38 protein-coding genes, 1 pseudogene and 2 riboswitches (1 of these 41 only partly in view) are annotated in these 40,736 nt (G+C 48.3%); of the genes and pseudogenes, 34 read left to right on the forward strand and 5 right to left on the reverse strand.

The genetic code is table 11. The features are described 5' to 3' along the window. Positions 1-1,043 carry the 3' portion of a methyl-accepting chemotaxis protein gene (locus P22_RS15675; protein WP_054261170.1) on the forward strand. Its footprint begins 433 nt before the window's first position, so 1,043 of the gene's 1,476 nt are visible here — the last part of the coding sequence; its start codon lies off the left edge, out of view; the stop codon is at positions 1,041-1,043. A gap of 111 nt (positions 1,044-1,154) precedes the next feature. Further along, complete coding sequence (locus tag P22_RS15680) at positions 1,155-1,460, forward strand: PTS sugar transporter subunit IIB (protein ID WP_054261171.1); 306 nt, start codon at positions 1,155-1,157, stop codon at positions 1,458-1,460. Positions 1,461-1,642: 182 nt separating this feature from the next. Here the strand turns inward: P22_RS15680 and P22_RS15685 are convergent, their stop codons facing one another. Beyond that, the gene (locus tag P22_RS15685) at positions 1,643-2,269 is read right to left on the reverse strand and encodes an AraC family transcriptional regulator (protein WP_054261172.1); all 627 of its coding nucleotides are present in this window, start codon (positions 2,267-2,269) and stop codon (positions 1,643-1,645) included. Further along, positions 2,257-2,877, reverse strand: a complete 621-nt coding sequence (locus tag P22_RS15690) for a hypothetical protein (RefSeq protein ID WP_054261173.1) — start codon at positions 2,875-2,877, stop codon at positions 2,257-2,259. Before P22_RS15690 ends, P22_RS15685 begins: the two co-directional genes overlap by 13 nt. A gap of 449 nt (positions 2,878-3,326) precedes the next feature. Here P22_RS15690 and P22_RS15700 point away from each other — a divergent pair, with 449 nt between their 5' ends. Together P22_RS15700 and P22_RS15705 are read left to right on the forward strand one after the other, a co-directional pair. Continuing rightward, on the forward strand, positions 3,327-4,919 hold the full coding sequence (locus P22_RS15700; protein ID WP_054261175.1) for an S-layer homology domain-containing protein: 1,593 nt from the start codon (positions 3,327-3,329) through the stop codon (positions 4,917-4,919). A gap of 76 nt (positions 4,920-4,995) precedes the next feature. Continuing rightward, positions 4,996-6,363, forward strand: a complete 1,368-nt coding sequence (locus tag P22_RS15705) for an S-layer homology domain-containing protein (protein ID WP_054261176.1) — start codon at positions 4,996-4,998, stop codon at positions 6,361-6,363. Positions 6,364-6,716: 353 nt separating this feature from the next. Here the strand turns inward: P22_RS15705 and P22_RS15710 are convergent, their stop codons facing one another. After that, positions 6,717-8,117, reverse strand: coding sequence for a MocR-like pyridoxine biosynthesis transcription factor PdxR (locus P22_RS15710; protein WP_054261177.1), 1,401 nt, complete (start codon positions 8,115-8,117; stop codon positions 6,717-6,719). Positions 8,118-8,230: 113 nt separating this feature from the next. On the opposite strand from P22_RS15710, the gene pdxK reads away from it, so the two are divergent. After that, on the forward strand, positions 8,231-9,037 hold the full coding sequence (gene pdxK, locus P22_RS15715; RefSeq protein ID WP_054261178.1) for a pyridoxine/pyridoxal/pyridoxamine kinase: 807 nt from the start codon (positions 8,231-8,233) through the stop codon (positions 9,035-9,037). A gap of 153 nt (positions 9,038-9,190) precedes the next feature. Next, positions 9,191-9,712 (forward strand): ECF transporter S component, encoded by a 522-nt coding sequence (locus P22_RS15720; RefSeq protein ID WP_054261179.1) that lies wholly within the window; start codon positions 9,191-9,193, stop codon positions 9,710-9,712. Positions 9,713-9,933: 221 nt separating this feature from the next. On the opposite strand, the gene P22_RS15725 is transcribed toward P22_RS15720, so the two are convergent. Beyond that, complete coding sequence (locus tag P22_RS15725) at positions 9,934-11,301, reverse strand: N-acyl-D-amino-acid deacylase family protein (RefSeq protein ID WP_069972844.1); 1,368 nt, start codon at positions 11,299-11,301, stop codon at positions 9,934-9,936. A 352-nt stretch (positions 11,302-11,653) separates the two neighbouring features. On the opposite strand from P22_RS15725, the gene P22_RS15730 reads away from it, so the two are divergent. From P22_RS15730 to clpB, 28 genes are all read left to right on the forward strand, one after another. Further along, positions 11,654-12,076 (forward strand): DUF2292 domain-containing protein, encoded by a 423-nt coding sequence (locus tag P22_RS15730; RefSeq protein ID WP_082378521.1) that lies wholly within the window; start codon positions 11,654-11,656, stop codon positions 12,074-12,076. A 208-nt stretch (positions 12,077-12,284) separates the two neighbouring features. Then, positions 12,285-13,160: a nitrogenase iron protein gene (nifH, locus tag P22_RS15735; protein WP_054261180.1), complete on the forward strand. Its 876-nt coding sequence runs from the start codon at positions 12,285-12,287 to the stop codon at positions 13,158-13,160. 142 nt (positions 13,161-13,302) lie between these two features. Beyond that, positions 13,303-14,613, forward strand: a complete 1,311-nt coding sequence (nifB, locus tag P22_RS15740) for a nitrogenase cofactor biosynthesis protein NifB (protein WP_054261181.1) — start codon at positions 13,303-13,305, stop codon at positions 14,611-14,613. After that, positions 14,573-15,340: an ABC transporter permease gene (locus tag P22_RS15745; RefSeq protein WP_054261182.1), complete on the forward strand. Its 768-nt coding sequence runs from the start codon at positions 14,573-14,575 to the stop codon at positions 15,338-15,340. The genes nifB and P22_RS15745 overlap by 41 nt, the downstream gene beginning before the upstream one ends. A gap of 57 nt (positions 15,341-15,397) precedes the next feature. After that, positions 15,398-16,237: an ABC transporter permease gene (locus tag P22_RS15750; protein ID WP_156319010.1), complete on the forward strand. Its 840-nt coding sequence runs from the start codon at positions 15,398-15,400 to the stop codon at positions 16,235-16,237. A 42-nt stretch (positions 16,238-16,279) separates the two neighbouring features. Further along, a complete protein-coding gene (locus tag P22_RS15755) occupies positions 16,280-17,332 on the forward strand; it encodes an ABC transporter substrate-binding protein (protein WP_054261184.1) in 1,053 nt (350 codons plus the stop codon). Positions 17,333-17,430: 98 nt separating this feature from the next. Beyond that, positions 17,431-18,897 carry a nitrogenase component 1 gene (locus tag P22_RS15760; protein ID WP_054261185.1) on the forward strand — a complete coding sequence of 489 codons (1,467 nt, stop codon included), beginning with the start codon at positions 17,431-17,433 and terminating at the stop codon, positions 18,895-18,897. Continuing rightward, a complete protein-coding gene (locus P22_RS15765; RefSeq protein WP_054261186.1) occupies positions 18,897-20,213 on the forward strand; it encodes a nitrogenase component 1 in 1,317 nt (438 codons plus the stop codon). Before P22_RS15760 ends, P22_RS15765 begins: the two co-directional genes overlap by 1 nt. Before the next feature lie 456 nt (positions 20,214-20,669). After that, the gene (locus tag P22_RS15770) at positions 20,670-22,007 is read left to right on the forward strand and encodes a nitrogenase component 1 (RefSeq protein WP_054261187.1); all 1,338 of its coding nucleotides are present in this window, start codon (positions 20,670-20,672) and stop codon (positions 22,005-22,007) included. A gap of 19 nt (positions 22,008-22,026) precedes the next feature. After that, entirely contained in the window at positions 22,027-23,535 is a 1,509-nt protein-coding gene (locus P22_RS15775; RefSeq protein ID WP_054261188.1) for a nitrogenase component 1, read from the forward strand. Positions 23,536-23,557: 22 nt separating this feature from the next. After that, the gene (gene cysK / locus P22_RS15780) at positions 23,558-24,487 is read left to right on the forward strand and encodes a cysteine synthase A (RefSeq protein ID WP_054261189.1); all 930 of its coding nucleotides are present in this window, start codon (positions 23,558-23,560) and stop codon (positions 24,485-24,487) included. Between the two features lie 160 nt (positions 24,488-24,647). Next, positions 24,648-25,535 carry an ABC transporter ATP-binding protein gene (locus tag P22_RS15785; RefSeq protein WP_054261190.1) on the forward strand — a complete coding sequence of 296 codons (888 nt, stop codon included), beginning with the start codon at positions 24,648-24,650 and terminating at the stop codon, positions 25,533-25,535. Positions 25,536-25,547: 12 nt separating this feature from the next. Continuing rightward, a complete protein-coding gene (locus tag P22_RS15790; RefSeq protein WP_069972845.1) occupies positions 25,548-26,669 on the forward strand; it encodes an ABC transporter permease in 1,122 nt (373 codons plus the stop codon). Between the two features lie 62 nt (positions 26,670-26,731). Next, entirely contained in the window at positions 26,732-27,496 is a 765-nt protein-coding gene (locus P22_RS15795; RefSeq protein ID WP_054261191.1) for an ABC transporter permease, read from the forward strand. Positions 27,497-27,525: 29 nt separating this feature from the next. Then, entirely contained in the window at positions 27,526-27,936 is a 411-nt protein-coding gene (locus P22_RS15800) for a NifB/NifX family molybdenum-iron cluster-binding protein (RefSeq protein ID WP_082378522.1), read from the forward strand. Between the two features lie 24 nt (positions 27,937-27,960). Further along, the gene (locus tag P22_RS15805; protein ID WP_054261193.1) at positions 27,961-28,164 is read left to right on the forward strand and encodes a hypothetical protein; all 204 of its coding nucleotides are present in this window, start codon (positions 27,961-27,963) and stop codon (positions 28,162-28,164) included. A gap of 56 nt (positions 28,165-28,220) precedes the next feature. Further along, positions 28,221-28,487, forward strand: a complete 267-nt coding sequence (locus tag P22_RS15810; protein ID WP_054261194.1) for a hypothetical protein — start codon at positions 28,221-28,223, stop codon at positions 28,485-28,487. 17 nt (positions 28,488-28,504) lie between these two features. Next, on the forward strand, positions 28,505-28,909 hold the full coding sequence (locus P22_RS15815; RefSeq protein ID WP_054261195.1) for a DUF4418 family protein: 405 nt from the start codon (positions 28,505-28,507) through the stop codon (positions 28,907-28,909). A 3-nt stretch (positions 28,910-28,912) separates the two neighbouring features. Beyond that, positions 28,913-30,112: an ABC transporter permease gene (locus P22_RS15820; protein ID WP_054261196.1), complete on the forward strand. Its 1,200-nt coding sequence runs from the start codon at positions 28,913-28,915 to the stop codon at positions 30,110-30,112. A 15-nt stretch (positions 30,113-30,127) separates the two neighbouring features. After that, positions 30,128-30,787, forward strand: a complete 660-nt coding sequence (locus tag P22_RS15825) for an ABC transporter ATP-binding protein (RefSeq protein WP_054261197.1) — start codon at positions 30,128-30,130, stop codon at positions 30,785-30,787. A 2-nt stretch (positions 30,788-30,789) separates the two neighbouring features. Then, positions 30,790-30,942, forward strand: coding sequence for a hypothetical protein (locus tag P22_RS20700; protein ID WP_156319007.1), 153 nt, complete (start codon positions 30,790-30,792; stop codon positions 30,940-30,942). A 211-nt stretch (positions 30,943-31,153) separates the two neighbouring features. Then, positions 31,154-32,185 (forward strand): zinc-binding dehydrogenase, encoded by a 1,032-nt coding sequence (locus P22_RS15830; RefSeq protein ID WP_054261198.1) that lies wholly within the window; start codon positions 31,154-31,156, stop codon positions 32,183-32,185. A gap of 74 nt (positions 32,186-32,259) precedes the next feature. Further along, positions 32,260-32,361, forward strand: a riboswitch (SAM riboswitch). Between the two features lie 77 nt (positions 32,362-32,438). Then, the gene (locus P22_RS15835; protein ID WP_054261199.1) at positions 32,439-33,572 is read left to right on the forward strand and encodes a trans-sulfuration enzyme family protein; all 1,134 of its coding nucleotides are present in this window, start codon (positions 32,439-32,441) and stop codon (positions 33,570-33,572) included. Between the two features lie 287 nt (positions 33,573-33,859). Next, the gene (gene cysK, locus P22_RS15840; protein WP_054261200.1) at positions 33,860-34,792 is read left to right on the forward strand and encodes a cysteine synthase A; all 933 of its coding nucleotides are present in this window, start codon (positions 33,860-33,862) and stop codon (positions 34,790-34,792) included. A gap of 352 nt (positions 34,793-35,144) precedes the next feature. Then, positions 35,145-35,247, forward strand: a riboswitch (SAM riboswitch). An 87-nt stretch (positions 35,248-35,334) separates the two neighbouring features. Continuing rightward, positions 35,335-35,508 (forward strand): YezD family protein, encoded by a 174-nt coding sequence (locus P22_RS20140; RefSeq protein WP_082378523.1) that lies wholly within the window; start codon positions 35,335-35,337, stop codon positions 35,506-35,508. A 56-nt stretch (positions 35,509-35,564) separates the two neighbouring features. Continuing rightward, positions 35,565-35,768 carry a YezD family protein gene (locus P22_RS15845; RefSeq protein ID WP_054261201.1) on the forward strand — a complete coding sequence of 68 codons (204 nt, stop codon included), beginning with the start codon at positions 35,565-35,567 and terminating at the stop codon, positions 35,766-35,768. A 327-nt stretch (positions 35,769-36,095) separates the two neighbouring features. Continuing rightward, on the forward strand, positions 36,096-37,385 hold the full coding sequence (locus tag P22_RS15850) for a homocysteine synthase (RefSeq protein ID WP_054261202.1): 1,290 nt from the start codon (positions 36,096-36,098) through the stop codon (positions 37,383-37,385). 233 nt (positions 37,386-37,618) lie between these two features. After that, positions 37,619-40,198, forward strand: coding sequence for an ATP-dependent chaperone ClpB (gene clpB, locus P22_RS15855; protein WP_054261203.1), 2,580 nt, complete (start codon positions 37,619-37,621; stop codon positions 40,196-40,198). Positions 40,199-40,369: 171 nt separating this feature from the next. On the opposite strand, the pseudogene P22_RS20285 reads toward clpB, so the two are convergent. After that, positions 40,370-40,736: pseudogene (locus P22_RS20285) on the reverse strand (transposase); the annotation flags it as partial.

The following is a 40,736-nucleotide window of genomic DNA, read 5'->3' on the forward strand; positions in this document are numbered from 1 at the left end:
GATTGGTTTTGGCCAGTATTATATTGTTTTTTGTAACTAAATGGGGCGGTGAATTGCTGAAGACTGTCAGTGGAGAACAAGACAGAACGGTGGCTCTCTTTAATGAACTGCAAAATACCCTGCGGGTTATAAAGACAAATGCCGGCAATTTAAACAACCATATCGGCGAATCGCACAGTAATTTGCAACATATCAGGGATTCCAGCAGTATGAGTACCGTTACGGTGGAAGAAGTGGCCAAGGGTGTGGCCGAACAGGCTGCAAGCCTTAACCAGATCAGCTGCCTGATTAATGATGTAAATAAAAAAATGCTGCAGACGACTGCCATCGCCGAGCAAATGGCCGAAGCTTCCGGTAAAACACACAGCAGTGTTTTGGCGGGATCAAGCGGTATTCAGGAAATGAGCCGCCAAATGGGAGTTATTCATGCCGCTGTTGATGGCGTTTTGGCAACGGTAGATGAATTGCAGCAAAGTATGGATGAGATTAACCATTTTTTAGACGGAATTACGCAGATTGCCAGTCAGACAAATTTGCTGTCCTTGAATGCAGCCATCGAAGCCGCCCGGGCCGGGGAACACGGCAAAGGCTTTGCCGTTGTGGCCGGGGAGGTGAGAAATCTGGCGGAACAAAGCACTAAAACGGTGGAAACGATTACCAGCATTATCGCCAATATAAAGGGCCGGACGAATGCGGTTTTGGGAGAAGTAAGAAAAGGGAAAATGGCTACGCTGTCGGGAGACGCAATCACTGAAAAAGTAATCCAGAACTTTGCGGATATTCAGAGAACGTTTCAGGATTTTGATGCCTGTATCAGCCGGGAAATCGCTATGATTCAGCAGATTAGTCAGGCATTTAGCCACATCCGTCAGCAGGCGGAAAGCGTTGCCGGTATTTCAGAAGGGCACTCGGCGGCCACCGAGCAACTGCTGGCAACCGTTGCCGAGCAGGATCAGAAGATTGAGGATATTTTTCAGGTGATGCAGCGTATACAACAATTAAGCGCCAGTTTGGATTCCCTGGCCCAAAAGATCGGAGAATAGGTCATATTTTGGTGTTAATTGGAATTTGATTTGAAAGTAATGGTTAGTTTAAGTATAATAAAGGAAGGTATAATGGTAATATTTTATTTTTTCTAGCAACAGGGGAAAGCTATGAACATTTTATTAATTTGTGCAACCGGTTTGTCCACTGGTAAACTGGTATCAAAAATGCAAGTAGAAAATGAGTCAGGTGGATATCACCATAAAATTGCTTCCTGTTCCTTCGATAATTTGAAAAATTATGTGGAGGATTTTGACGTATTATTGTTAGGGCCGCAAATTCGCTATAAATCTCATAAGGTAGCTAAACTTGCCGAGGAGAAGAATAAGAAGTTTGCAATCATTGATTCCCTTAGCTTTATTATGGGCGACGGAAAAGCAGTGCTTGACCAGGTGCATCGCTTACTGCAAGAGTAATTTTCTCTGCTTTTTGTACGGTTGCTATTCGTCTCTGAGGGCTAATTATGGTGATGCAGATTAGAATAACGATTTTACTACAACTGAGGAGAGTTCCTCATAAAATTAAGGTGTTAAAGAGCCAAAAGACAGGCTTCTTTAACACCTTTTTTGTTGGGAGAAGTGAATCGAGGAGTAATGGTTCATTTATGAAGCTGGCGGTATTCTTTTGGTGTAATGCCCACGTGTTGTTTAAAAATTTTGGTGAAGTAGCTTTGATCACTAAACCCAAGGAGAACACAAATGTTCAAAATGGTTTGGGAGTCATCATGCAGCAGTTTTTTTGCCTCGGCAATTCTTTCAAATTGTATATATTCACTGATTGGGATGCCTACCTGTTTTTTAAATAATTGCGAGAGGTAACTTGCATTCATGTTCAGAGATTCGGCAATTTCAGGAATGGTTAACTTTTCGTACAGATGCTTGTTGATATAACTAATGGTTTTGATAATAGATTTGGAATAGTTGTTAGTTTGTAAGGCATGAACTCTGTCTGTATAATCACACATCATCCGGTAATGTAAGGCGTAAATTTCCTTAATTTCCTGTAGCTCTTCCACTTGTTGGATATAAATGTCGCTAAGGCTGAACGCCAGTTCCCAATCTAGGCCTCCCTCAATGGCGGCATGTGAAACCACCGAAACATAACTTATAAAAAGATTTTTTTCGTTGCGCAGTGGATTTTTAGCGTGAATTCCCCGTTCTCCATCGACGGGCTTATTCAGTTGTTCCAGTAATTTTTCCTTATTTCCTTCTTTTATAGCCTGCAATAAGGCTTGTTCATATTGCTCGGTATGGTGGAATTGCGCTTTTTCCGCTTTTCCAAGAGATAGGGTTCCAGCTTATTCTCAACTGAAAATGCCTCTTTTACAAAATGGCCAACTTCAACAAGGTCAGGCAATTCAATTTTTTCCTGATACAACAAAAAGTATAATAGACGGCCGGCGTCTGCCCATAGTTTGTTTTCTATACACGGTACATGAGAGTAATATTTAGTTACTTCCGATTTTAGCTTAGGTGAAATTTTAAAATTACTAAAGAAAGAATCAATGGTAGCTTGATTTATTACGGTAAAAGTAGCAGGACCGGCAATAATTCTACCTATGTGCATATCGGATTGAATGATATCAATAGCGAAGTAATTTTCAAAAAATTCCGTAGAGCTAAAAACAGGATACGTAAGAAGAGGGTCCGGAAAAAGTTCCTGAAATAACTTCTGGAGATCAGGCACTAAAGGATTTTGCTGATAGCGAAAAGCTTGTTTTGTCACAAGCTTTTTTTCGTGATCAACAAAAACAATAGACACTTTGAAAATAGCAAAGAAAAGCTCACAAATATAGGCAATGTGCTGATGATCCGGAAAGTTTTTGTTATTCATGTTCGTGAACAGATTTCCTTTCATGTTTAGATATCTACAATATTATAACATCGATGAAAGAATTATCAAAATAATAGAAATTTCACCAAATTCTAAAAATACTACTATAGGCAACCTGTCCCGTGTAATTAAAATAAAAAATAAGAAAAGCCGGGCTTTTCTTATAATACTCAAATTCTTATTCGTAATCAATAAGAATTTGATTTACATAGACTCCTGGAGTGATTAAAAATGCAGTTATGAGGGGGGATTTGAATAAGACAGTTTTTATTGATGTGAGGTGAGCGGACAGGGGTATATGATGTTTTATTATGTATTGTCTTTGTCAAAAGCAGCATGAAATTTGAGTTTTGTTACATGACGGGGGAACAGGCGGATACCCGGCATAGCTTTCGATTCTTAGCGGCAGTGGTTGCAAAACTCAGGGACTAGAATGGGGGAGGTGCCAAATGAAAAAGACTATGGCATTTATTTTGACGCTTGTATTCTTATTAACAGGTATTACGGGCATTTCGTTTGCCAGTGATAACTTAAACCGATTTGATGATGTGCCGGCCGGTCATTGGGCCTATGAAGCGGTGGGGCAATTGGCCAAGGATGGATTGTTGGAAGGATATCGCAGTGATACCTTTGAGGGTGGCCGTACGTTAACCCGTTACGAAATGGCCAAATTTGTAGCCCGGGCCATGTCGCAGTCTGAGCGGGCCAATGCTGAAGATAAAGCACTTATTAATAAACTTAAGGTGGAATACCTTAATGACCTGGAGAGCCTTGGGGTGCGGGTAGCCGGGTTATATCCCAAAGCATATAAACTGATCCCGGTAACGTTTGCAACACTGACGTATTCTCATGATAAAATTTCAAACCCTAACGGAACAAACACGGAACTCAGTGATTTAAGACCAACCGGGCCTAATGAAGGTGCTAATAAGAGCAGTTTGGTCGGTAATAAGATTAATATTTTCAGTATGCTGGTATACCCGGTTAACGACCGCTGGAACCTTATGGTTGGTACGGAATTTGAACGAAATACGATGTTTCCCGGATTGGATGTCAGCTGGATGGGGTATAAAAATACCAACTGTGGCGATTGGACCCAGGCAGAAATGCTGCAGGCCATGGGAAGAATAGGCGATGTCAACGTTACATTAGGCAAGTTTGGCATGATTCATAATTACGGCATAAATCTGGCTACACAAATTAACGGTTTGGAGCTGTCCTATACTACTCCCCTGCCGGAGGAGAAAAAACAGGAAAGTAAAGATACTTCCACTAAACCAGGCGGTATGAGCAATATAGCCACCGGGGTTGCCCCAGGGCAGGTCAAAGCTACTATCCGTGTCGGCAAATTGGATCACAATGCGGCAACTAACTGGAATATATGGGGAATGGACCCTGAAAAGGTGGCGTTGTTTACAGGCGCAAATTATTATGGCAATAGCTATTATAATACATATGGTGTGTACATACCGTCACTTTCAATAGCCCAGAATCTTACCCCCGGAGAACAGGGACTTTATGATCCCCGTTATTTTGCTTTACAGTTTGAGGGGACAACCAGTAAAGCGACGCATTACAAAGTGGGCTATCAGCGGGTAAGTCCTACAGCTAATGTGTTTCATTATGATGACCCGGTATATGGAGAAATGACTCAAAAGGTTAACGCCCGCACATATTGGGATGTCGGCTTTGATACGCAATTTGGTAAGGATTACTATTTCCTAGCCGATTACAGTAAGGCCGATTTCAGTAAAAACAATGTAGCCTATGTGCTGGGGGTCAGCTATAAGGTCGTTGATCCGTCAAAACCTGGCAGCTATATGTGGGGATTCAGCTATAACAGAATGGAGCCGAATTCCACTATACATGGTCTCAGCGATTTGGAAGAACGGATTATTGGGTCAAGAGGCTGGCAGTTTATGTATGCCAAAGTACCGAAAAAGAACACATTGTTAAATGTCCGGTATGCATTGTGGAGAGGCATTAACGATCCTGATTTTAAGGATAAGTCTACTATTATAGAAACGAAATTCTTCCTGTAAATGTCTGTTCTAAATATTGAATCCGGGCGTTTGCAATCAATGGGCTTGTATTTATTAGTGGATAGGAGGAGAATTTATGAAAAAGAGTTTGATTGTTATCTTAGCTCTTATTTTGGTAATGGGCTTTTTCGGAAATGTTTTTGCTGCGGACAATCCTTTTGATGACGTTCCTAAAAATCACTGGGCTTATGAAGCCGTAAATAAACTGGCTAAAGATGGTCTGGTTATTGGCGACAAAGGGGCTTTTAACGGTGATCAAACCATCACACGCTATGAAATGGCGGTCATTGTCGCCAAGGCGCTGGCCAAAGCGGACAATGCCGATGAGAAGAATAAAGTGCTTATCAGGAAATTGTCGGAGGAGTTTGCCGGGGAGCTAAAGACGTTAGGGGCTCAAGTGTCTGCATTGGAAGAGCAAATAAACAAGCTGACTTTTAATGGGGCGGCTACCTTTAAATATCAACGGAATTCCAGCCGTGATCCCATGGTGGTTCCTGCGAACGGCAAGCAGAATATTGACATGAATGTTAATTTTCTCCTGTTGAGCCAGTATCATATCGGCGAATGGTCTGTTGTCAACGAGTCGCGTTATAATCGGGATCTGAGGTATCCAATGAACAGACCCGATTATACGGAATCTAACGATCAGGCAGGGATTAGCGGACTGGCGGAAAAGATTTTTGCCACTGGGCCGATCGGCAAGGCAACAGTTACTTTCGGCGTTTATAATTATACAGGTGCTTATGGGTTGCTGTATGATAATCAGGCTCCCAATAATAGAGCAGACGGGGTATCGGGTTTGCAAATTGCTTTTGGTGATACGGTAAAGACGACCCTTAATTACGGCAAGATTTCTCATAACCTTGGTATTCAAAACCGTAACCAGTGGGGAATGCTGATGGTGAATTATTTTGATGATAGCCGGATAGATGAGGAAAAATTGGCTTTATACCCTAAAGCTGGTGATGATCCGCGCTATTTTGGGATGGATGTTGCCACTCCTATTAATAGGAATACAAATGCAAAAGCTGCCTACCATCATGTATATACTGCCAGTGGTCCCAGTGCAAATTATCTGGAAGCCGGCTTTGATACCAAATTCGGGCAGGATGTTGCTTTTAAGGTTGTCGCCGGTAAATCCAGCTTTACACGGCAAAACAAAGCGTATTTAGTCGGTCTTAATTACAAGGGCACGGGAGATAACACGAAAGTAGGCGATTATGGTGCATGGGTAAATTATATAAAATCGGAAACCAATGCAACCATTGACGGCGGTTACGATATTCAGGATAAGGTAAACGGTGCTAAAGGCTGGGAAGTGGGATTTAGTTATGTTCCCTATAAACAGATGTTGATTACTACTAAATATCTGAATGTTAAAGGTACAGCCAATACCAGCTTTAGTGACAATGTGTTCCGTACTCAGCTTGAATTCTTCTTTTAGTGGCTTGGACAGACGATTTCTCATTAATATGTATTAAAGATAAAATTTTGAGTAAGCCATCGATAGTAAGGTTATGGACGTTTGACTTTTCAAAGTATCGATGGCTTCATCTCTTGCTGCAGTATAAGGACTGGTATCTCACCTTATGGAATAAAACATGGAATTATATATACGAGGATATGTAAGCCTATTGAAAAGAAAAGTTAAAGAATATCTTCTGAAGAATGGAACCCAGAAGGAGATTGTCGGGAAAATGGTGGTACGAATATTCACCTAATACGGCGATGAAAGATATGATGCAGATTGTTATTGATAGTATGCAAAAGGGAATGCAGCGCGCTTTTCTGTGAAAATCAAAACCAGGCTTCCTTAAGCAGCTGAATAGCTGCTTTTATTTCATTTTCAGGTATTTTGGAAAAATATAAAATGACCTGCGGTAATTTATGAGGGACGGTTTCCAAATAGTAGTCCTGAAGAGGGACAACACGGCAGCCTTTTTGCCAGGCGCGCTGAACCAGTTCCTGGGCGGACAACGGCGATTTTATGCTTAGGATGGTATGCAGGCCGGCATCGGTTTCATTCACTTCGGCCTGTGCACCTAGAATTTTGCGAACGGCTTCCAGAAACAGCAGCCTCTTTTCCTGGTACAGTTTACGCAGGCGGCGGATCTGGCGCGCAAAATGGCCGTCGGCCATAAACTGGGCCAGGGCAAGCTGCTCCAGGGTTGAAGCCGATTGATTATACAGGGAGGAATTTTTCTGGTAGAGAGACAGCAGCCGTTCGGGCAATACCATGTAGCTAATACGAATGGACGGTGGAATGACTTTGGAGAGCGAGCCTAAATAGACGACGCAATCCGCGCTGTCCAGTCCTTTTAAGGCCGGTATCGGCCGTCCGAAATAGCGGAATTCACTGTCGTAGTCGTCTTCAATAATGGTTCCCTGATTGGCTTTGGCCCAGGCCAGCAGCCGGTTTCTTTGGCCGATCGGCATGATATAACCGGTGGGAAATTGATGCGAAGGACTTAAGTAAACCAGGCGGGCCTGACTATGTAACAGTTCGTTCATATCCAGGCCGTCTTTGGTCATAGTGACAGGGATGATAGAGAACGCATTGTCGGCAAAGATACGCCGGCCTTGTTTAAAACCCGGTTCTTCGAAAGCGATACTTTGATAGCTGGTTTTTAATAAACTGCACAGCATATGCAGCAAATGCTGAGTTCCGGCACCTACAATAATCTGTTCCTGGTGGGCATAGACTCCCCTTGATTCCTGCAAATAACGGGCTAGTTCCCGCCGTAATTCAGCTTCCCCCTTGGCATCTCCATAACTGGTCAAACGGTTTTTTTTGAGAAACACTTTGTTGATATAGCGCTTCCAGAGGCTAAAATCGAAGCCGTTGCTGTCCATATCGCCGCTGGCGAAGTCATAGCGCAGCGGCTTTTTTGCCTGCTCTTCGCTTTTTAGCGGTTTCAGGGTGGAAAGAGGACCTGCCGGCTTGAAACCGGCAAGCTCCAAAGGGTTGACCGTATAGCGCGACCGGTTGCCGTTTTCAATATATCCTTCGCTTAGCAGCTGTTGATAAGCTTTTTCGACAGTGATTTTGCTAACGGACAGGTTTTTAGCCAGCCCGCGGATAGAAGGTATTTTTTCACCGGGATTTAAGCGGCCCTGTTCGATTTGGGTGCGAAAGAAGTGATAAAGCTGGATATATAAAGGCTCCTGGCTGTCCGTATTCAGCATAACCGAATCCATAAGCAATCTCCTTTCTAAACTGTACCTATAGAAAAAAATAAAACTGTATATTTTAAAGGGAACAAATCTATTTTATACTATAACTGTTATTTTTTAAAGCAGGAGGAATGGATATGGCAATTTATAAAGCACTGGCGGTAGCCGGTTCCGATACAAGCGGCGGTGCCGGTTTGCAGGCCGATTTGAAAACACTGCAGGAACTCGGCGTTTACGGCATGACGGCAATCACCGTGATTGTGGCACAAAATCCTAAAAATAATTGGGCGCATGATGTGTTTCCGCTGCCGCTTGAGGTGCTGGAGGCGCAGCTGGAAACCGTACTGGCCGGTATTGGTGTGGATGCGCTGAAGACGGGTATGCTGGCCAGCAGCGAGGTGATTTCGCTGGTGGCCAAAAAAATTGACCAGTATAAGGTCAAAAATGTTGTCATTGATCCGGTACTGGTGTGCAAGGGAACGGATGAAGTTTTGCATCCGGAGGCGGCGGTCAGCATCCGGGAAGAACTGGCGCCTCGTGCTACGATTATGACTCCGAATATTTTCGAGGCCGGGCAGTTAAGCGGAATTAAAGCCATTCAGTCTCTGGAGCATATGAAAGCTGCCGCTGAAAATATTCACAAGCTGGGACCAAGGTATGTTTTAATTAAAGGCGGTGCAAAATCCGGGCTGGATACGGCGGTGGATGTCCTGTACGACGGTCACCGTTTTGAGACGCTGGAATCGCCGTTAATTAAGACCGCCTATACTCATGGGGCCGGCTGTACGTATGCATCGGCCATTACCGCCGGACTGGCCAAAGGGCTTGCCGTTCCGGAAGCGGTCCGGCAGGCAAAAGCTTTTATCACGGCCGCCATTAAGCATTCGTTCCCGCTTAATCAGTACGTAGGACCGACCTATCATGCGGCTCATCGCTTAAAATAGTACAGGAGCCTCAAAACTGGCTCCTGTTTAGGGCTGGAACTGTCTTGTTACGTAGACACAAGAAGATCATTCGAAAGGCTGGCAGCAAAGCCTGAAAATGAAACCGAAGGAAAAAATCAATAGGTTAGCAGGCAGAAAGGTGGGAGAGCCGGTATGGAACAACAATCCTTCAGTCAAACCAAACGACTGGCCTATGCAGCATTGGGCATTGCCCTCGTTTTTATTTGTACGTCATTTGTAAATCTTCGGCTTCCCATTGCCGCCAATGGCGGTCTAATCCATTTGGGGAATGTGCCTCTTTTTATTATCGCCATTCTTTACGGGCGCTGGCTAGGCGCTTTGGCAGGGGGAATCGGCATGGCTCTTTTTGATGTGGTGGGCGGCTGGTTTTTATGGGCTCCCTTTACCTTGGTCATTGTCGGTCTCATGGGATATACGGTTGGCGCTATCTGCGAAAAGAACCGGACCTGGAAGGCTTATATCCCGGCTTTGGCGGCGGCTTGCCTTATTAAGGTGGCTGGTTATTATGGCGCCGAGGGGATTATTTACGGCAATTGGCTGGCACCGATGGCATCGATTCCCGGTAATCTCGTTCAGATTGGCGTGGCGTCAGTCATCGTGCTGCCTGTCGTAGTCAAGTTGAGAAAGTATGGTAATAAAGTTCGATACATGTAAAGATTTCTTACCGGGCTTGTTCAGGTGTTTCAAATGGAGCGCCTTGGATAAGCTCCATTTTATTAGTACCGTGCGTCACCTAAAAGCATGAATTAGGTTGCAGTATTTTTCGCCCTGCAAGGCGGAGGAGCCCCGCCTACCGGACATAGGTAAGGCGACGATAACGAAGCAAGGCGAGAAAATCCTTGCAATCTATCTAGTGTTTTATATGATGCACGGTACTAGATTTGATAATCATATACCGGCTTGGTGCAGCGTACCGCTTTTCCGGCTTGGGCGTTGACAATAGTTCCCCTATCAAGGGCCAGTTTGCCATTGATAAAGACATAATCAATGCCTTCGGGCGGTATATCCGGCAGGCCGAAAACGGCTTTATCCGCAATGGTTTGTATATCGAATACGACCAGGTCGGCGTCCATCTGTTCTCTTAAGCGGCCTTTGGTGTGAAAACCAAGCGTTTCCGCCGGCAGCAAGGTCGCCTTGCGCACGGCTTCCATCAGTGTCAGTTCGTAGCGTTCGGTTACCATTTTTCTCAAATAACGGGGGAAACTTCCGGCTATTTGCGGGTGCCCCTCGCCGGGGGCATAGGCGCCAGTATCGGTGGACGGCATGGCAAACGGGTGGGTAAGCGCCAGATAAATCTCTTCTTCAATGCCGGTGAGTACCACCACGGCGGTGTGCGGTGCCTGAGTACGCAGTTCATGATAGATTTCTTTATTTAAGCGTTGACCGTTATATTTGTCGGTAATAACGAGAATGTCGTTCAAATCCCAGCCGTTATCATCCATATAGTCTTCGTTGAACAATACGGCGCCGATATGGGTGGCCCACTGGGTGTACATGCCGCTGTCAAAGCGTATATCCAGTCCGTCGGCACGGGCGCGGTTGATTACTGCCAAAGCTTCTTCCATCAGGCCGGTGCCGTATTGATACACCAGATGGGAAATCTGGACCCGGGCACCGGCATGACGGGCGATGCCGATGGCTTCTACCAGGGAGTACATGTCACTGCCGGTTACCATACGCGTATCAACGGACACAATCCGTCCGTAGCGGGCGGCCAGCCTGCTCAGCCGGTTTACTTCTTCATCGGAGCTTCCCGGCGCGTAGGCCAGACCCAGCGACAGCCCGCAGGCACCTTCTTCGAAGGCGGCCTCGACCAGATATTCCATTTTAGCCAACTGCTCCGCAGAGGCAGGTTTTAGGGGATTGGTTGCCCCCACCTTGTCGCGCAGGCTGGCGGAATGTCCGATCAGTTCAGCCTGGTTAATAATAAAGCCCTGGCTCTCCTGCCTGGCAAAAAAAGTATTGATATCCAGCGGACTGAAACCACAATTGCCACCCACTGTTGTAGTAATCCCCTGGCGCAGTGACAGTTCGCCGCAGTAGGCGTCAAATTCGACATGTCCATGAATGTCGATGAAGCCGGGGCAGACAACTTTGCCGGAAACGTCGTATTCCTGCTTGCCGTAAATCTCCGTTTTCGTTACAGCAGCAATTTTCCCATTGGTAATCCCTATATGGCCGTTAAAGCGGACTCCCTTTTCCGGATCAATGAGGATACCGTTTTTTAGTATGATATCGAACATGTTATATCACCATCCGCATCCTTCCACGAAACTTTTGCTGTAATTTACAATGTTTGCATCGTAGCATATTTTATATGAGTGTTCAAGACAAAAGCATTTATTTATATTATAGCATGTGGATAATCTGCTTGACGTGTTAAAATTATCTTGGTATAATTTAGTTCAATAAAATAGTAAGCCAATCAGAAAAACTGAAGGCTAAAAGCTTTCTCTCTTGTGGAGAGTAATCTTTTAGCCTTTTTTATTTTGCATTCATTGCAATCGTCTATGGCGCGGCTGATCAGGAATTTAACTGAAGGCGGAGGGGATACTGCCCTTAGTTTGGACATTATGATAATCGAGGAGGAGTTATATGTCGGATCATCCTATTGTCAAAAAAGCTTCAAATTTATCAGCTGAAGTGCGTGGCGGACGTACTGCATCCCGTAATAGTTCAGGCCGGCAACTGCATCACCAGGTATTGGAGATCATAAATCATTTCTTGTTTTCAGCTGAAAATGGGTATTTGATTTTAACAATACAGGATGGCTGTGTTGTCAAAATTGAAAAAACGGAAAAATATATCATTACCACCAAGAACCGGGGAACAGGCTACATAAAATATGGAAAACCGGTCTCGGAACATCCTCTGCAGCCACAGATTATTTCTGAACTGCAAAAAATCCAGTATGGACAGTTGGTTATCCGTTTTGCCAATGGTAAAATTGAGCAGATTGAAAAGACGGAAAAAAGACGCGTGAATGAAGTGGAGGGTATTAACGGTGATGGAATATAGGCAATGTAGATAAGGAATTAGATTTTCTATTAATAAATATTTTTTTGAAAAAATCACTTGCATTTTTGAAAAGATTAAGTATAATAAACAAAAGAGCAATTATTCATGTTCATCATATGCTGATTAGTTATCAAGCTAAAGGCCAGAGACATTTTTTATGAAAATGTCCTCTGGCCTTTTTTGATTTTAAAACACAGGAGGAGAAAAAATGAGCAAAAAAATTAAACAAATTGCTATCTACGGCAAAGGCGGAATCGGCAAATCAACGACAACATCAAATATTAGTGCGGCTTTGTCAAAATTGGGGTTAAAAGTCATGCAGTTCGGCTGCGACCCGAAAGCTGATTCGACCAATACACTGCGTGGCGGCACGTATATCCCCACCGTATTGGATACACTGCGGGAAAAGACACAGGTCAAGGCGGAGGATGTAATTTTTGAAGGCTTCAACGGAATTTATTGCGTGGAAGCCGGCGGGCCGGCACCGGGCGTAGGCTGTGCAGGACGGGGCATTATAACTGCCGTACAGCTTCTTAAGCAATTGAAAGTATATGAAGAACTGGAGCTGGATGTGATTATTTACGACGTGTTGGGCGACGTAGTGTGCGGAGGCTTTGCCGTTCCGATCCGGGAAGGTATCGCCGAGCATGTGTTTACCGTTTCCTCAGCCGATTTCATGGCCATTTATGCGGCCAACAATCTGTTTAAGGGAATTAAAAAATATTCTAATTCCGGCGGCGCTTTGCTGGGAGGTTTAATTGCCAATTCCATCAATGCCCCTTATGCGAAGGATATTGTTGATGACTTTGTTGACAGAACCAAAACGCGGGTTGTGGAATATGTGCCGCGTTCGGTAACGGTAACACAGGCCGAACTGCAGGGCAAGACTGCGGTGGAAGCATCGCCGAATTCCGACCAGGCTAAAACATACAGTAAACTGGCACAAAAGATTATTGAAACGACCGAGTCAAAAGTCCCCTCTCCTTTGGACACGGCTGAATTACGGGAATGGGCAGCGAAATGGGCCGATCATTTACTGGCGCTGGAAACAGGCGAGGTACGCGGTAAGGCGGCAGGTATTTAAATTTTAAAAATGAATAACAGGTTAACCCAGCGTAAACAGGCTGATCAGATCGACTGAAGGCTGCAGAATTTTATTTCTGCAGTTTTTTATTCCTTAAAATTATTGGAAGACATTTCACTTACGGACAGAAAGAGGTGATAATATGACTTGCGTTTGCCCCGGCATTATGAAGCCAGAGGTTTTGGAACAAACCCGCAGGCATCCCTGCTATTCAGCCGAAGCGCATAATAAATACGCCCGTATTCACTTGCCGGTAGCTCCCCGCTGCAACATTCAGTGCAATTACTGCAATCGCAAATATGATTGTGTGAATGAAAGCCGTCCGGGGGTTACCAGCGAGGTCTTAACACCGGAACTTGCCACAGAAAAATTTTCCTGGGTGAAAGAAGAAATTCCGGAGCTCAGCGTAGTGGGCATTGCCGGTCCGGGCGATGCCCTGGCCGACTGGCAGGCTACCCAAGAGACCATTAAGCGTATAAAGGCCGTTTCTCCGGATACCGTTTTTTGTTTATCGACGAACGGACTGCTGCTGCCGGAATATGCCGGAGAGATTATCGAACTCGGCATCCATCATGTTACGGTTACCATGAATGCACTGGATGCGGCCATAGGAGCAAAAATTTATCAGTATATTGCGTATCAGGGGGTAAGGTATGAGGGGTTGGCGGCAGCCGCACTGCTCTTAAAGAACCAGCTGGCAGGTATACAATACTTAACGGAACGGGGTATATTGGTAAAAATCAACATGGTGATGATAAAAGGGATTAATGACCGGCATATTCCTGAGGTTGTGAAAAGAGCGAAAGAACTGGGGGCGTTTGTTGCCAATATTATGCCGCTGATTCCGGCGCCGGGCAGTAATTTTGAACATTTCCCCCCAACCAGCATGAAGGAAGTAAATGACTTAAGAAATATCTGCCAGCTTGATCTGCCGCAAATGAGGCACTGTCAGCAATGCCGGGCCGATGCCATCGGCAGGCTGAACGAAGACCGGTCGCAGGAATTTAGGCTGTCGCAGCGTCCGGCCGGTGTCCCCAAAGTATATAATCCCGCAAAAAAGCAGTACCGGATTGCGGTGACTTCCAAGTACAATAAGCTGGTTGATCAACACTTCGGGCATGCGGAACGCTTTCTCATCTACCAGGGAGACGGCCGGAATTTCCAGCTGCTTGAGGAGCGGGCGGCAGAGAAATACTGCCTGGGTATGGCCGACTGTGAGGATGAGGAAAGAAGAAGAGATCATATAATTGATTCGCTGCAGGATTGCGATGCCGTTTTAACGATGCGGATCGGCCAGCATGCCAAAGATAAACTGTGCTGCCGGGGAGTTACCGCCGTCGAATATTGTGATAGTGTGGCAAACGGTCTGCAATATGCAGTTGAAGCGTTAACAAGGCAGGAGGCAATTGAGCATGAAAGAGTTATGGCACCAAGCCGGCGAACGGCTAATTAACATTTCGGGAATTGTGGCGTTCTTCCTGTTGTGGGAGATTCTTCCTGACATAGGCGTAATTGACGCGCAGTTTATTCCCCCTTTTTCCGAGGTAGTAAAAGCGATTATCAAACTTTTGGGAAACGGCGAACTTTTTATTCATGTGGCCGCCAGCTTGCAGCGTACTTTCCTGGGACTCATTTTTGCCATTGCCCTGGCGATTCCGGCCGGTTTTCTGTTAGGCGGAGTTTTCCCGAACTTATCCCGCCATGTAAGGCCGCTGCTGCGTTTGCTGGGACAGATTAACGCATTTTCCCTGTTCCCGATATTTATCCTTTTTTTCGGAATTGGCGAAATAGCCAAAGTCAGTATTATTTTCTGGTCCACCATCTGGCCGGTGTTGTTTACAACTATTGCCGGCGTGCAGCAAATCGATCCTTTATATATTAAAAGTGCGCGTTCCGTGGGAGCCGGCCGGCTGACGATTTTCACCAAAGTGCTCCTGCCGGGTTCGGCGCCGGTTATTTTCACCGGTATCCGTACCGGCGCTTCCCATGCTTTTCTCATGCTGATTGCGGCGGAAATGATTGGGGCCAGTGCCGGACTGGGCTGGGTGGTTCACAACTCGTCTATGAATTTTGTGATTCCCCGCTTGTTTGCGGCCACGATTGTCATTGCCTTGCTTGGCATGGCCATTAACTATTTTATTTACTGGCTGGAGGAAAATCTTTTGGAATGGAAACGGTAACTGTTTTCCGGATACCATGGTATGCAAGACCCTATTTTTCACGTATAGAAAGGAGTGATGGTGGTGGAAGTGACACTGAAAAAAGCAACGGAGGACAGAAAGGGGCTGCTCACCATGAAGGCACTGCCCAAGTGGCTGGGACAAAGTCTCTATGCCAATAGTTCCATTATTGTTTTCCTGGTTTTATGGGAAATTGCGCCCCGGATCGGCTGGGTGGAGCAGACCTTTATTTCACCGCCTTCTGTTGTACTGGAAACGTTACGGGAATTGCTGGCTGACGGAACCTTGCTCAAACATATTGGCGTCAGTTTAGGGCGGGCGCTGGGTGGTTTTGGCATCGCCGCAGTTGCCGGTATACCGTTAGGGTTTTTCCTGGGGGGGGGGGTTAAGCTGTTTGAACGTGTTGCCACACCGTTGCTGCGGCTGTTGAATGCCGTAAACCCATTTTCCCTGTTCCCGGTATTTATTCTTTTGTTTGGCATTGGCGAGGTTTCCAAAGTGGCTATGATTATTTGGGTCTGCGTCTGGCCGGTGCTTTTGCACACCATTACCGGTGTAAAAGAGATTGATCCTTTACTGCTTAAGTCGGCACAGTCTATGGGAGTTAAAGGAAAAGAACTGTTTTACAAGGTCATCCTGCCGGCAGCGGCTCCCGCCATATTCCATGGTTTAAAGATGAGTTCCGGCGTGGCTTTTTTCATGCTGATCGCAGCGGAAATGATCGGAGCCAGCAGCGGTTTGGGCTGGCTGGTGTGGAATGCCCAGACCAATTACCAGATTCCCGTTTTGTTTGCGGCGACAGTGGTTATTTCCGTATTGGGCTTGAGTTTACATTATTTATTCGGCAAGTTGGAAAATAAAGTAATCAATTGGAAAGAACACACACCCGAGTATTAGTATCTAAATAAAGTAAAAAACTGGATAGAAAGGATGGAAAATATGGCGGATAAAAAAACAGTAAAAAATATTATTCTTGGGCTTGTCGGAATAGCTGTTATCGGGGGAATCGCCTATGGAGCTAATTTTGCCGAGAAGCCGGTCAGCGGCGGCAGCGAGGTGAAAAGCGCCCAGACAACGGGACAGGATGATGGTTTAATCCCGATTAGAACCTGGTCCAAGACCGACTGCTCGTCTACTCCGTGGGTAGTGGCCGATCTTAAAGGATTCTTTGCCGAAGAGGGATTGAAAATTGTCTATACCGGCGATACGCAGCCGGCTCAGCAAATTCCTTCTATTCTTAACGGTAATAATGATGTGGGCTCCGAGCATCCCAATAAGCTGGCCGTAGCCATTGCCGGCGGAGCTAAAATCAAGGGCGTGGTTCGTGCCGGGATCGACCCGACACCCGATCTTGATCCTAAGCTGCGGCATATGAACTGGTATGTCAATCCGGAAAAGTTTGGTGATGTCCATTCTTTCAAAGACCTGGCTAATAAGGAAGGGCAGCTTACATTTTCGACAATTACCAAGAACATTTGCGCAGATTTTCTGGCGAATCAGATAGCTGACCGTCAGGGACTGTCGCGGGATAAAATTGAATGGGTTTCCATGCCCGATGTGCAGGCGGTACAGGCACTAAAACAAGGCTTGATTGCCGTAGCCGGCGTACACCCTCCCTACTATAAATCCATGGAGGATGCCGGCATGGTTAAAATTGCCGACAGTCTTGATGCCGGTCTGGGGGTAGCCGGTGGCGTGGGCTACTATTACTTTACTACGGATTTTATTGACAAAAATCCGGAAATTATCAAGAAATTTGCCCGGGCCATTGCCAAAGCCCAAAAATGGTCGAATGACTATCCGGAAGAAGCCCGTAAAATGACGGAGGACTGGATTCACGTACCGATAAATGCCACTCATTACTACGCAACCGATACGAAAATCATTGAGTCGGAAATTGTTCCCTGGATTGAGGATTTGGAAAAGAGTAAAGTCATTTCCCAGGGTAAAGTGAAACCTTCCGATCTAGTCATTCATTCTTTTGACAGCTGATCCTTTACGGCGTGTCATGACGGTTAAGGACAGGTTCCATACGCCGTCATGACATTTATCTTCTAAATGTGAAAAAGATTAAGGAGGTTATAGTGGCTATGGCGATTAATTTAGAACTGCCCGAAGTGGCGATCAGGGAGAACCGGTTAGGTTCCATTACCGGGTACCAGGGTTCAATCCGGGATTTGGGGTCCCGTGCAGCAGGCTGCTCATTGCAGAATAAAGGGAGATGCTTTAGTCAGGCCAGTGCCTGCAGTTCCGGCTGTGCGCAAAACTACCTTTCCGGCATTGTGGACGCTGCGGTGGTTAACCATGCACCGGTCGGCTGCGTCGGTGACAGCGCAGGTGCCAATGAGCAGGATAAATGGGGCAGAAAGGTCAGAGGACTGCCTTACCGGAATATCAATATTCTGAACACCAACATGGTGGAGGAAGATACGGTTTTCGGCGCAGTAGCCAAGCTGAAGGGGGCAGTAAGAGAGGCCTACCGGCGGTTTAGCCCGAAGGCTGTTTTTGTCACTACGTCCTGCGTATCCGGTATTATCGGGGAAGATATTGTCAGTGCTTTGGATGAGCTGCGCGAGGAAATACCGGTGCCGTTGGTGCCAGTGTTCTGCGAGGGTTTTAAATCGCAAATCTGGGCTTCCGGGTTTGATGCGGCTTTTCATGCGCTTTTGACGGGGATTGTCAACCCGCCGGAAAAGAAAACCAATAAGGTGAACTTGATTAATTTTAGAGGCAGCGCCCGGAATCAAATTACCGCCATGCTGGCCCGGTTTGGGCTGGAACCGGTATTTATGGTACCCTATAGTTCCATTGATGAGCTGGCCAGAGCGTCGGAAGCGGCGGCAACCATCAGCATCTGCGGAACGCTGGGCGGCTACTTCGGCAATGCTCTGGAACAGAGATACGGTGTGCCCTATGTGAAAGCCCTGCAGCCGCATGGCGTATCCGGCACGGATAACTGGCTCAGGGGGTTGGGAGCGGCCGTTGGCAAGGAGGCCGAAGTCGAAGCATACATTCAAGAGGAAAAAGCCCGGATTGCCAGTGATTTGTCTGAACTGAAGGGAAAACTTGCCGGTACCAAAGCCGTTGTCGGCATGGGACCCAGTTTTGCCCATGACTATATCCGCACGCTGCAGGAACTGGGCGTTGAAATCATCTGGGGGGCTTCCTGGCATTACGACCCGCAGTATGACAGCGGTCATGCCCCGGAGACGGTAAGTCATTTACTGGAGGCGGGAAAAGACATCCCCTTCAGTGTGGCCGATCAGCAGGTATTTGAAATGATGAACCTGCTTAATAAACTGAAACCGGATCTTTATATCGGCCGTCATCCGGGCATGACGGTGTGGGCTATCAAGCTGGGCATACCTTCCATCATGATTGGTGACGAATACACCGCCTATGGCTATCAGGGGCTGGTTGACTTTGGTTTCCGGGTTCTGGATGCGTTAACAAATCGTAATTTTGTAAAAAAACTGTCGGCCAGGGTTAAGCTGCCGTATACCGACTGGTGGCTGGAACAGGACAGCTTTACATTTTTACAGGACGAGGTGGTATAATGTCGCAATTCGTGGAACAAGCGCGCCATGTATGCGCTTTGGGCAGTTATCAGTCCGTGCTGGCCATTGAGAAGGCGGCACCGATCCTGCATGCAGGGCCGGGCTGCGGGCAAAAACTGTGGCGGACTTTAGGTGCGGCCAATGGCTGTCAGGGTTCGGGTTATGTAGGCGGACACTCGGTTCCGTGCACCAATATCGGGGAAAAGGAAGTTATTTTCGGCGGCGATGACCGGCTGCGCGATATTGTGGGAAATGCCCTGAAAGTCATTGATGCCGAGCTGTTTGTTATTTTAACCGGCTGTACGTCCGATATTGTCGGTGACGATGTCAGTGAAGTGGCCCGCCGGTTTCAGGAACAGGGAAAACCGGTGGTGGCTGTGGAAACCGGCGGTTTTAAAGGAAGCAATCTGTTTGGCCATGAGCTTGTGCTGGATGCGATTATTGAGCAGTATTTGCAGCCGACGGCAGAAAAAGAAGAGGGGCTTGTGAACATCTGGTCCGTTGTGCCTTATCAGGACCCTTTTTGGGTAGGCAATCTTAAAGAGATCGGAAATTTGATTTCTTTGCTGGGTTTGACACCAAATAGTGTTTTTGGACCGGGCCATGGTCCGGAAGCTTTAAAGCGGGTGCCGAAAGCGCAGTTTAATCTACTGGTATCCCCGTGGGTGGGCCTTAAAAATGTCAAGCATTTAGAAGAAAAATTCGGGACACCGTACCTGCATTACCCGGCACTGCCGATTGGTCCGACCGAAACGGCCAATTTTTTAAGAACGGTGGGAAATTACGCCGGGATCGAAGACCGGCGGGTGGAGAGACTAATCGGCAAATTGGAAAAAGACTATTATTATTTTATCGACCGGGCTGCCGATTCACTGCTGGAAACCCAATTGATGCCCAGGCGGTTCGTCACCATAGCCGACAGCTTCTATGCCCTGGGCGTGGCCCGTTTTTTAATCAATGATTTCGGCTTATTGCCGGAAACACAATATATAACCGATGGCGTTGCCGAAGAATATCAGGAGGAGATAACGGCGGAATTCAGAAAATTTGAAGACGGTATTGAAGCGAAAGTGGTTTTTTCCAATGATGGCGGTGAAATCCACGAAGATATACGGAAAATTAAGTTCCGCAGCCGCCCGCTGATATTGGGCAGCGCCTGGGACCGGGTTCTGTCGCGGGAGATTAACGGTTATCAGCTGTCACTTGCCACGCCGGTCAGCAACCGGCTGGTGCTGAACCGCTCGTATGTAGGCTATGAAGGCGCGTTAAGGCTTGTTGAAGATGTCTATTCTTTAGTTCTGGAAGACTTCCAGTAAGCTGATAATAAAGCTGATCCTTGCTCCCCTATACATAGGAGGCCGGGTATTTTACGGCAATATTTTTAGCTTGACAAATACCGGCAAATCGTTATAATTAAAGAAAAATACACTTTTATATGAATGGATTTGCTGATCAGAATAACTGAAGGCTAAGGTGAGTACCGGTCTATGGTATACCTTAGCTTTTTTGTACTGTTAGGCAGTTTTTTTGGTAACGGCAAATTCATCGTCATTTGACTGGTCAGTATATCCATACTGAAGGCAAAGAGGAATCCTTTACGAAGGAATCATCTTTGCCTTTTATTTTTTTACGGATGTTTTAATGAAAAACCGTGCGGAAAGGAGAGGTCGAAAATGAGCGGTTTGAAAGTTCCCAACGAAATGGCGCCTAAAGAGCGCATGGAAGCGGTGTTGTCTTATACTACGTTTACTTGATAGGGGGGGAAGCAACAGATGAGTAAATTTATTGACAGGCCGCGCTATTTGTGTACTATGGGGGGCGCGGTGGCCACGCTGAACGCACTGCCGCGGACGATATCCATTCTGCATGCGGCTGCGGGCTGTGGCGGCAACTTTACCAACGCGTTAAGCGGAGCGGCAGGTTATCTGGGCAGTAGTTACTGTGCCGGACAGGCATTGCCCAGTTCCAATATTTATGAAAAGGATATTGTGTTCGGCGGTGAGGAACGGCTGGAGGAACAGATTGCCAGCACGCTGGAAATTGTTGACGGTGACTTATATTTTGTGGTAACAGGCTGTATGGTGGATATTATCGGCGATGATGCCGTTTCCGTGGCCAATAAGTTCAAGCAGGCGGGCAAGCCGGTGCTGGCGGCGGAGACCGGTGGGTTTAAAGGAAATTCCTATCAGGGATATGACATCGTTCTCAGCAAATTATTCCGTGATTATGTAACACCGAATCCGGTGAAAGATAAAAAAACAGTGAACCTGTTTGGTATTGTTCCGGTTCAGGATGTGTTTTGGAAAGGAAATCTGAATGTCCTGAAAGCCTTAATCCAAAAACTGGGGTTTCAGGTCAATACTTTTTTTGGCGAGGGGGAAACACTGGAAAACCTTAAGAATTCGGCAGTAGCCGCTTTGAATATTGTCGTGTCCGATGTGTCCGGCGTGGAACCGGCCCAGGTTTTTGAGGAAGTACACGGTGTACCGTATGTCATCGCGCCGCTGCCCATTGGACCAACCGGTACGGAAGAATTTTTACGTACCGTCGGTGCAGCCCTGGGCGTTGCCGATCGTGTGCTGACCCAAACCATTGCGGAAGAAAAAACGCGCTATTATGACTATCTGGTGCGTTTATCCGATGTATACAATGATCTCGATTTTCAGCGGTACAGCGTTGTTGTGGCGGATGCCAATTATGCGTCGGCCTTAACCCGGTTTTTGGCCGATGATCTGGGCTGGCTGCCGGAATTAGTGGTGATAACCGACGTTCTGGAAGAAAATGAGAAACAGGCGGTACGAAAGCGGTTCGAAGGGTTGTCCGGGGTTAAGCCGCAAGTGGTGTTTGATACCGATACGGCAAGTGTCGGCCGGCATTTCCGCAAAGCGTGGCCCCGTAATCAGAACAGCCGTTATTTTGATTCTTTCAGTCCGGCTTTTGTTTTTGGCAGCAGCCTGGAGAAGGACTTTGCCGATACCCTGGGTGCCGCTCATTTAAGCGTAGCCTATCCCATATCCAACCGGGTGGTGCTCGACAGGGCTTATGCCGGCTACAGCGGAGCGTTGCGGCTGACGGAGGATGTGCTGGGGCTGTTGGTAAGCAATCGATAAGGAAGGGAGCATAAAAAGCATGGATTATATAAGAGAGAAAGCGCCACCTGTGCGCGAGGACCGCTTGCGGGCTTGCAACGCTTATGGCGGCCCAAGCAGCAAGCTGGTGGATCAATCCCAAAAGGGATGCCTGCACGGCATAAAACGGAAATTTGCACAAACACAGGGCTGTCAGTTGAATTTAAGTTTGGCGATTTTAAATACCATCCGCGATGCCGTAGTCATCGTTCATGGGCCGGTAGGCTGCGGTGGCGGCAGTCTGGCGCAGGCAGGGATCAATAAAGGCTTTCAGCAGCTGCGCGACAGCAGCGCCCGCGGTCTGATATGGGTCAACACCAACCTGCGGGAATCGGAAGTGATCAATGGCGGTGAAGCCAATTTGCGGGAAGCCATTCTGCACGCCGAACAAGAATTCCGGCCCAGCGCAATTATTATTGTAAACAGCTGTGTTCCGGCCATTATCGGCGATGATGTGGACAGCGTGGTCGAACAGGTGCAAAAAGAAATAAGCGCCAAACTTGTGCCGGTGCACTGCGAAGGGTTTAAGACAAAAATTATGGCCAGCGCTTATGATGCCGTGTACCATGGAATACTGCGCAATTTAATGGAACCGGACCCGGTTGACGAGCGGTACCAACGTGATGAACAGGAGGTTTTACTGGAAAAATACCGTATCGGCCGCACCGTAAACGTGTTAAATGTTTCCTCCATGAGCCGTATTGACGAATATGAATTGGTCCGCTTACTGAAAGCTCTGGATCTGAACCTGAATATCCTGCCTTGTTATGCGCATCCGGAAGATTTTAAAAAAGCAACCGAAGCGGCCTTAAATGTCAGTATTTGCGCAACCCATGATGATTACTTTGTGGAGCATTTAAAAGAAAAATTTAATATTCCTTTCATTTTGCGGACCATTCCGATCGGAGTAAAGTACACCAATCGCTGGATACAGGACATTGCCGCATTTTTCGGCATCGAAGAAGAGGCCCGGCGGTTCATTGATCAGGAGGTCAGACAGCTGGAAGAAGCCCTGACGCCTTATCGGGACCTGTTCAAGGGAAAACGCGTTCTGGTAGGCGGGGGGGAAATCCGCGTGGTGGCCAATGCCGAGCTTTTGCAATATTTGGGACTGGAAGTGATCGGACTGCGGGCTTACCATTATGATCAATTCGGTGATGAGATGCTGGGCGAGCAGGAGGCCATTCAGGAAATCCCCTTTAATGTCGCCACCGGCCAGCCCTTTGAGATGGCAAACCTGGTAAACAAATTGAAACCGGATGTGTACGTAGGGCATGTAGGAACCAATGCCTGGGCGGCAAGGCAGGGCATTCCCGTTATTCCCCTTTTTCATCAGAGCCAGCTCTTTTTAGGCTATTCCGGCGTGTTTGAATTTGCCAGACGTCTGGCCAGAATACTAAGGAACCCGGCGTTTAACCGCAAGCTGGGGCAAAATGTCCGCCTGCCGTATAAGGAAGACTGGTATCAGAAGGACGCATTTTCTTATATTGACGAGGGCAATGTCAATTAATAAAGGGTTAAGGAGTGGTAGTATGGCAAAAATAGCCAATAGTGTAACGGATTTGATCGGCGGTACCCCGCTGCTGAAACTGAACCGGGTTGTAGGACCGGAAAGCGCGGACGTTGTTGTGAAGCTGGAGTTGTTTAATCCCGGGGGGAGCGTCAAGGACCGGATCGGTTTTAGCATGCTGAAAGCAGCGGAAGAGAAGGGGCTTATCGGCAAGGATACCGTCATTATCGAACCTACCAGCGGCAACACCGGCATTGCTCTGGCTTTCATTGCCGCCGCCAGAGGCTACCGTCTGATACTGACCATGCCGGATACGATGAGCACGGAACGGCGCAGTTTGCTAAAAGCTTATGGCGCGGAGCTTGTGCTGACGCCGGGAGCCGAGGGTATGAAAGGTGCTGTGCGCAAAGCGGAAGAACTGGCCGCCCAGTTTCCGAACGCTTTCGTTCCGCAGCAATTTAACAATGCCGCCAATCCGGCCATTCACCGGGCGACAACGGCAGAGGAAATATGGGAGGACACGGACGGCAAGGTTGACGTAATTGTCGTCGGTGTTGGAACCGGCGGGACGATTACCGGTATTGGCGAGGTTTTGAAAAAACGCAATCCCAACCTAAAGGTGGTTGCCGTAGAACCGTTTGATTCACCGGTGCTTTCCGGCGGCAAACCGGGGCCGCACAAAATCCAGGGTATTGGGGCAGGCTTTGTGCCGGGCGTATTAAACCTTGACATCATTGATGAAATTTATAAAGTCAAAAATGAAGAGGCGGTGGAGACGGCAAGGGCCCTGGCCCGGGAAGAAGGCGTTCTGGTCGGCATTTCCTCCGGCGCGGCGGCCTTTGCAGCCCTGCAGATCGCCAAGCGCCGCGAGCATGCCGGACAGCTGGTGGTAGCCATATTGCCCGATACGGGAGAGCGTTATATCAGTACCGTGTTGTTTCAGGATATCTAACGGGTTCGGTCGGTAGTTAATATAAATTGAATGCTTCCCTTAAGCTTGTCTGACTATAAACAATAGAGGCCAAGTTCCGGACCGGAACCTGGCCTTTTGTGTTAAAGCCGGGTTATCCTATTTAAATATGGACGCGGTGGCGTCAACGGGAGGAATGAAAATGTCCGATGATAAGGCGGAAAATCAAGCCGGTATTGACGGCGGCGACAATAAGATTGTGGCCCGCAACATCCGGCGGGTATATAACATAAAACAAAAAGGCGATAACGGGACTGTTGAGTTTGAGGCGATCAAACAGCTGAACCTGAATGTAAGACAAGGTGAGTTCCTGGTTATTGTCGGACCCAGCGGCTGCGGCAAATCCACTTTTCTGGACATGGTTGCGGGACTGGCCAAGCCGAGCTCAGGCGAAATCTTTATTGACGGCCGCTTAATCACCGGCCCGGACCTGGACCGGGGAATTGTACTACAGGGCTATGCCTTATTTCCCTGGCGGACAGTCCGTAAAAATGTTGAATTCGGGCTGGAAGTAAAAAAGGTGCCCGCCAGGGAACGGCAGGAAATCAGTCAGAAATATATTGAACTGGTAGGATTAAAAAACTTCGAAGACCGGTATCCGCACGAGCTGTCCGGCGGCATGAAGCAGCGTGTTGCCATTGCCCGGGCTTTGGCTTATGATCCGGAAGTCCTGTTAATGGATGAACCTTTCGCGGCAGTTGACGCCCAGACCAGGGAAACGCTGCAGGAAGAACTGCTCAGAATCTGGGAGAAAACGAAAAAAACCATTATTTTCGTTACCCATGGTATTGATGAAGCGGTATTCTTAGGCGACCGGGTGGCTGTTATGACTGCCAATCCCGGCACAATTAAAGAGGTTGTGGAAATTAATCTCCCCCGCCCCCGCGACGGTATCCGTTCTTCGGCGGAATTTGGCTGGATTCGCCACAAGATCTGGCAGCTATTGCAAAATGATAACGGCGCAGGAGAGGCAGGCTCAGGCGCAGAGCAAAATATCGCCGAAGCGATATCCTCATCGGCAGCGTTATAACCGGTGAAAGCTATGCAATTGATCGCAGCCAGGATCAAATACGGTTTCATCCGCTGGTCGGGTGTGCTTGCTTTCCTGCTTCTCTGGGAAGCCGCACCCCGGCTCGGATGGGTTGATGCCCAGTTCCTGCCGGTATTGTCAACCATTTTACTGGCGGTGGAACAATTGGCACTGGACGGCAGTTTATATACTCATCTGGTTGTCAGTCTCTGGCGTGCCCTGACCGGACTGGTTCTGGCCGCCGTGGTTGCCGTACCCCTGGCTTTTTTATTAGAAGGCTGGTTCAGCGGTACGGCGCGGCGGCTGGATCCGCTGTTCCGTTTATTAAGCCACGTCAACCCGTTTTCGCTGGCACCGGTGTTTATTCTGTTTTTTGGGATTGGAGAAACGCAAAAGCTGGCCATTATTTCTCTGGTGACAGTGTGGCCGATTTTGTTTCACACCATTACGGGTATACGCTCGGTAGACCCCCTGCTGGTGAAAACGGCCCGTTCCCTGCAGGTGTCCCGTTTCCGGTTGGCGCGGGATGTGCTGTTTCCGGCGGCGCTTCCCACGATTATCACCGGACTGCGCATTGGCACGCAAATGGCGGTTTTTATGCTGGTGGCGGCAGAGATGCTGGGAGCCGGTGCCGGAATGGGATGGCTGGTGCATAACTCCGCCATGAATTACCAAATTCCCCGTATGTATGCCGGTGGTATATTTATTATTCTGTTAGGCATTTTGATCAATCAGTTTATTTTGCATTGGGAACGGGAAAGCCTTTTCCAGCAGACGCCGCCGGACGCAGCAGGCCAAAGGCCTGAGCCGCGGCAGGTAATTAACCGGGGGGGTTCACATCTTCCTATCGCTGTGGGAATCATGATCGGCATTTTGTTTTTCGGTGCGCAGGAAGTCGGGCGGATTAACAGGGAAGCCGCCGCTTCAGGTTTTCCGGCGGAACACCATAATCATCATGGCGCCGCCGCAGACGCTCAGGAAAAAGAAACGATGCCGGGAAGCCACAACCATCACATTCCGGCACAGCAGGATTCCTCCGGGCATAAGTCCCATCCGGAGCATTCCGGACAGGCAGCCGCTGTCCCGAGCTTCAAGGCGGCGGATGCCCTTAAACCTCAGGAACCCGGTAATTGAACTATCGTTTTGTGCCGGGCGAACAGGTGATGAAAAGGAAATATAAAGTCAGGAGGTGCTGTATGATAGTCCGCATCCCCAAAGTCGTGACTGATAAAGCGGCTGTTATTCTGTTTGTTTTGGCATGGGAGTTAAGCGCCCGCCTGGAACTGGTCAATAACTTGTTTATCCCTCCGCTGTCCAAGGTGCTGGCTACGGTCTGGCATTTACTGATTTCCGATATGTTCTTGCAGCATATTCTGATTAGCCTGGCCCGGTCGATGGGCGGTTTTGCCGTGGCAGTGATTGTGGCTATCCCCCTGGGCCTGATTATGGGGGGATGGTTTCACAAACTGGAGCTGGCGTTGGAGCCGCTGTTTGCCATAGCCGCACAGGCAAATCCGTTTATCCTGTTTCATGTCATCATATTATTTTTAGGCATTGGCGAAGCGACCAAGGTTACGATTATTGCCTGGATTTGTATCTGGCCTATTTTGTTTAATACCATGAACGGTGTCCGCCATGTGGATACGACTTTACTTAAAGCGGCTATGTCTTTTGGTTTAAAACGCTGGAAAATTTTTTGGAAAATCATTCTTCCGGCCGCTGCCCCTTCTATTTTTACCGGACTCAGGCTTAGTGCAGGGTATTCCTTTTTTCTGCTGATTGCCGCGGAAATGATGGGTTCCAGTTCAGGGTTGGGATGGTTTGTATTATATAGTCAGGAAAATTTTAATATACAGTGGATTTTTGCCGGTGCCGTGGTTATCGCGCTGCTGGGGCTGGCGATTGATGCCCTGCTGGCGTTTATCGAAAAAAGGCTGATTGTCTGGCGGCAGGCCGGGTAGTCCTTAACCCCGGGCCCGGCATGGTTTAAATGAATTTTACGGAGGTGATCGACGTGCCTTTTCGTGTTGCAGTGGCCAGTGATGATGGGCGGCTCATAAACCGGCATTTTGCCAAAACAGAGCAATTCTGGATATTTAAACTGGTGGACGGCCGGTTTTACCTTGATGAAGTCCGGGATGTCCAGCCTGTCGCCTATGATAACCACCAGGAGAAATTGTTGAGAATTGTGGAGGGAATAGAGGATTGCGGCATGGCAGTGGCCTCCGAAATCGGACCGGGTGCTGCTGTTATCATGGGGCAGAAGGGGATGGAACCATTTGTTACCGGGGATACGGTGGAAGAAGCTTTAGCCCGGATTGCCTGGAGGCAGCAGAAAAACTATATCGCAATGCACGCAGAAAAGCGCGCCAGGCAGAATTGCATTCGTATTTTTAAATAAAAATTGTTTAAAGGAGGAGTCCCTATGGGATTGTTGTATGATTTGGCGGTTCAGGCAGCTAAGCGCAGCCGTACTATGCAGAGTCAGGATGTGGAAATACTTCAGCAAAATAAAGGCAACAGCAAAGAACACGGTCTCTTTGCCGTTGAAAACGGGAGTTGCCGGCCGGCAGCCAATCAGGCAATCCCGGAACAGGTTTTACACCGGTTAGGAACTGCCGACAGATAGGACAATGGCTTATGGCGGATCAATAGAAAAAACAACAGAAAAAGGAGCGACAGGCGGTGACGAAATTGTATCTTCCGCCGCTTTATATGGCGGTACCTAACGCCTTCCTGTTTGTCCAGGGGCTGGAAACGTTATCGCTTCGTCTGGAACGGCAAGCCGTAAGGAGGGGAATTCAAGTGAAGCTAAAGCGTTATTTTGTGGTTGCTTTAACTATTTTGGCTGCCGGCGTAATCGTCTTATGGACCGGCTTCAACCAGACGGACAGCGGCAGTAAGCAGCCGGTGATTAAGCAGGATCACTCCATGCATTCCACTGAAAAATAGAAGCCCGGGAGGAGAGTATGTTGAAAATAAAATGGATATATGCCCTAGCCTTGCTGGCCGGTATCGCCTTACTGGTGCTGCCATGGGTTTTTCCGGTATGCAGCATTGCCGGGCGGAATATGCCGATGCGTTGTTTTTTTGCTTATCAGGCGGAATTTTTGCTTGCCCTGTTTACGGTTATCATTGCGGTGAGTCTGTTTTTTACCAAAGAAAAAGAGACAAAACAACTGACCGGTTTTTTTCTGGTGGTTGCCGCAGTCCTGATTTTTATCATTCCGGCGCAATGGGTGATTGGCATTTGCGGCCATGGGGATTCTCCCTGTCATGTGACTACGGCCTGGGCCAGGGGGCTGAGCCTGGTTCTGGGGCTGGCGGGGCTGGCCATAACCTGGAAATTCAGGGAAAATACCGGCAAGGAGTAAGCTATGGGACAAATTTTGTTTAAATCGCTATGGTTCCGCCGGGTTCAAAATAGCGCATTGCTTCTGGCCATTGCTGTCGGCGTCAGTCTGATTTTCGCGGTAACGCTGATTCAGTATGGTGTGACCGAAGGATTGGAACAGGCCAGGGCACGCCTGGGTGCCGATATATTGGTTGTTCCCTCCGGCGTTGCGGTGGACCCGGGGGAGATTTTATACGGCGGCGCACCGGCCAATACCTATATGTCCCGGGAAATAGAAGCAAAGATTGCAAGCATACCGGGAATCCGGCGGACAACGGCTCAGTTTTTTTCGCAATCGCTGACCGATGAATGCTGTGATACCGGCGGTCCTTTCCGGCTAACCGGGTTTGATCCGGAAACCGACTGGCTGATTCAGCCCTGGCTGAAGAACATCGGAAAAATGCAGCTGGCAGACAATGAAATTATTATCGGCACCGGTGTAAACTCGTTTCCGGGGGGTGTCGTCAATATCTTAGGACGGCCGTTTCAGGTAGCGGCAACACTGGAAGCCAGCGGAACGGCATTGGATAAATCCATTCTGCTGAATATGAAAACGGCCCGCGAAATTGCCGGCGAATCACCAAGCCTGGCGGGTCTCTGGCAGGCCAACGGGGTCCCGGAAGGGCTTGTATCGGCGGTGCTTGTCGAAACGGAACCGGATGCGGATATTGCCGGTATAACGGCAAAAATAGAAGGTTTGGACAAAGTGGACGCCTTTTCGGCCACCGAGACCAAACGCCGCATTTATGAGCAGTTTCAAGTCATTACCGGACTGCTCCTGGCGGCAGGCATTATGGCCGTTATTACCTCGGCGGTACAGCTTGTTTCCCGGTTATATGCACTGACGCTGGAACGGCGGAATGAATGGGGGTTGTATCTCGCATTGGGTGCTGCCCCCGGCCGGATCGCCGGCTGGGTCATGGCTGAAGCCGCCTTATTATGTACGCTTGGCACTGTGGCAGGGTTAGCGGGCGGTTATGTGCTGTACCGGTGGTCGGTGAATTTTATGGCGGCTCATCAGGCCTTTCCGTTTATCTATCCTGAACCGGCGGTGACTCTTACGATCGCTTTCATCCTGCTTGCCTGCTGGCTGCTGCTCAGTGCCTTGGCGGCCTGGTTTCCGGCATACCGCAGCGGCCGTATTGAACCCGGTCTGATTATGACCCGCGGTGAATTTGACTAAAGGAGGAAGGTAGGCTTGACAACGGTTTTAGATATCCGGGACATCAAAAAGTTTTATGGGTCTGAAGTCATTTTGTATGATGTCTCCTTGCAGGTTAAGCAAGGCGAGATGATTGCCGTTACCGGTGCGTCGGGAACGGGAAAAACCACATTGCTGTCGATTATCGGACTTTTGCAGGAAACCTCGGCGGGACATATACAGATCCTGGGGGAGTCGGTCGACGGGCTGGATGCGGCAAAACGGGCCGGAGTCCGCAGCCGCTATATCGGCTTTGTTTTCCAGCGGGCACGTTTGGTGGGATCGCTTACGGCGCTGGAGAATGTGCTGGTGCCGTCCTGGCTGTTTGGAAGCGGCACTTCCTATGAGGTGAGGGCCAGGCAGGTATTGACGGAACTGGGGCTGGGCAAACGGCTGCATTATTTGCCCGAGCAGCTTAGTGTAGGGCAAATGCGGCGGGTGGCCCTGGCCAGAGCCCTGCTGCTCAATCCACCGCTTATTCTTGCCGATGAACCGACTAACGATCTGGACCCTGCTACGGCTGCTATTGTATTTGGTCATTTGCAGGCCGCACAGCAAGAAGGAGCGGCGGTAATCCTGGTGACGCATGATGAGGAGTTTGCAGCGAAGGCTCAGCAAGTGGTTACGCTGAAAAATGGGAAATTATCGGCGGGATAGAGGTGAATAACAAGCAGCTCTGCTGTTTTTCCGTGAAGGAAAACAACAGCGCTGCTTTTGCTTCGTTTGGCACAGGGGATATGCTTGTTATCGCGACAGGTCTCTTTGCAGCTTTTGGTAAGATACTATTCGCAGTGCTTGCCCGGCAGGCGTGAATAGATACTTCAATCAGAGTTGTTTCTCTTGACAAAATTTCCTCAAGCTTTATAATTAAAAAAAGAATCTATTGATTATTTGCTGATCAGAGAAACTGAAGGCTAAGATAATCCTGCTAAGGGGATTGTCTTAGCTTTTTTTAACTCTTAACCCAAAACGGTAACAGGAGCTTTTACCGGAATGAATACATAGCATATAGGAGGCTGCAGCATGCGGGCATTGGTGAAACAAGAACTTGGCTATGGGAATTTAGCCGTTGTGGAAAGAAAAGAGCCGGAAGCGGGACCGGATCAGGTAAAAATCAAAGTGAAGTATGCCGCCATCTGTGGTACGGATTTACATACCTATGAGGGGAAATATAAGGTAGCGGTACCGGTTGCGCTGGGACATGAATTTTCCGGCGAAATTGTTGCAGTCGGTGCGGGTGTTACGGAATTTCAGCCCGGTGACCGGGTTACGGCGGAGACGACAGCGTCTGCCTGCGGCGAATGCCATTACTGTCAAACCCAACAATACAACTTATGCAGCCGGCGCAGGGGGATAGGCACCCAGGTGGATGGCGCTTTTGCCGAATACCTGGTAATCCGTAAGGAAAGCGTGCATAAACTGCCCGAACATGTCGATTATTTGGCGGCATCGATGACCGAGGCGGTGGCCTGCGCTCATCATATAGCCAACAAAGCCGGTGTAAAACCGGGCGATGTCGCGGTTGTACTGGGACCGGGACCGATCGGGCTGCTTACCGCGCAAATTGCCCGCAAACTAGGTGCCAAGGTGATTATCACCGGTTTGTCAAAAGACAAAATCAGGCTGGAAAAGGCGCTGGAACTGGGAATTGAGCAGGCGTTGGATATTGAACGGCAGGATCTGAAAAAAATTGTGACCGAGGCAACTTCCGGTTATGGCGCGGATGTTATATTTGAATGTACCGGCGCACCGCCTTCCGTCAATACAGGTCTGGAACTTTTGCGCAAACAGGGCACTTATGTGCAGGCTGGTGTTTTCCCCGTTGCGGAAATAGCGGCTGATTTTGAAAAAATCATTCAAAAGGAAATCCGGGTGGTTGGCAGCCGCAGCCAAAATCCTTTTGACTGGGAGCCGTCGCTGCAATTGATGAATGAGGGCAGTGTCAAAACAAAAGAACTGGTTTCCCATCAGTTTACTCTCGGCGAATGGGATAAGGCATATACTGCGATTAAAGCGGGAAAAGCCATAAAGGTTGTGCTGGTGCCGGAACAATAACATAGTAACCTTCTTGACAGCATCTTGTTTCTGGAGTAAAATTTAAGAAATATACATATGCATAACGTCAAATTCTCTTATCCAGAGTGGTCGAGGGACTGGCCCGATGACACCCGGCAACCGGCAGCAATGCAGTGGTGCTAACTCCAGCAGGAATCGTTCCTGGAAGATGAGGGGAGGGTAATTATAAATAAAACCCCTTTCTTCGGAGAGGGGTTTTTGATGATGCTGACTTTCTTGAGTGGAGGATACTATGAAAATAAGTACGAAAATTGTTCATTGTGGCGTGGGTTCCGATCCACGTACCGGCGCTATCAGTACGCCCATTTATCAAAATGCTACTTTTCGGCACCCGGCTCTGGGCGAAAGTACCGGTTATGATTATTCCCGTTCGCAAAACCCGACCAGGGAAGCGGTCGAGTCGGCCTTGGCTGAATTAGAAGGCGGGGCGGCCGGGTTCGCCTTTGCTTCCGGTATGGCCGCGGTGACCGCCGTACTGTTTTTGTATAAGCCCGGCAGCCATATTATCGTCACGGAAGACTGCTATGGCGGGACTTACCGTGTGCTGGCGCAATTGTTTGCCAATCTGGGGTTGGCCGTAAGTTTTGTTGACAGCAGTAATCTGGATGAAGTCGGACAGGCGATTCAGGCCAATACGGCGGCCATTTTCGTTGAAACGCCAACCAATCCGCTGATGAAGGTCGCCGATATCAAAGCGATTGTCTGTATGGCGCAGCAACGGGGCATCCATACTATTGTTGATAATACCTTCCTATCGCCGTATTTTCAGCAACCGTTGCGCCTTGGTGCTGATATTGTCCTCCATAGCGGAACCAAATATCTTTCCGGGCACAATGATACCGTTTGCGGCGTCGTGGTTACCGGCAGCAGGGAGCTTGGCGAGCGGGTAAAATTTGTGCAAAATTCTACCGGCAGTATTTTAGGACCGCAGGATAGCTGGCTGCTGTTGCGCGGCTTAAAGACATTGGCCCTGCGGATGGAAAAGCACGCTGCCAATGCTTACCAGATCGCCAAATGGCTGCAAACTCAGCCGAATGTGAAACAGGTATATTATCCCGGTCTTGACGGACATCCGGGGAAGGCGGTTCAGGATGCCCAGGCCACCGGTTATGGCGGGATGCTGTCCTTTGAAGTGGCTTCTCCCGCTCTGGTACCTAAGATTTTGTCCGGAGTCCGTCTGATACAGTTTGCCGAAAGTCTGGGCGGCGTGGAGTCGCTCATTACCTTCCCGGCCGTGCAGACGCATGCCGATGTCCCGCCTGAGGTTCGCGCGCGCCTCGGCGTATCCGATTGTCTGCTGCGACTGTCTGTAGGGATTGAGGATGCCGGGGATTTAATGGAAGACTTGGCACAGGCCTTAGCGTAAAAGCCGTAGAATCGACGCGACAACGGAAGAGCGCCCCTAAGCCTCTCCTGTAAAAAAAGTCTTGACATTCACAGTTTTTGGTACTATCATTTAATTAATACATTCGATAGTTGATGGTCTCGAGGCTGATCAGAGAAACTGAAGGCCAAAGAAGATGCTTGGTGCAGCTTCTTTGGCCTTTTTTATTTCCTTCGAGTATTCTGCTTTTTATGTGAGCATAATGTAGTTATGCTGAACTTCATGTTAGGTATTTCTTGTAAATTTTTATATAAACGGAGGTATGTGTTATGGCACGTATAGCAAAAAATTTAACGGAATTGATCGGTAATACCCCTCTGCTGGAATTTGGCAATTACCGTCAGGCAAAAGGCTATGACGCCAGCGTTGTGGCTAAACTGGAATACTTTAATCCCCAGGGCAGTGTAAAAGACCGTATTGGCTATGCCATGATTAAAGATGCGGAAGATAAAGGACTGCTTGATAAAGATACCCTGATTGTAGAACCGACCAGTGGCAACACCGGTGTCGGGCTGGCTTTTGTTGCTGCCGCCAAGGGCTACAGATTAATTCTTACCATGCCGGAAACCATGAGCATTGAACGCAGAAAGCTGCTTAAGGCTTTAGGAGCAGAGCTTGTTCTGACCCCCGGATCGGAAGGCATGAAGGGGGCCATCAAAAAAGCGGAAGAAATTGTAGCGGAAAATCCGAAAGCATTTATTCCGCAGCAATTTAAAAATCCGGCAAACCCGGCTATTCACCGGAAAACCACTGCGGAAGAAATTTGGCGTGATACCGACGGCAAAGTGGACATTTTTGTCGGTGGTGTAGGTACCGGCGGTACCGTGACCGGGGTTGGCGAAGTATTGAAACAAAAAAATCCTAATGTAAAAATCGTGGCCGTAGAACCGAAAGATTCTCCCGTACTATCGGGCGGCAAACCAGGTCCGCACAAGATTCAGGGGATTGGTGCCGGTTTTGTGCCCGATGTGTTTAATAGGGACGTTGTTGATGAAATTATTCAGGTCAGCAATGAAGATGCGATTGCTACCGGCAGAACACTGGCCAAGACAGAAGGTTTGCTGGTCGGTATTTCCAGCGGTGCTGCTGCCTATGCCGCAACCCAGTTGGCGCTGCGTACCGAAAATAAAGGCAAAACCATTGTAGTGCTTTTACCGGATACCGGTGAACGGTACTTATCGACAACTTTATTTGAAGACTAGTCAGTACACTCTGCTGATCGGAAAGGAAAAACGAAGGCTGAGATTTGCGTTTCATGGCGCAGATCTCAGCCTTTATTTTATTACTTATGATAGTAAGGAGTAAGGAGGAGCATAATGCCCGGCTGCGACATCCCGGCCGCTGTCCTGCTGGAAAATATTACGGCTTTTATCCCTGCCGGACTGGATTGGACGGAATAATACCAAAACAATAAACATATAATGCTAGCACATGGGCTGGCAGACGGTAAGGAGGGCATGAGCCGGAGGCTGATTTCTCATAGATTGCAGCGGGAATTTATTGTTGACATGACTAACACCCTATGTTATCATTTCATATAAGTTGATAAAATAGCTCTTATCCAGAGAGGTCGAGGGACTGGCCCGAAGAGACCCGGCAACCGGCAATGATGCAGTGGTGCTAATTCCAGCAGGATAATTATCCTGGACGATGAGAGGAAAGTACGAACTTCAAAACCCTTTCCTTGGCGGAGGGTTTTCTTATTTTAATCCAACCGGCATAGATTGCTTATAGAGGTGTGAGCATGGCAAACATAAAGAAAAATACAAGTACACCGCAACAGGACATTATACCGCAGGATATTATGGAACAAATCGAAAAAGTCATTAACAGCACGTTGCATGGTTCGGTTACCCTCATCGTGCAGGATTCCCGCATTATTCAAATTGAACGGGTAGAAAAGATAAGACTGTGTTAATTCGGTAATAGCACTTATAGGTATATTTTGAGGGGATGGGGAGGCAGAGAATAGCCATGCCGATAAAGAAAAGCGCCGTTTCCCAGGATTTAGATCAGGCTAAATCATTGGCTTTACGCAATCGTATTGTGGAGGCTGTGCAAGGGCTGAAGTTTGGTCAGGTGGTTATAGTGATTAAAGACGGTAAGGTTACTCAGATTGAGCGTACGGAAAAACAACGGTTTACCGGTGTAGAAGGTATTTATGGTGATGGTATCTAAGGCTGATCAGATAAACTGAAGGCCGGAGTCTTCGTTGCTGATTTGCGGCAATGAGGACTTCGGCCTTTTTGTTTGCTCATCGATCGTTAAAGATCCCAAAGTACTGGCGGAAATCTGGGTGCAGCCATGGTGGCATGGAAATAAGCAATAGTTGCCAAATAGGGCTTGACTTCATTATTTGCTTCATGGTATTTTATAACAAAGAGCATAAAGGACAGGCTGATCAGAAAGACTGAAGGCTAGGGAGTCCCTGAGGGGCTTTTCCTTAGCCTTTTTTTATAATGATAAATAGTATAAAACGTAAAGTAGCAGAGAGGAGTAATACGTATGACTTTGCCAGAAAATCTGAAGTTTGACTCCATTGCCGTGCATGGAGGACAGGAGCCCGACCCTACCACAGGAGCCCGGGCGGTGCCGATTTATCAAACTACCTCCTATAATTTCCGTGACAGTGAACACGGAGCTAATTTGTTCGGATTGAAAGAAGCGGGGAACATTTACACCCGCATCATGAACCCCACGACCGATGTCTTTGAAAAACGGGTGGCAGCCCTGGAAGGCGGTATTGGTGCCCTGGCCTTTGCTTCCGGTCATGCGGCCATTAGCGCAGCCATCTTCAACATTGCCCAGGCCGGAGACGAAATTGTCAGCTCCTCCACTTTATACGGCGGTACCTATAATATGTTTGCCTATACCCTGCCGCGCCTGGGGATTAAAGTGACCCTGGTGGACCCTGGCGACCCGGAAAACTTCCGCAAAGCCATTACACCCAAAACCAAAGCCATTTATGGTGAAACCATCGGTAATCCCAAGATTGACGTATTTAACTTTAAAGCCATTGCGGCTATTGCTCATGAAAATGGCATCCCTCTCATCGTTGATAACACTTTTGCCACACCTTACCTGTCCCGGCCGTTTGAATTCGGTGCCGATATTATCATCCATTCCGCTACCAAGTTTATTGGCGGGCATGGCAGTTCCATGGGCGGCATAGTGGTTGACAGCGGTAAATTCAACTGGACTAACGGCAAATTCCCACTGCTGACCGAGGCTGACCCCAGTTATCATGGATTAAGCTATACCGAGGCCTTGGGTGAAGCGGCCTTTATTACCCGGCTTAGGATTCAGGTATTGCGGGATTTGGGAGCGGCCCTGAGCCCCTTCAACAGCTTTATGTTCCTGCAAGGTTTGGAAACCCTTCATTTAAGAATGGCCCGCCACAGTGAAAACGCTCTGGCGGTAGCTAAGTTCCTGGAAAATCATGAACTGGTATCCTGGGTAAGTTACCCCGGGCTGGAAAGCCATCCGGATTATGCCCTGGCCAGGGAATATCTGCCTAAGGGCGCCGGAGCTATCCTGACCTTCGGCATAAAAGGCGGTTTGGAAGCCGGCAAGAAGTTTATTGATTCTTTGAAGTTATTCTCCATTCTGGCCAATGTCGGTGATGCCAAATCACTGGTTATTCATCCGGCCAGCACGACCCATTCACAGTTGACATCGGAACAGCGGGCTGCTGCCGGTGCTCCGGACGATATGGTCCGTTTGTCGGTCGGTATCGAAGATGTGGCCGATGTTATTGCCGACCTGGACCAGGCACTGCAGGCGACAAATAAGTAAGATTTACCGAAAAACTCTGGGGCTGATTTAAGTCTGGCATAATATCAATACCTTGAGTGTATTTTTCAAGAGAGGAAAGTGCGAGCAGCTGGGGAGGGATGGCAGCCATCCTTCCCCAGTTTATTTTTTAATAAAAAAGTCAAAAAGTCAAATATTTTCCTTGAATAGCTGGTAATATTTTGCTACATTATAAGTAGAGCAAAATTAAGATAACGAGTTTGGAGGCGAGTGTCATGGCACAGGAAAAATATACGCAAGAGGCGATGGCAGTCTTATCGGCCGCTCAACAAAATTGTGCGCTTTATTATCATCAGGAAGTAACGACACGGCATTTACTGCTGGCCTTAATAAAAGACGAGGAAGGAATAACCTCCCGGCTTCTACGGGATGCCGGGGTGGATAGAAAAGCAATTAAAAAAGAAGTGGAAAAACTGTTGAAAAGCATACCTGCGGTGCGGGGGCAGGAAAGCGGGCTCAGAATGAACACGGCGATGATCCGGGTAATGGCCCTGGCGGAAAACATGGCGGAGAATTTGCAGGATGAAGAGATCGGCAGCGAACACCTGCTGCTGGCGGTTGTCGATGACGGGGACAGCGATGTAGTCGATCTATGCCGCCGTTTTGGCTTGCATCGCAGCCGGCTGCAGCAAATGCTCAGTACTTACCGCCAGGGACAGGACATAAGTAGCGGCAATACCGACCAGGCTTTTCGGGCCTTGGCAAAATACGGACGTGACCTTACGGCTTTAGCCCGTGAGGGCAAGCTGGACCCGGTTATCGGACGGGATGAAGAAATCCGGCGTGTGGTGGAGATTTTGTCACGGCGGACCAAGAACAATCCGGTCCTGATTGGTGAGCCGGGAGTCGGGAAAACAGCCATTGTCGAGGGGCTGGCGCGCCGGATGGTGGCCGGTGACGTGCCGGAAAGCCTGAAAGACAAGGTGCTGTATTCCCTGGATTTGAGTTCACTTTTAGCCGGGGCCAAATTCCGCGGTGAATTTGAAGAACGGTTGAAAAATGTTCTGGATGAAATCCGTAAAGCAGACGGGCGAGTGATTTTGTTTATCGATGAACTGCATACCGTGGTTGGGGCCGGTGCGGCTGAAGGGGCTATGGACGCCGGCAATATTTTAAAACCCATGCTGGCGCGGGGCGAACTGCGGTGTATCGGTGCGACTACTCTGAATGAATACCGGGCGCATATTGAAAAAGATCCTGCACTGGAACGGAGGTTTCAGCCGGTGACTGTCGGAGAGCCTACCGTTGAGGATACCATTTCTATTCTGCGGGGATTAAAGGAACGCTATGAAGTGCATCACGGAGTCAAAATTAAGGATGCTGCTTTAATTGCTGCTGCGGTTCTTTCCGACCGTTACATTTCCGACCGGTTTTTGCCGGATAAGGCTATTGACCTGGTGGATGAAGCAGCGGCCAAACTCCGGACGGAGATTGACTCCATGCCTTCTGAACTGGATGAAGTATCACGCCGTATTCTGCAACTGGAGATTGAAGAACAGGCACTGCGTAAAGAAACCGACGCTGCTGCGCGCGGCAGGCTGGCAGGGATTGAAACGGAACTGCGGGAGCTTCGCTCCCATGCGGACAGCCTGCGCGGGCAATGGGATATCGAAAAACAGGCTATCGTCCGGCTGCGGGAACTGAAGAAACAGCTGGAAGCGGTAAGGATCGATATGGAAAACGCCGAAAGGGCCTATGACCTGAACCGTCTGGCTGAACTGAAGTACGGACGTTTGCCTGCTCTGGAAAAGGAACTGCGCCGGGAAGAAGAAGCGCTGGCAAAGAAAAGAAAACAAAAGGTGCTGTTAAAGGAAGAAGTGGACGAAGACGATGTCGCCAAAATCGTCAACCGCTGGACAGGTATTCCGGTAAGCCGGATGCTCTCCGGGGAACGGGAAAAGCTGGCTAACCTGGAGACCATCCTTCATGAACGGGTGGTTGGTCAGGAACAGGCGGTCAAAGCCGTCAGTGAAGCCATCATCCGGGCCAGAGCCGGCATCAAAGACCCCAACCGTCCGATTGGCTCCTTCATCTTTCTGGGACCGACCGGTGTGGGGAAAACCGAGCTGGCTAAAACGCTGGCCGAAGTGTTATTTGATGATGAACGCAGTATGATCCGTATTGATATGAGCGAATACATGGAAAAACATGCTGTGGCCCGCCTGATCGGTGCGCCGCCCGGCTATGTCGGCTACGATGAAGGCGGACAACTGACTGAGGCTGTACGCCGCCGCCCCTATAGCGTGCTGTTGCTGGATGAAATAGAAAAAGCCCACCCGGATGTATTTAATATTCTGCTGCAGATACTGGATGACGGGCGGTTGACGGATAGCAAGGGCCGCACCGTTGACTTCAAAAATACGGTGATCATTATGACCTCCAACCTGGGGTCGGCGGAAATACTGAACAAAGAAGGCGAGGCAGCACAGGAGGCCGTCTTTGCCATTTTGAAAGGATATTTCCGTCCGGAGTTTTTAAACCGCATTGATGATATCATTGTCTTTAAGGCGCTGACGGAACGGCAGGTAAGAAAGATTGCCGGCATGCTGCTGCGGAATCTGGAAAAACGCCTGCAAAAACAGCTCAATCTGACGCTGGTCTGGGATGAAGCGGTGGAAAATCTGCTGGCCCGGGATGGCTACGATCCCGCTTTTGGCGCCCGGCCCCTTAAACGCCTGATCAGCCGGACGGTGGAAACCGAACTTGGCAGGAAAATCGTATCCGGCGAGGTTGCGGAAGAAGGCACGGTACGGTTAGCTGCTAGCCATGGGCAGATTATTGTACGGGGGAAGTAACGGCAAACTGGCGGTAAGGGCTCTTTTAATTCAGATTAATTTATGAGGCGCAAAACAAAATGCATGGTAAGGTAAAAAAACAATCCGTTCTGAAACGGATTGTTCAGAGTGTAGACAAAAAGGAATCACTCCCAGTTGATCTGACCCCAAAAAGTTAGACAAAAATTGACGTTAAGCAACTAACGAGGATTGAATCCTGTATTGTACAGGACTCAGTCCTTTTAGTTTGCTCTTAATCCGTTTGTTGTTATAGTAATCAATATATTTTTCTAATTCGACTCTATAAATTCGTTCATAGAACTGAATTTCCTCAGATAAAGCAGTTCTGATTTTAATAATCCAAAGAAGTTTTCCATTACAGAATTATCTAAACAGTTCCCTTTTCTGGACATACTTTGCCGTATTCCCTTTTGCTTTAGGAGTAACTGGTAGTGCTTATGTTGATACTGCCATCCTTGATCTGAATGAAAAATAAGACTTGTATCATCAGGTATCTTAGCAAAGGCTTTGTCCAACATGTCCATTACTTGTCCGAGAA

Source organism: Propionispora sp. 2/2-37 (assembly GCF_001298735.1).
Lineage (GTDB): Bacteria > Bacillota > Negativicutes > Propionisporales > Propionisporaceae > Propionispora.

Excerpts from the sequence above, each read along its gene's own strand:
- P22_RS15760 (WP_054261185.1), top strand. The coding sequence starts at position 17,431 with ATGGCGATTAATTTAGAACTGCCCGAAGTGGCGATCAGGGAGAACCGG.
- P22_RS15820 (WP_054261196.1), top strand. The coding sequence starts at position 28,913 with ATGGGACAAATTTTGTTTAAATCGCTATGGTTCCGCCGGGTTCAAAAT.
- P22_RS20140 (WP_082378523.1), top strand. The coding sequence starts at position 35,335 with ATGGCAAACATAAAGAAAAATACAAGTACACCGCAACAGGACATTATA.
- P22_RS15765 (WP_054261186.1), top strand. The coding sequence starts at position 18,897 with ATGTCGCAATTCGTGGAACAAGCGCGCCATGTATGCGCTTTGGGCAGT.
- P22_RS15800 (WP_082378522.1), top strand. The coding sequence starts at position 27,526 with ATGAATTTTACGGAGGTGATCGACGTGCCTTTTCGTGTTGCAGTGGCC.
- P22_RS15775 (WP_054261188.1), top strand. The coding sequence starts at position 22,027 with ATGGATTATATAAGAGAGAAAGCGCCACCTGTGCGCGAGGACCGCTTG.
- P22_RS15790 (WP_069972845.1), top strand. The coding sequence starts at position 25,548 with ATGCAATTGATCGCAGCCAGGATCAAATACGGTTTCATCCGCTGGTCG.
- P22_RS15750 (WP_156319010.1), top strand. The coding sequence starts at position 15,398 with ATGGTGGTGGAAGTGACACTGAAAAAAGCAACGGAGGACAGAAAGGGG.
- P22_RS15725 (WP_069972844.1), bottom strand. The coding sequence starts at position 11,301 with ATGTTCGATATCATACTAAAAAACGGTATCCTCATTGATCCGGAAAAG.
- P22_RS15850 (WP_054261202.1), top strand. The coding sequence starts at position 36,096 with ATGACTTTGCCAGAAAATCTGAAGTTTGACTCCATTGCCGTGCATGGA.
- P22_RS15770 (WP_054261187.1), top strand. The coding sequence starts at position 20,670 with ATGAGTAAATTTATTGACAGGCCGCGCTATTTGTGTACTATGGGGGGC.
- P22_RS15805 (WP_054261193.1), top strand. The coding sequence starts at position 27,961 with ATGGGATTGTTGTATGATTTGGCGGTTCAGGCAGCTAAGCGCAGCCGT.
- P22_RS15815 (WP_054261195.1), top strand. The coding sequence starts at position 28,505 with ATGTTGAAAATAAAATGGATATATGCCCTAGCCTTGCTGGCCGGTATC.
- P22_RS15690 (WP_054261173.1), bottom strand. The coding sequence starts at position 2,877 with ATGAATAACAAAAACTTTCCGGATCATCAGCACATTGCCTATATTTGT.
- P22_RS15785 (WP_054261190.1), top strand. The coding sequence starts at position 24,648 with ATGTCCGATGATAAGGCGGAAAATCAAGCCGGTATTGACGGCGGCGAC.
- P22_RS15795 (WP_054261191.1), top strand. The coding sequence starts at position 26,732 with ATGATAGTCCGCATCCCCAAAGTCGTGACTGATAAAGCGGCTGTTATT.
- P22_RS15830 (WP_054261198.1), top strand. The coding sequence starts at position 31,154 with ATGCGGGCATTGGTGAAACAAGAACTTGGCTATGGGAATTTAGCCGTT.
- P22_RS15745 (WP_054261182.1), top strand. The coding sequence starts at position 14,573 with ATGAAAGAGTTATGGCACCAAGCCGGCGAACGGCTAATTAACATTTCG.
- P22_RS15755 (WP_054261184.1), top strand. The coding sequence starts at position 16,280 with ATGGCGGATAAAAAAACAGTAAAAAATATTATTCTTGGGCTTGTCGGA.
- P22_RS15700 (WP_054261175.1), top strand. The coding sequence starts at position 3,327 with ATGAAAAAGACTATGGCATTTATTTTGACGCTTGTATTCTTATTAACA.
- P22_RS15845 (WP_054261201.1), top strand. The coding sequence starts at position 35,565 with ATGCCGATAAAGAAAAGCGCCGTTTCCCAGGATTTAGATCAGGCTAAA.
- clpB (WP_054261203.1), top strand. The coding sequence starts at position 37,619 with ATGGCACAGGAAAAATATACGCAAGAGGCGATGGCAGTCTTATCGGCC.
- cysK (WP_054261200.1), top strand. The coding sequence starts at position 33,860 with ATGGCACGTATAGCAAAAAATTTAACGGAATTGATCGGTAATACCCCT.
- P22_RS15835 (WP_054261199.1), top strand. The coding sequence starts at position 32,439 with ATGAAAATAAGTACGAAAATTGTTCATTGTGGCGTGGGTTCCGATCCA.
- nifH (WP_054261180.1), top strand. The coding sequence starts at position 12,285 with ATGAGCAAAAAAATTAAACAAATTGCTATCTACGGCAAAGGCGGAATC.
- nifB (WP_054261181.1), top strand. The coding sequence starts at position 13,303 with ATGACTTGCGTTTGCCCCGGCATTATGAAGCCAGAGGTTTTGGAACAA.
- pdxK (WP_054261178.1), top strand. The coding sequence starts at position 8,231 with ATGGCAATTTATAAAGCACTGGCGGTAGCCGGTTCCGATACAAGCGGC.
- P22_RS15705 (WP_054261176.1), top strand. The coding sequence starts at position 4,996 with ATGAAAAAGAGTTTGATTGTTATCTTAGCTCTTATTTTGGTAATGGGC.
- P22_RS15680 (WP_054261171.1), top strand. The coding sequence starts at position 1,155 with ATGAACATTTTATTAATTTGTGCAACCGGTTTGTCCACTGGTAAACTG.
- P22_RS15730 (WP_082378521.1), top strand. The coding sequence starts at position 11,654 with ATGTCGGATCATCCTATTGTCAAAAAAGCTTCAAATTTATCAGCTGAA.
- cysK (WP_054261189.1), top strand. The coding sequence starts at position 23,558 with ATGGCAAAAATAGCCAATAGTGTAACGGATTTGATCGGCGGTACCCCG.
- P22_RS15710 (WP_054261177.1), bottom strand. The coding sequence starts at position 8,117 with ATGGATTCGGTTATGCTGAATACGGACAGCCAGGAGCCTTTATATATC.
- P22_RS15720 (WP_054261179.1), top strand. The coding sequence starts at position 9,191 with ATGGAACAACAATCCTTCAGTCAAACCAAACGACTGGCCTATGCAGCA.